The sequence below is a fragment of the candidate division WOR-3 bacterium genome (assembly GCA_039801905.1).
In the GTDB taxonomy this organism is placed as follows: Bacteria; Hydrothermota; Tepidihabitantia; order Tepidihabitantales; family JBDRVQ01; genus JBDRVQ01.
The window spans coordinates 1-57,671 of record JBDRVQ010000002.1 but is presented as its reverse complement, the minus strand read 5'-3'; the positions used below and the strand labels follow the sequence as shown (position 1 = coordinate 57,671).

General features: G+C 43.2%; 53 protein-coding genes (1 of these 53 running past the window's edge). 24 read left to right on the top strand and 29 right to left on the bottom strand.

What is annotated here, in order from left to right:
- Positions 1–916: the 5' portion of a hypothetical protein gene (locus tag ABIL00_00810; protein MEO0109306.1), read on the bottom strand. Its footprint begins 1,403 nt before the window's first position; the window shows 916 of its 2,319 coding nt (coding positions 1–916); its start codon is at positions 914–916; its stop codon lies beyond the left edge, outside the window.
- Positions 917–1,051: 135 nt separating this feature from the next.
- On the opposite strand from ABIL00_00810, the gene ABIL00_00805 reads away from it, so the two are divergent.
- The 5 genes from ABIL00_00805 to mltG are packed head-to-tail and all read left to right on the top strand — an operon-like array spanning position 1,052 to position 6,129.
- Positions 1,052–2,068 (top strand): aspartate-semialdehyde dehydrogenase, encoded by a 1,017-nt coding sequence (locus tag ABIL00_00805; GenBank protein MEO0109305.1) that lies wholly within the window; start codon positions 1,052–1,054, stop codon positions 2,066–2,068.
- Positions 2,065–2,298 carry a DUF2007 domain-containing protein gene (locus tag ABIL00_00800; GenBank protein ID MEO0109304.1) on the top strand — a complete coding sequence of 78 codons (234 nt, stop codon included), beginning with the start codon at positions 2,065–2,067 and terminating at the stop codon, positions 2,296–2,298. Before ABIL00_00805 ends, ABIL00_00800 begins: the two co-directional genes overlap by 4 nt.
- Entirely contained in the window at positions 2,288–2,521 is a 234-nt protein-coding gene (locus tag ABIL00_00795; protein ID MEO0109303.1) for a DUF2905 domain-containing protein, read from the top strand. Before ABIL00_00800 ends, ABIL00_00795 begins: the two co-directional genes overlap by 11 nt.
- Before the next feature lie 12 nt (positions 2,522–2,533).
- Positions 2,534–5,140: a pyruvate, phosphate dikinase gene (gene ppdK / locus ABIL00_00790; protein ID MEO0109302.1), complete on the top strand. Its 2,607-nt coding sequence runs from the start codon at positions 2,534–2,536 to the stop codon at positions 5,138–5,140.
- Positions 5,137–6,129 carry an endolytic transglycosylase MltG gene (gene mltG, locus ABIL00_00785; GenBank protein ID MEO0109301.1) on the top strand — a complete coding sequence of 331 codons (993 nt, stop codon included), beginning with the start codon at positions 5,137–5,139 and terminating at the stop codon, positions 6,127–6,129. Before ppdK ends, mltG begins: the two co-directional genes overlap by 4 nt.
- Here mltG and ABIL00_00780 read toward each other — a convergent pair.
- From ABIL00_00780 to ABIL00_00755, 6 genes are read right to left on the bottom strand one after another with little or no spacing between them, the layout of a single operon-like run.
- Positions 6,094–7,446, bottom strand: a complete 1,353-nt coding sequence (locus ABIL00_00780; protein ID MEO0109300.1) for a glycosyltransferase family 39 protein — start codon at positions 7,444–7,446, stop codon at positions 6,094–6,096. The genes mltG and ABIL00_00780 overlap by 36 nt on opposite strands.
- Before the next feature lie 31 nt (positions 7,447–7,477).
- Positions 7,478–8,992, bottom strand: a complete 1,515-nt coding sequence (locus ABIL00_00775; GenBank protein MEO0109299.1) for a hypothetical protein — start codon at positions 8,990–8,992, stop codon at positions 7,478–7,480.
- A 30-nt stretch (positions 8,993–9,022) separates the two neighbouring features.
- Positions 9,023–9,748 carry a 2-phosphosulfolactate phosphatase gene (locus ABIL00_00770; protein ID MEO0109298.1) on the bottom strand — a complete coding sequence of 242 codons (726 nt, stop codon included), beginning with the start codon at positions 9,746–9,748 and terminating at the stop codon, positions 9,023–9,025.
- Positions 9,726–11,033, bottom strand: coding sequence for a biotin carboxylase N-terminal domain-containing protein (locus ABIL00_00765; GenBank protein ID MEO0109297.1), 1,308 nt, complete (start codon positions 11,031–11,033; stop codon positions 9,726–9,728). The genes ABIL00_00770 and ABIL00_00765 overlap by 23 nt, the downstream gene beginning before the upstream one ends.
- Complete coding sequence (gene efp, locus ABIL00_00760) at positions 11,033–11,593, bottom strand: elongation factor P (protein ID MEO0109296.1); 561 nt, start codon at positions 11,591–11,593, stop codon at positions 11,033–11,035. Before efp ends, ABIL00_00765 begins: the two co-directional genes overlap by 1 nt.
- The gene (locus ABIL00_00755; protein MEO0109295.1) at positions 11,590–12,642 is read right to left on the bottom strand and encodes a Xaa-Pro peptidase family protein; all 1,053 of its coding nucleotides are present in this window, start codon (positions 12,640–12,642) and stop codon (positions 11,590–11,592) included. The genes efp and ABIL00_00755 overlap by 4 nt, the downstream gene beginning before the upstream one ends.
- 91 nt (positions 12,643–12,733) lie before the next feature.
- On the opposite strand from ABIL00_00755, the gene ABIL00_00750 reads away from it, so the two are divergent.
- From ABIL00_00750 to ABIL00_00735, 4 genes are all read left to right on the top strand, one after another.
- Entirely contained in the window at positions 12,734–13,177 is a 444-nt protein-coding gene (locus ABIL00_00750) for a carboxypeptidase-like regulatory domain-containing protein (protein ID MEO0109294.1), read from the top strand.
- 538 nt (positions 13,178–13,715) lie between these two features.
- On the top strand, positions 13,716–15,224 hold the full coding sequence (ftcD, locus tag ABIL00_00745; GenBank protein MEO0109293.1) for a glutamate formimidoyltransferase: 1,509 nt from the start codon (positions 13,716–13,718) through the stop codon (positions 15,222–15,224).
- 1 nt (position 15,225) lies between these two features.
- Positions 15,226–16,044, top strand: coding sequence for a PHP domain-containing protein (locus ABIL00_00740; GenBank protein MEO0109292.1), 819 nt, complete (start codon positions 15,226–15,228; stop codon positions 16,042–16,044).
- Positions 16,041–16,865 (top strand): polysaccharide deacetylase family protein, encoded by an 825-nt coding sequence (locus ABIL00_00735; protein ID MEO0109291.1) that lies wholly within the window; start codon positions 16,041–16,043, stop codon positions 16,863–16,865. The genes ABIL00_00740 and ABIL00_00735 overlap by 4 nt, the downstream gene beginning before the upstream one ends.
- A gap of 15 nt (positions 16,866–16,880) precedes the next feature.
- On the opposite strand, the gene ABIL00_00730 is transcribed toward ABIL00_00735, so the two are convergent.
- The 6 genes from ABIL00_00730 to ABIL00_00705 all read right to left on the bottom strand — a co-directional run bounded on the left by ABIL00_00730 (position 16,881) and on the right by ABIL00_00705 (position 22,173).
- Positions 16,881–17,495: a 3D domain-containing protein gene (locus tag ABIL00_00730; GenBank protein ID MEO0109290.1), complete on the bottom strand. Its 615-nt coding sequence runs from the start codon at positions 17,493–17,495 to the stop codon at positions 16,881–16,883.
- Between the two features lie 49 nt (positions 17,496–17,544).
- A complete protein-coding gene (locus tag ABIL00_00725; GenBank protein MEO0109289.1) occupies positions 17,545–18,018 on the bottom strand; it encodes a hypothetical protein in 474 nt (157 codons plus the stop codon).
- Positions 18,008–18,265, bottom strand: a complete 258-nt coding sequence (locus ABIL00_00720; GenBank protein ID MEO0109288.1) for a DUF4177 domain-containing protein — start codon at positions 18,263–18,265, stop codon at positions 18,008–18,010. The genes ABIL00_00725 and ABIL00_00720 overlap by 11 nt, the downstream gene beginning before the upstream one ends.
- Positions 18,252–19,103, bottom strand: coding sequence for a 3-hydroxybutyryl-CoA dehydrogenase (locus tag ABIL00_00715; GenBank protein MEO0109287.1), 852 nt, complete (start codon positions 19,101–19,103; stop codon positions 18,252–18,254). The genes ABIL00_00720 and ABIL00_00715 overlap by 14 nt, the downstream gene beginning before the upstream one ends.
- 577 nt (positions 19,104–19,680) lie before the next feature.
- Positions 19,681–20,592, bottom strand: a complete 912-nt coding sequence (locus ABIL00_00710; GenBank protein ID MEO0109286.1) for a DUF6569 family protein — start codon at positions 20,590–20,592, stop codon at positions 19,681–19,683.
- A 30-nt stretch (positions 20,593–20,622) separates the two neighbouring features.
- Entirely contained in the window at positions 20,623–22,173 is a 1,551-nt protein-coding gene (locus ABIL00_00705; protein MEO0109285.1) for a right-handed parallel beta-helix repeat-containing protein, read from the bottom strand.
- Between the two features lie 133 nt (positions 22,174–22,306).
- Between ABIL00_00705 and ABIL00_00700 the strand changes: the two genes are divergently transcribed.
- The gene (locus ABIL00_00700; GenBank protein ID MEO0109284.1) at positions 22,307–22,831 is read left to right on the top strand and encodes a gamma carbonic anhydrase family protein; all 525 of its coding nucleotides are present in this window, start codon (positions 22,307–22,309) and stop codon (positions 22,829–22,831) included.
- Complete coding sequence (locus ABIL00_00695; protein ID MEO0109283.1) at positions 22,828–23,241, top strand: archease; 414 nt, start codon at positions 22,828–22,830, stop codon at positions 23,239–23,241. The genes ABIL00_00700 and ABIL00_00695 overlap by 4 nt, the downstream gene beginning before the upstream one ends.
- A 49-nt stretch (positions 23,242–23,290) precedes the next feature.
- On the opposite strand, the gene ABIL00_00690 is transcribed toward ABIL00_00695, so the two are convergent.
- Genes ABIL00_00690 through ABIL00_00670 form a run of 5 tightly spaced genes read right to left on the bottom strand, consistent with a single transcriptional unit; the run spans position 23,291 to position 29,769 of the window.
- Positions 23,291–26,017 carry a S8 family serine peptidase gene (locus ABIL00_00690; protein ID MEO0109282.1) on the bottom strand — a complete coding sequence of 909 codons (2,727 nt, stop codon included), beginning with the start codon at positions 26,015–26,017 and terminating at the stop codon, positions 23,291–23,293.
- Positions 26,018–26,019: 2 nt separating this feature from the next.
- Positions 26,020–26,613, bottom strand: coding sequence for an indolepyruvate oxidoreductase subunit beta (locus ABIL00_00685; GenBank protein ID MEO0109281.1), 594 nt, complete (start codon positions 26,611–26,613; stop codon positions 26,020–26,022).
- Positions 26,610–27,377 carry a GNAT family N-acetyltransferase gene (locus ABIL00_00680; protein MEO0109280.1) on the bottom strand — a complete coding sequence of 256 codons (768 nt, stop codon included), beginning with the start codon at positions 27,375–27,377 and terminating at the stop codon, positions 26,610–26,612. Before ABIL00_00680 ends, ABIL00_00685 begins: the two co-directional genes overlap by 4 nt.
- Positions 27,374–29,083 (bottom strand): indolepyruvate ferredoxin oxidoreductase subunit alpha, encoded by a 1,710-nt coding sequence (iorA, locus tag ABIL00_00675; protein MEO0109279.1) that lies wholly within the window; start codon positions 29,081–29,083, stop codon positions 27,374–27,376. Before iorA ends, ABIL00_00680 begins: the two co-directional genes overlap by 4 nt.
- Before the next feature lie 50 nt (positions 29,084–29,133).
- Positions 29,134–29,769, bottom strand: coding sequence for an isochorismatase family protein (locus tag ABIL00_00670; protein ID MEO0109278.1), 636 nt, complete (start codon positions 29,767–29,769; stop codon positions 29,134–29,136).
- Positions 29,770–30,254: 485 nt separating this feature from the next.
- Between ABIL00_00670 and ABIL00_00665 the strand changes: the two genes are divergently transcribed.
- On the top strand, positions 30,255–31,778 hold the full coding sequence (locus ABIL00_00665) for a FlgD immunoglobulin-like domain containing protein (protein MEO0109277.1): 1,524 nt from the start codon (positions 30,255–30,257) through the stop codon (positions 31,776–31,778).
- Positions 31,779–31,780: 2 nt separating this feature from the next.
- Here the strand turns inward: ABIL00_00665 and ABIL00_00660 are convergent, their stop codons facing one another.
- The 3 genes from ABIL00_00660 to metK are packed head-to-tail and all read right to left on the bottom strand — an operon-like array spanning position 31,781 to position 36,034.
- Positions 31,781–33,631 (bottom strand): tetratricopeptide repeat protein, encoded by a 1,851-nt coding sequence (locus ABIL00_00660; GenBank protein MEO0109276.1) that lies wholly within the window; start codon positions 33,629–33,631, stop codon positions 31,781–31,783.
- Positions 33,613–34,863: an adenosylhomocysteinase gene (gene ahcY / locus ABIL00_00655; GenBank protein MEO0109275.1), complete on the bottom strand. Its 1,251-nt coding sequence runs from the start codon at positions 34,861–34,863 to the stop codon at positions 33,613–33,615. Before ahcY ends, ABIL00_00660 begins: the two co-directional genes overlap by 19 nt.
- A gap of 7 nt (positions 34,864–34,870) precedes the next feature.
- On the bottom strand, positions 34,871–36,034 hold the full coding sequence (gene metK / locus ABIL00_00650) for a methionine adenosyltransferase (GenBank protein ID MEO0109274.1): 1,164 nt from the start codon (positions 36,032–36,034) through the stop codon (positions 34,871–34,873).
- A gap of 165 nt (positions 36,035–36,199) precedes the next feature.
- On the opposite strand from metK, the gene ABIL00_00645 reads away from it, so the two are divergent.
- Positions 36,200–37,306: a PilT/PilU family type 4a pilus ATPase gene (locus ABIL00_00645; GenBank protein ID MEO0109273.1), complete on the top strand. Its 1,107-nt coding sequence runs from the start codon at positions 36,200–36,202 to the stop codon at positions 37,304–37,306.
- Between the two features lie 48 nt (positions 37,307–37,354).
- On the opposite strand, the gene ABIL00_00640 is transcribed toward ABIL00_00645, so the two are convergent.
- The 8 genes from ABIL00_00640 to ABIL00_00605 are packed head-to-tail and all read right to left on the bottom strand — an operon-like array spanning position 37,355 to position 45,688.
- Positions 37,355–38,995: an NAD+ synthase gene (locus ABIL00_00640; GenBank protein MEO0109272.1), complete on the bottom strand. Its 1,641-nt coding sequence runs from the start codon at positions 38,993–38,995 to the stop codon at positions 37,355–37,357.
- Positions 38,992–39,903 (bottom strand): quinolinate synthase NadA, encoded by a 912-nt coding sequence (gene nadA / locus ABIL00_00635; protein ID MEO0109271.1) that lies wholly within the window; start codon positions 39,901–39,903, stop codon positions 38,992–38,994. The genes ABIL00_00640 and nadA overlap by 4 nt, the downstream gene beginning before the upstream one ends.
- Positions 39,878–40,651 carry a DUF72 domain-containing protein gene (locus ABIL00_00630; protein MEO0109270.1) on the bottom strand — a complete coding sequence of 258 codons (774 nt, stop codon included), beginning with the start codon at positions 40,649–40,651 and terminating at the stop codon, positions 39,878–39,880. Before ABIL00_00630 ends, nadA begins: the two co-directional genes overlap by 26 nt.
- Positions 40,652–40,655: 4 nt before the next feature.
- The gene (locus ABIL00_00625; protein MEO0109269.1) at positions 40,656–41,000 is read right to left on the bottom strand and encodes an MTH938/NDUFAF3 family protein; all 345 of its coding nucleotides are present in this window, start codon (positions 40,998–41,000) and stop codon (positions 40,656–40,658) included.
- Positions 40,990–41,733, bottom strand: coding sequence for a segregation/condensation protein A (locus ABIL00_00620; GenBank protein ID MEO0109268.1), 744 nt, complete (start codon positions 41,731–41,733; stop codon positions 40,990–40,992). Before ABIL00_00620 ends, ABIL00_00625 begins: the two co-directional genes overlap by 11 nt.
- Entirely contained in the window at positions 41,723–42,766 is a 1,044-nt protein-coding gene (locus ABIL00_00615) for a DUF362 domain-containing protein (GenBank protein ID MEO0109267.1), read from the bottom strand. The genes ABIL00_00620 and ABIL00_00615 overlap by 11 nt, the downstream gene beginning before the upstream one ends.
- On the bottom strand, positions 42,756–43,913 hold the full coding sequence (amrS, locus tag ABIL00_00610; protein ID MEO0109266.1) for an AmmeMemoRadiSam system radical SAM enzyme: 1,158 nt from the start codon (positions 43,911–43,913) through the stop codon (positions 42,756–42,758). Before amrS ends, ABIL00_00615 begins: the two co-directional genes overlap by 11 nt.
- A gap of 59 nt (positions 43,914–43,972) precedes the next feature.
- Positions 43,973–45,688, bottom strand: coding sequence for a glycosyl hydrolase family 18 protein (locus ABIL00_00605; protein MEO0109265.1), 1,716 nt, complete (start codon positions 45,686–45,688; stop codon positions 43,973–43,975).
- A gap of 1,139 nt (positions 45,689–46,827) precedes the next feature.
- Here ABIL00_00605 and gcvT point away from each other — a divergent pair.
- The 11 genes from gcvT to ABIL00_00550 all read left to right on the top strand — a co-directional run.
- Complete coding sequence (gene gcvT / locus ABIL00_00600; protein MEO0109264.1) at positions 46,828–47,925, top strand: glycine cleavage system aminomethyltransferase GcvT; 1,098 nt, start codon at positions 46,828–46,830, stop codon at positions 47,923–47,925.
- A gap of 12 nt (positions 47,926–47,937) precedes the next feature.
- On the top strand, positions 47,938–48,324 hold the full coding sequence (gcvH, locus tag ABIL00_00595; protein MEO0109263.1) for a glycine cleavage system protein GcvH: 387 nt from the start codon (positions 47,938–47,940) through the stop codon (positions 48,322–48,324).
- Positions 48,321–49,679: an aminomethyl-transferring glycine dehydrogenase subunit GcvPA gene (gene gcvPA / locus ABIL00_00590; protein MEO0109262.1), complete on the top strand. Its 1,359-nt coding sequence runs from the start codon at positions 48,321–48,323 to the stop codon at positions 49,677–49,679. Before gcvH ends, gcvPA begins: the two co-directional genes overlap by 4 nt.
- Positions 49,669–49,866 (top strand): DUF6485 family protein, encoded by a 198-nt coding sequence (locus tag ABIL00_00585; GenBank protein ID MEO0109261.1) that lies wholly within the window; start codon positions 49,669–49,671, stop codon positions 49,864–49,866. The genes gcvPA and ABIL00_00585 overlap by 11 nt, the downstream gene beginning before the upstream one ends.
- The gene (gene gcvPB, locus ABIL00_00580; protein ID MEO0109260.1) at positions 49,863–51,299 is read left to right on the top strand and encodes an aminomethyl-transferring glycine dehydrogenase subunit GcvPB; all 1,437 of its coding nucleotides are present in this window, start codon (positions 49,863–49,865) and stop codon (positions 51,297–51,299) included. Before ABIL00_00585 ends, gcvPB begins: the two co-directional genes overlap by 4 nt.
- Positions 51,296–51,571 (top strand): hypothetical protein, encoded by a 276-nt coding sequence (locus ABIL00_00575; protein MEO0109259.1) that lies wholly within the window; start codon positions 51,296–51,298, stop codon positions 51,569–51,571. The genes gcvPB and ABIL00_00575 overlap by 4 nt, the downstream gene beginning before the upstream one ends.
- Positions 51,564–53,393, top strand: a complete 1,830-nt coding sequence (locus ABIL00_00570; protein ID MEO0109258.1) for a glutamate mutase L — start codon at positions 51,564–51,566, stop codon at positions 53,391–53,393. The genes ABIL00_00575 and ABIL00_00570 overlap by 8 nt, the downstream gene beginning before the upstream one ends.
- Positions 53,394–53,405: 12 nt before the next feature.
- Positions 53,406–54,839, top strand: coding sequence for an amidophosphoribosyltransferase (gene purF, locus ABIL00_00565; protein MEO0109257.1), 1,434 nt, complete (start codon positions 53,406–53,408; stop codon positions 54,837–54,839).
- A 540-nt stretch (positions 54,840–55,379) separates the two neighbouring features.
- On the top strand, positions 55,380–56,672 hold the full coding sequence (locus ABIL00_00560; protein MEO0109256.1) for a hypothetical protein: 1,293 nt from the start codon (positions 55,380–55,382) through the stop codon (positions 56,670–56,672).
- Positions 56,672–56,797, top strand: a complete 126-nt coding sequence (locus ABIL00_00555; protein MEO0109255.1) for a hypothetical protein — start codon at positions 56,672–56,674, stop codon at positions 56,795–56,797. Before ABIL00_00560 ends, ABIL00_00555 begins: the two co-directional genes overlap by 1 nt.
- Positions 56,794–57,671: hypothetical protein (locus tag ABIL00_00550; GenBank protein MEO0109254.1), on the top strand; the 878-nt coding region annotated here is incomplete at its 3' end. The genes ABIL00_00555 and ABIL00_00550, both read left to right, overlap by 4 nt.

Genomic DNA, 57,671 nt, shown 5'->3' with positions numbered 1-57,671 from the left:
AGTCGGCGGTTGCGGTATTATTATAACCACCTGTAATGCTGGAAGAATAGCCACTCGCTCGGTTACTCACTCCACCACCAATCACGGCATAATCACCACTTGCCGTATTAAAATAACCGCCCCCAACCGTTGATTGAGCCATACTCGCTGTATTATAACCACCACCGCTAACTGTTGCCCAATTGCCGCTCGCCTTATTACTTATCCCACCGCCAACCGTGCAATAATAATAATTCTGCCCTGATGTTCCGGTAGTGCAACTAACCCCTAAGTTAGTATGGGTATACCGATAAGAACCGTAAAGCATATTATTAGAACCGCCACGGGCAATACCCAATCGCCTTATTGTGTAAAGGACCGAATCCGGTGTTCCTCTCACCCAAGCATTATCACCACCAACTTCATCGTTTCCCGGCGCCCAGGTTGTTCCGTTCCATTTTAAGACCTGTCCCGTAGAAGCACCCATCTGATTTAAGTAATTTGTGCTATCCGACTTTCTTGCGATATAAGAATAGGCGGAACTCACAATTCTAACTCTTGGCGTCATTGCCGGATTGGGATTGACCTGCATCTCTAAATATAAGTTGCCATCAAGGGGTAAAGAAGGGATTGGCGTGACACTACCTAAAAGGGTATGGAAGAGACCGGCTCGGGTCTGAATGGTCTGGGTTTCATTCCAGAAAGCAGTTCCCCCCGAAGGGACATTAAATAAGCGAAAGGTTACGGAATAGGAAGAGTCCCGAACGGGATTACCTATATTATCGGTAATTTTACCTTGATAGTTTAAGAGAAGGGGAATAGATATTTGGTCGGTCTCAGGCGTTTGGAGATTTATTGGTTGTTCGCTCGGAAGACTAATATCTTTTGCCCCGAAGGCAAGAAAAAATAAGAAAAATATAGAGAGAGATTTAAGCATTGCTACCTCCCTATTTTCCATAATTAAAATTATATGAAAAAAAATATTCGTTTGTCAAGGCAACTATTCGCGGTGAGTTCTGGTTAAATCTTATCACTAAGTTGAAAAATTTTAATTTTCCCTTATAATCTTTTGATGGCAGAGAAAATTTTGGTCTTGGGAGCAACTGGACTTGTCGGTCAAACTCTTTTACAGGTGATGGAGGAGAGGAATTTTCCTTCCTTTGGGAAAAATCCTGAGTTCTTTTTCTTTGCCAGTGAAAAAAGGGAAGGGGAGAGGATTTTTTTTCAAAATAAAGGATATGAGATTCAGGGGATGGATAAGGCATTAGATTTGGCAGAAAACGGTCTTGTCTTTTTTTGCGGCGAGGAAGATAAGGCGTTGGAATTGGTTCCCAAGTTAAAGGAGAAGGCAATCGTTATTGATAACTCCCCAGCGTTCCGTTTGGCACCGGATGTGCCTTTAATTGTTCCCGAGATTAATTCAGAAAGGATTAAAGAGCATAAGAATCTTATCGCCAATCCCAATTGCACAACTATCCAATTGGTCTTAGCCCTTTTCCCCCTCACTAAAATTTACCATTTAGAAAGAGTTATTCTTTCCTCTTACCAGTCAGTCTCCGGGGCAGGACGAGATGCCTTAGCGGAATTTTTTTATGAGACCGAATTTTTAGTGATGCGCCAGAAGATAGAAAAGGCAGAGGATTCGCCTTTCCCTTGTGTAATTGGGGACAATCTCATCCCTCAGATTGGAAATTTTGATGAGAAGGGAATGAGTCGGGAGGAGAGAAAGGTTCGGGAGGAGACGAGAAAGATTCTTGGACTTCCCGAATTAAAAATTTCTGCCACCTGTGTTCGGGTGCCAATCACGGTTGGGCATTCAATCTCCCTTTATTGTGAATTTCAAGAAGAGGTGAAGATGGAAGATATTTATCCCTGTTTAGAAAAAGAGGAATATCTCTTTCTCCACCGGGATGGCTATCCCACACCCGCGGATGTTCGGGGAAAGGATTTGGTTCATATCGGTCGGATCAGGGTTGATGAGGATAACCCAAAAGGGCTCCATCTTTGGGTGGTGGCGGATAATCTGAGACGGGGAGCCGCGACCAATGCGGTTCTCATCGCCGAGGAGGTAATAAAGCAGAATAGATGAAGGTTTTATACAAACCAAAGGATGAAAATGAAGCCATCTTTTTACAGCATCTTTTAGAAAGTAAGGGAATTAAAGTTTTTGTTAAGTCCTACCAAATCCCTTGGTATGATGGTTTGGCGATGGTGATGCGACCGGAATGGGGGGAAATTCAAGTGGCGGAAGAGGATTTTCCCGAAGCCGAAGAGATACTAAAAGATTTTCTCGCTCAGAAGATAAAAGATGGGGAATGATTTTTTAACGCCCGTGGCGAAATTTTTAATCTTCTTCGGCTTAATTTTCCTCATTTTTGGTTTGGCTCTATTTTTGCTTCCGAAAATTGGATTCTTTCGTTTGCCCGGGGATATCCTTTGGAAGAAGAAAAATTTTACCTTCTATTTTCCTTTGGTGACTTCTTTAATCCTTTCTCTCTTATTAACAATAATTTTAAATATAATCTTTAGAATTAAAAGATAAGAAGGAGCAGATATGAGGAAATGGGTCTATTTCTTAGAAGATAATTTAGAATTAAAAGGAGAAGAGATAAAAGAACTCCTTGGTGGTAAAGGGGCTGGCCTTTACCTTTTGGCAAAGGCTGGTTTCCGCGTTCCTCCCTTTTTTATTATCTCTCCCAAGGCTTCGGTCTATTATTTGGAAAAGGGAAAAATTCCGGATGGCTTAGAAGAAGAGGTAGAAGAGGGGATAGGGTATTTAGAAAAGAAGACGAATAAGAAATTTGGGAGTTTGGAAAATCCACTTCTCCTTTCGGTGCGCAGTGGTTCAAAATTTTCTATGCCGGGAATGATGGATACGATTCTTAACTTGGGGATTAACGATGAAATTTGCTCCGTCTTAGCCCAAAGGTCGGGAGAAGAATTTGCTTATCATCTCTATCAGCGTTTCCTTGAGATATTTTCTGATGTTGTCTTAGGGATAAAGCGGGAGAAGTTTTTAAGTTTGAATTTGGAAGGAAAAGAGGCGATTGCTCAGTATAAGAAGATTTTACGCGGGAAATTACCCCAAGACCCTTTCACTAATCTCTTCTCGGCAATTGTCGCGGTTTTTAAGTCTTGGAATAATCCCCGAGCCATAGAATACAGGCGAATCTATAAGATTCCTGATAATCTGGGAACTGCCGTCAATATCCAGGCGATGGTCTTTGGTAACTTAAACGACCGTTCTGGAACCGGTGTTGTTTTCAGCCGGGACCCAGCGACTGGGGAGAAAAAGATTTATGGGGAGTTTCTCTTGCGGGCGCAAGGGGAAGATTTGGTTGCCGGGATTAGAACCCCAGAGCCAATTGATAAACTGAGAGATTATTTGCCCAATGTCTATGAGGAATTAAAAAGGGAAGTAGGAAAAATTGAGCGGGAATTTCGGGATATGCAGGATATTGAGTTTACGATTGAGAATGAGGTTTTGTATTTTCTCCAGACCCGTTCCGCAAAGAGAAGTCCTCAGGCAAAATTGAAGGTAGTGGTGGATATGTTAAAGGATGGCCTTTTAGCCGAAGAAGAAGCGATTATGCGGATGACCGAGGAAGATATCATTTCGCTTCTTAATCCGGTCTTTGACCCAAAATTTAAATACCAACCCGTAACTACTGGGATTCCTGCTTCCCCGGGTTGTGCGGTTGGCGAGATTGTCCTTTCTTCGGAAGGGGCAATAAAAAAGGCAAAGGAAGGGGTTAAGGTTATTTTGGTTCGGGAGTTTACCAAGGCGGATGAGATTGCAGGAATGGAGAAGGCAAATGGGTTTTTAACGACTACTGGTGGTAAGACTTCGCACGCCGCGGTTGTTGCCCGGGGGATGGGAAAGCCCTGTATCGTTGGGGCGAATGGGATTAGAATTGATGAGAAGAGGAGAATGATTTATGTCCAAAATCCTAAGGAACCAAAAAAAGTCTGCAAGCGGAGGGAAGGGGAGGTGATTTCAATAAATGGTTCTACGGGAGAAATTGTTTTTGCGGAAGTTCCTTTGGTAGAGCCGGAGATGACCCAAGAGTTGAAAGATTTTTTATCCCTTTGCGACAAGTTCCGAAAATTGGGTGTCTGGGCGAATGCGGATAAGCCAAAAGAGGCAGCCCGGGCAAGAGATTTGGGTGCGGAAGGGATTGGTTTAGCCCGAACCGAACATATGTTTTTCCATCCGGACCGGATTAGATACTTCCAGATGATGATTTTAAGTGAGGATACTCGGGAACGAAAGAAATTTCTTGCCAAACTCCTTCCTTACCAAAGGAAAGATTTTGAAGGTCTTTTTAAGGCGATGGCCGGTTTACCGGTAACAATTAGAACTCTTGACCCACCCCTCCACGAATTTCTGCCCACTTCCTTAAATGAGGTTAAAAAATTGGCAAAGAAGATTGGTATTAAGCCAGATGTTATTTTCAAAAAAATAGCGGAACTAAAAGAAGAGAATCCGATGATGGGCTTTCGGGGTTGTCGGTTGGGAATTGCCTATCCGGAGATAACCGAGATGCAAGCCCGAGCGATATTTTTAGCCGCTTGTCGATTAAAAAAGAAAGGAATTTCGGTTTTGCCAGAAATTATGATACCGCTAACCATCACCGAAGAAGAGTTGAAAAATCAGAGGGCAATTATTGAAAAGGTGGCCGAGGAGGTATTTAAGAAAACTAAAGTTCGGGTGGAATATAAAGTTGGGACAATGGTTGAAACACCAAGGGCTTGTCTCACCATTAAGACAATCGCCCAGTATGCTGATTTCTTCTCCTTCGGGACAAACGATTTGACCCAGATGGTATTTGGGTTTTCCCGCGATGACTATCCCCGGTTTCTTCCTTACTATTTAGAAAAGAAGATTCTTTCTTCTGACCCATTCATCACCTTGGATAAAAATGGCTTGGGAAGATTGATAGAAATGGCGGTAAAGGAGGCGAGGGAGGTGAGGAAAGATTTTAAGATTGGCATCTGCGGTCAGCACGGGGGCGACCCAAGGAGTATTGAATTTTGCCACCAAATCGGGTTTACTTATGTCAGTTGCGATACCCCATTAGTGCCGATTGCTCGTTTAGCGGCCGCCCAAGCTCGAATTAAGGAAGAAAAAGGGGAAGTCGGTATTGATTTGACCCGGTGAGGGAACTAAAAAAACCGTTCCTCATTCTCCTTTTTCTCACTTTTCTCTTTCTGAGTCTCCATTACATCTTTTTCACCGGGATTCCCTCTCCCGCAGAATGGACTCCTTTAATTATCCCCTACGAGACACCAACCAAAAAAATTGGCGAGATTTTAAAAGAGAAGGGGATAATTGAGAATAAATTTCTTTTTCTCTTCGCCACAAAACTCTTCGGTGGAGAAAGGAAAATGAAGGGTGGGAAATATCTTCTGCCAAAAGGGATTTCAGAATTTTTTGCCTACCGAATCTTAAAAAAGGGGGGAAAGGAAAGGGTAACGATTACTATCCCTGAAGGTTGGACAAAAGAAAAGATTGGTGAGGTCTTAGAGAAAGAAGGGGTGGTGAAGAAAGATTCTTTCCTTTTAGCGGCAACGGATTCGGCTTTTCTCAGAGTTTTGGGTATCCCTTTTCCCCAAGCCGAAGGTTTTCTTTTCCCCAATACCTACGAATTTAATATCCCTTCTTCTCCCTACTCAATAATGGAGAAGATGGTGGGGCATTTTTTTAAGGTGTATAAAAGCCTCCGGGAGTCCATTCCCTCTCCTTTTAGTGATTCTCTGGTAATCATCCTTGCTTCCCTTGTGGAAAAGGAGGCGGTTCTGGATAGCGAAAGGCCGATAATTGCTGGGGTCTTTTTAAATCGGTTAAAGAAAAGGATGAAGTTAGAATCCTGTCCCACTGTTGAATATGCCCTCTCTTTACATAAAGAAAGGTTAAATAGCATTGACTTGACAATTGATTCTCCCTATAACACCTATCTCCATTACGGTTTACCACCAACACCAATTTGTAATCCGGGGAAGAAATCTTTAATGGCGGTTCTTCGTCCGGCAAAGACTGATTATCTCTTTTTTTTCGCCGCGGGTGACGGTCGGCATATCTTTTCTAAAACCTTCTTGGAACATCAAAAGAAATTAAATAGGATTAAACTCTCTCTTCCGGAAGAATGATGCGACACCTAAATAGAGGAAAGGAAGAGAGGGGAGACGGAACCGACCATCCGGCAGGGGGGAAGAGATAAAGAGGAAATAAAGCATTAGTAAAAAGAGAAGAAGAATAGAGTAACGGGTTTCTAAGCGAAAGAGGGAGAGAAGAAATAAGAAAAGTCCGATTAAAATAATTGCTATCTCCCAGCTCCCCAAAATGAAGATTAAGCCTTTTAAGAAGGGAGGTAATGTGGTATCGGAAAGGGATTGTCGGACTTTGCCATTTTTTTCTTTATGCCGAATGAGCCTTAAGACCAAATCATCCGACTTGATGCCTAATAAGGGCAAAAACATCCCTTTGAGGTGGATGAGCGTGTAGCGGGGAAGATGGAGGAGGATCCTCTTTTTAGCGTAGCGACCGGCGATTTGGGAAAGGACAAATGGATTAGTATCTTTCATCTCTTCTTTAACCCTTCGCCAAACCTCTTCCTTGGCATCGTAGAAGTTAACACCCATCAACTTCATCTCCAGGGCGGGAAGGTTATGATAAAGGAGATTGTAGCCGTCAATGGAGGTGAAAGCGAATGTTTTGTAGTAACGATAATTTCTCGCCATCCAGATGAAGGTGAGAAGAGAAAAAGCGATGAGAAACTTAATTGCCGATTTAACCTTTTTTGAGAATAAAAGGAAGAAAAATACCGGAAGAAAGATATATAAGGCAATGGGCTTGGTCAGAGCGGCAAGAGAAAAGGCGATTCCGGAAAAGAAAAATTGATTTCGGAAGAGAAGAAATGTGCCGAGAATGAGAAAGAAGAGGAGTAAGGTCTCACTCATTACCAGACTGTTGAATAAGATGTTTGGGATATCAATCGCTAAGAGAAAAGCAGAGATTAGTCCCCCTTCTTCGCCAAACAGGTCTTTACCGATGAAAAAGAGGAAAAGGACGGAAATCGTTCCGATAAGGATTTGGAAAAAGAGAAAAAGAGGGATGCGGGTGGCTTCTGTATCGCCAGAAGGTTTTAGAAAATTGGCAAAAAGGGGATGAAAGGCAAAACGACCGAAGAGGGCGATAAAAGTGGGATAGAGAGGAGTGCGAAAGGTATTGGGAAGTTCCGCCCAGGTGAATCGGTGTTGGTTGGCGAGGTTTTTCGCCAAGACTAAAAATTCTTGAGAATCAAAAGGAGGAATCATTTGTTTAAAATATTCCGCCTCTTCGGGAATCTCCTCCCCGACGTAGTAGGTGTAGGTGTAGTTCTGATTGAAGATAAAAAATAAGAAACGGAGGGAAAAGGCTAAAATTAGAAGGTAGCGGAGCCGCCAAATTTCTTTCCGCTTACCCATAAGGTTCATCTTATGACCAATTTCTAAAAAGTCAACGGACTTTTTGGTAGAGTCTTAAACCATTTTCTTTTTTGACCAAAGAAAAGTGATTAAGAATGGTTTTTTGGTATTCCTCATCTTGCCAGAATAAGAAGAGAAAGTATTTACCTTGGTAGTATTTTTGGAAAATTGGGCAGAAGGGGGTAAGGGTATCGGTTAGAAGGAGGTTGTCGCAAAATTCCCAAGGTTTTTCCATAACCTTTAAGATAAATTCTCCGTCATAGGGGTCAAATAACTGCTCGGGAGTTAAACGGAGAGCAAAGGAAATAGTCTGAAATTCTTGATTAAAGGGGATTAAAAGATGAGCGGATGTTAAATCCATATTGGAAAAGAGGTTACGAAAGGTTTTTAAGTAATAATTCACCTTTTGATAATTTACATCCAAATCGGGAAGGTTTATTTTATGTTGGTAATGATTTTTCCCAACCTTTAACACGGAATAATTTTCTTTTAAGGTTGGTAAGTAAAGGATAAAGATGATTAAGGGCAGGAAGCGAATTACCTTAAATTTTTTAAGGAGGGCGAGATTAGTAATTTCTCGGCAGAAAAGAAAACTGGATAAAAGTATGCCCGCGAAGGAGAGAAGGAAGAAACGGGCATAACCGAGGCTGATATTTTGGTAGGCAAGAAAGAGATGGGTAAAGAATGGAGTAATGAGGAGCAAAAGAGGAAGGAGGAGGTGAAACTTTCTTTTAATGCTTAAAAAGGCGATGCCCAAGAGGGAAAAGAAGGGTAGAATACCGAATAATTCTTTTAGGATACTTAAATTAAAATACACCACTTTTCTTAAAGATTGGGCATAGATAAGTTTTCCCGCAGTATCTTTTGTTACAGGATGACGAAAAAAGAAGAGAGGGTCGGCGAAGAGTAGTTGATTCCAAATAAGCCAAAAAAAGATTCCGGAAAAGAGAAAGAGGACAGTCGGTATTATTTTTCGCCAATTTCCCTTTTTCCTAAGGATGAGAAAGGGAAGGATGAGAAACGGAATGGGATAAAATTCGTAACGGGTTAGGGTACCGAGGACTACACCAATCCCTAATCTTCCCATCCCTCTCCCATCTTTTAGAAATTGGTGGAGGTGATAGGTAGTAAAAAGAAGGAGAAAAATAGCAAGGATTTCGGTCATAGGGGTGACGGTGGCGATAAGAAGATAAGGGTGGAGGATAAAGAGAAGGGAAGCAAAGATATTTTCGGGGAAAGGGAGAAAACTTAAAATCAGGAAGACGGTAAAAAATAAAAGGATACTGCCCAAGATGGTCCCGGCAAATCCGGTAAAATAGAGTTGATTTGAGAAAATAAAGGGAATAAGGGAAATATGGTAAAGGGGTAACCAAACTGTTCCTAAGTTTTTAATTCCGGAATTTTCTCCATTGTCAATTACATTCTTGGCGATGTAGAGATGGGATAAGGCATCAAGGCAGGAAGCGGTTGTTTGATAAGTGTCGTAGATGAAAAAGGCAAGGGTTAGAGGCAAAACTAAGGATGAGATTAAAATCCCAATCTTCAACCATTTTTCGATCACCTTAGAATTTTCTTCTTACTCTTCAGAAAGGACAATCCGGTTTTCGGAAAATACGGGTAAGAGCGGAATAGCGTCTACCTGGATACTTTTTTCTATCTCCTCCTTTCGGTCCCGCGCGATCAAAGCAACTGCCCTCTCCGTAGAGAAGAGGGTTGATTTTAATCTCCGGCGGAGATTCCGAAAAGCGGCAAAGGCGATTTGGGCAGAGTCATTCATCTCTAAACCTTTATAAGAGAGTTTTTCAATGATGCTTCCTGCTAAGAGAATATTCTCTAAGGCGGGTCTTCTTCCCTTTAGCCCAACCGTAATAATCTGGACCTCTTCCCAATCTTTTAACTTTTCGCAGACTTTAGTCCGGTTGAGAAATGATCCGATATAGACCCTTTTTGCCGCTTCGGTGAGGAGAAGGGAGGAACAGGAATAAGGTTCATAATAGATAATTGACTTTCCTTCCCAAATCTCCTTTGCCACCGCGAGGAAGTTTGTGCCGTAATGGAAACCTTCAATCTTCTCATAATCTCTTTCTCCGATGAGGAGACCGTCTTTATTGGAATAAGAAGATTTGAAGACCTTTATCGCCATTTCCACATCAAGAGTAGGGATAATCGCCTTGGCGGCGCAGAGAAGGGCAGAAAGAAAGAGGGGGGAGGATTGGAAAGCGTCCAAAAAGAGAACCGATTTGTCGCGGAAAATTTCTTTATCTTCAATCTCCTGGGGACTAGAATAAAGATTGAGAATCATAGTAGTCAATCTTGTAATCACCCTGGCGGAATCTCTCGCTTTCTAAAATTTTAACTAACTCTTCCTGATTAGTTTCAATTCCTTCAACTTTTAATTCCGATAGGGCACGCACCATTCTCCTCCTCGTCTCTTCTCGGTCTTTACCCCGGACGATCAGTTTCAAAAGGAGTTGGTCGTAGATGGTAGAAAAATTATAACCTTGATAAATGTGGGTATCAATACGGACAAAAGGACCACCCGGCAAAAGGAGAAGATTTATCTTCCCTTGATTTTTCCCCGTAACCCGGGCTTCCATTGACCAAAATAGAGGCTCATAGGTTTTTTCCTCAAACCTTTCGCCCGCAGAGATTAGAATTTGGTTCTTTATGATATCAACCCCGGAGGCCTCTTCACTTATCGGATGCTCAACCTGGATTCGGGTATTGATTTCCATAAAATAAAAATTACCGTCCACTTCCAGAAATTCCATTGTCCCAACATTTTGGTAACCGGTCTTGACGACAAGGGATTTAACTAATCTTTGGAGTAAATCCCTATCTTCGTTTTTTATTCCCGGAGAAGGTGTTTCCTCAATCACCTTTTGGAAATTTTTTTGGATTGTGCAGTTCCTCTCTGGGAAGAAGAGGCAGTTACCGTAATTATCGGCGAGGATTTGGACTTCAATATGGCGGAATTGGGTGAATAATTTTTCTAAATAAATTCTGGGGTCCTCAAAGGCACTATTCGCCTCGGCGGTTGCTCTTTGAAAGGAGGAAGCCATCTCCTTTTCCTCACGGACAATCTTCATCCCTTTGCCTCCGCCACCAGCGCAGGCTTTCAGAATCACGGGGTAGCCAATCTCCTTTGCTTTTGCCTTTGCCTCCTCTTCATCCTTTAAGACATCACTTCCCGGAATAACCGGGATGCCAATTTCCGCCATTTTCTTTTTCGCTGCGAGTTTGTCCGCAAAAAGGCGGAGGAATTGGGGAGGGGGACCAATAAAGGTAATCTTCATTTCCTGACAGGCTTCCACCAAATCCGCATTTTCCGCTAAAAAACCATAACCGGGATGGAGGGCATCGCTCCCAGAGATTTCCACCGCGGAGAGGATACGGGAGAGTAAAAGATAACTCTCCTTCGGGTGTGATTTCCCAATGCAGATCGCCTCATCCGCCAATTTTACCGGTAGACTTTCTTTATCCGCCTCAGAATAGACGAGGCAGGTTTTAATCCCCAATTCCCGACAGGTTCGGATGATCCGTACCGCAATCTCTCCCCGGTTGGCGATGAGAATTTTCTTAAACATCAACGCACTCTTTCAATATAGGTATTGGAACGGGTGTCAATTTTCACGATGTCACCCGGCACAACAAAATAAGGAACATCAATTACCAAGCCGGTCTCCAATTTTGCTGGCTTGCCTCCACCGGAGGCGGTATCGCCTTTGAAATCAGGTTCGGTCTCCACCACTCGCAATTCCACAAAGAAAGGTAATTCAATCTCCATAAATTTTCCCTCAATGAAAAGAAGATTTACCTCTAAGTTCTCCTTCAGGTAATAGACCTTATCCCCCAAATTTTCTTTACTTAGGGGAAGGGTTTCATAAGTTTCTAAGTCCATAAAATAATAGGCATCTTCCTCTCGGTAGAGGAACTGCCCTTTCCTTCTTTCCACTTCCAGTTCTACAATCGGTTCCTCAGAATCTAAGTTCTTTTCTATCACCCGACCAGTCAACAGATTCTTTAATTTCGTTTTGACGAAAGCCCGCCTCTGGGCGATTTTGATATGCTGGAAGCCAATCACTTCGTAAATCTCCCCTTCCAATTTAATGATTGTACCAAAGCGAAAGTCATTTGGGGTAATCATAGCACCAGTAACTCCTTTTCACTTTTTGATAAAATCTCAATCCCTTCATCTTTTATTAAAACCAAATCTTCAATTCTCACCCCACCCAAACCGGGGAGATAGATCCCGGGTTCTACGGTCACGACAAAACCAGCGAGCAATTTTTCATTAGAGAGGTAAGAGAGAGTGGGCTTTTCGTGGACTGCTAAACCGACACCATGACCTAAACTATGGCCAAAGTAGTTACCATAACCCCTATCTTTTATATAATCTCGGGCTAAACTATCAATCATCTTGGTCTTCCTGCCTGCTTTCATTTGGGAGAGGGCATTTTCCTGAGCCCTCTTGACAATTTGGTAAATCTCTCTCATCTTTTCGGGCACTTTTCCCAGAAAGATGGTCCGGGTCAGATCCGAGGCATAACCTTGAAAGGCTGCTCCGATATCAAGGATGATCGGTTCCCCTTCTCTTATCTTCTTCTCGGTGGGTTGGGCGTGGGGGAGAGCGGAATTTTCCCCACTGGCAACGATTGTGGGAAAAGCAACTTCTCCCTTTTCCTTAATTAAATAATCAATTTTCCGCGCCACTTCCCTTTCTGTCATTTCGGGTCTTATAAAATTGAGAATGGCGGAAAAGACCGAATCGGTTATTGCCGCTGCCTTTTTTATTAAATCAATCTCCTTCTCATCCTTTTTTATCCGTAAGTCCGCCACCACATCCCGAAAGGGAATTAACTTAACCTTTGGCAGTTTCTCCCTTAAAAGGGAATATGATTTATAGGTTAAAGAATGCTCCTCAAAGGCTAATTTTTTTAATTTCTTCAATTCTTTTGGTGGAAAAGAGAAGAAGTTTTTCTTAACGATTTCAATTTTATCCGCCCTCACCTCTCTTTTCACCTGCTCCTGATACCGAAAGTCGGTATAGAAGATACTTTTGCCATCGGCCAATAAAAGATAAGCCGAAGAGCCGGTAAAACCGGTTAAATACCGGATATTCAACAAATCGGTAAAAAGAAAAGAGGAAATCCCTTCCCTTTTCAGAATTTCCGTCAAACGGGCTAATCTTTCCATTCTCTAATCATAATTAAAGATAAAGGATTGTCAAGGAGAAGAGAAATTCCCCTTCTCTTGACGGAAGGTTTTTTTTACTTTATCCTTATTGATGCGATTACTATTTCTTATTTTTCTCCTACTCCTCGGAGGCTGTGCGGGAAAAGGGGTGAAAAGAGAAATTAAGGAAGGGATAAAAGGGAGGGTAGAGATTTGGGAGGGAGATTTTATGCCTCCTTCTCAAGGGAGAATCTATTACGAACCAAAGACCGTTCTTGTGTTTAAGAAGGTCAATCTTTTAAATTGCCTTAAAGAGGAAGGGAAGAGTACCTTTTATACCAAAATCAACTCTCCGCTTATTGATTCGGTAATTACCGATCAGAATGGCTACTTCTTCTTAGCCCTTCCTCCTGGAGAATACTCCCTCTTTGTTCGGGAAAGGGGACTTTTCTATGCCAATCTTTTTGACGGGGATGGTTTTATCTTTCCGGTTCGGGTGGAAAAAGGGAAGGTGACCGAGGTTAATATCAAAATTGATTACAAGGCAACCTACTAAACATGAGCATTATTATTTAGAAATCCCAAAAATAAGTTCTTAAAAATCAAAGGGTTAGAGAAAAGGGGAAGATTTGGTGTCAGAAATTGGGGGGTATTTCCGTATTTATTATAGAGGGCTATGAATATGAATAAGTTAGCACTATAATAGGAGGGTTATCGGGTAGGGCAATGAACCAAAAAGAAAAAGGAGGAAAAAACAGGAGGGTTTTATTTTTATAAAAAGGGGTGTAGCATACAGGGGATGGTATCGGGGGTTTAATTTGAGGACTAATTAGAAGAATAATTGATAGAATAATAATTAGTCTAATAAATAGCCTAATCTTTTGCCTAATCCCAAGTTTAACCTTGGGAGTAAAGCAAAGGGTAATCGGGGAAATAAAGGGAAGTCTAAGCCGGGATGTAATGAGGAGCCTAATGAGAGGTTTAATTGGAAGACTAATTAAAAGTCTAATCGGGAGTGAAATCTCGGAGCAAAGCGAAGTGCTTTCTCCCCGAGAGAAAAGTTGACAGGGGATTAGAGTTTGGTATATTTACCCATGCGAAAAATTGTGGAATGTGTGCCGAATGTTAGTGAAGGAAGGAGAAAAGAAGTTATTGATGAGATTGTTTCCGCGGTCCTTTCGGTTCCGGATATTTTTCTTTTGGATACGGAGATGAATTCTGACCATAACCGAGCAGTGATTACTTTTATCGGCGAGCCGGAGGCTTGTTTAGAAGCGGCATTCCGTTTAACCAAAACCGCCTCGGAATTGATTGACTTAAATAAGCATCAGGGTGAACATCCGCGGATTGGGGCAACTGATGTTATTCCCTTTGTACCAATCTCCGGGGTGACAATGGAAGAATGTGTGGAATTAGCAAGAAGATTGGGTAAGAGGATTGCCGATGAGTTAAAAATCCCGGTCTATCTTTACGAACAGGCGGCTACCCGTCCGGAGAGGGTTGATTTGGCAAATATCCGAAAGGGTGAGTTTGAAACCCTGCGGGAGGAGATAAAAAAAGACCCGGCCCGGGTACCGGATTTTGGAAAACCAGAAGTTCATCCCACCGCCGGAGCAACAGTCGTTGGGGCACGCTTCCCTTTGATTGCCTATAATATCAACTTAAATACTACGGACCTAACAATTGCTAAAAAGATTGCTAAGGCGATTCGCTTTAAGGATGGTGGCTTCCGTTATGTTAAAGCACTCGGTTTTGAGATTAAGGAGAAGAATTGCGTCCAGGTTTCCATCAATATGACCAATTACCAGGCAACGCCTCTCTATCGGGTATTTGAAACGGTAAAGAGGGAGGCGGAAAGGTATGGGGTAACGATTAAAGAGTCGGAGATTGTTGGGCTCTGTCCGATTGCTGCCTTATTGGATTCGGCGGTTTATTATTTACAACTTGACAGTTTTAAGTTTGACCAGATTTTAGAAAATCGCTTACCCCAAACGAAGAGCCTTGCTTCCTTTTTAGCAGAACTCGCTTCGGCAACGCCAACCCCAGGAGGTGGTGCCGCTTCGGCGTTGGTGGGTTGTATCGGCACATCCCTTTTGGTAATGACCGCCAGTTTAACAATTGGGAAAAAAGGCTACGAAAATGTGGAAGAGGATATGAAGGATCTCCGTTCGCAATTGGAAGTCCTCTCTTCCCGATTCTATCACCTCATTGATCTTGATAGTGAAGCATTCAATCGGGTGATGGATGCTTATAAAATCCCTAAAGAAAAGAAAGAGGAGAGGGAGCGGGCAATAGAAGAGGCTTTAAAGGGAGCGGTGGTCGTTCCCTATGAGGTCTTGGAGAAGGCGGTGAACGGTTTGGAGTTGGCAAAGGTAAATGCGGAAAAATGTAATAAAAATTCTATCACCGATGCCGGCTGCGGCGCCAATTTTCTCCTCTCCGCGGCGAAAGGGGCCTACCTTAATGTTCTCATTAACCTCTTAGGTATAAAGGATAAAGAATATCGGGAAGAGAAAGAGCGGGGGGCAAAGAGACTTCTCTCCCAAGCGGAGGCTCTCCAAAAGAAGACAGAAGAGATTGTTTTGCAGCGGCTCTTGGGATAGAATGGGTTGTGATTTACACATCCACACCACCTATTCCGATGGTCTTTTAACCCCCGAGGAGGTGGTGAAGAAGGCAAAGGAATTAAATCTTTCTGCCATCGCCATTGCCGACCACGATGCGGTCGGCGGGATTGAACCAGCAAAGAAGGCGGGAGAAGTTTTGGGGATAGAAGTAGTGCCCTGCCTTGAGTTAAGTTGTCTTTTTGATAATATTGACATCCATATCCTCGGATATTTCATTGATTATCGTAATTCGGAACTCCTTGATTTTTTAGAGAGGGCACAAAGGCAGCGGTTGGAAAGAGCAAAGAAGATAATTGGGAAATTGTCCAGTCAAGGAATAAAGATAGAGATGGAAAGGGTTTTGGCGGTAGCCGGAGGGGGCAGCGTTGGGAGACCCCATATCGCACAGGTTCTAATGGAGGATGGCTACGTGAGTGATCTTAATGAAGCCTTTATGAAATTTATTGGCTACCACTGCCCGGCTTATGTGCCCAAGATGGAAGTTAGTTTGCACGAAGGGGTTGCTTTAATCAAGAAATACAAAGGGATACCGATTCTGGCACATCCGGGAACCTATCCCGGGGAGAAAATTCTTCCGGAGGCGATAAGATCCGGAGTCATGGGGATTGAAGTCTGGCACCCCGAACACTCTTCCGTTAAGACAGAATCCCTTCTGGCAATAGCAAGGCAGGAGAACCTTTTGGTTACGGGTGGGTCTGATTGTCACGGTGGTAGAAAAGGGGAGATATTAATTGGCAAAGTTCGGATTCCTAGTTCTTACCTTTGGGAATTAAAAAAGGGGAGGTTTGATTTTTGACCTCTTTCCGCTTTTTATTTTCATCTTTTCTTCTCTTCTCTCTTTTTCTCTTTGCCGATACCAATTATGTGGTGATAAATTTTGATGACGGTTATTATGCGGTTTATAAATACGCCTACCCGATTTTGAAACAAGAAAAAATTCCCTTCACTATCGGGCTCATCACCAAAACCCTTTCTTGGTCCCGGCGCAATTTTTCTCCTTACTCCTATTTAACCATCCCGGAGATTAAAGAGATGCTCGCTTCGGGTTGCGAGATTGCCAGTCATTCCCGCACTCATCGCCATTTGACAAAATTGGACTCCGCGGCACTTTGGGAAGAGGTCTTTTACTCTAAAAAGGAGTTGGAATCAATTTTTCAAAAAGAGATAAAAATATTTATTTACCCTTATGGTCGGTATGACCAGGACGTCTTGCGCTCTCTTCTTTATAGCGGATACCTCTTAGGCCGTTCGGTTGGTTGGGGGGAAGTAAATTTCTTTTCTCCCTACCGCCTTCCGGCACGGGAGGTCCGGAAAGGAACCGAGATTGAGGAGATTTTGCGATACGTAAAGAGACATCGCTTTGCCATCCTTCTCTTCCATCGGATTGTTCCGGAGGCAAGATATTTTACCGATTATTCGGTGAAGGATTTTCAAACTCTGATCTCTATTTTGAAAGCGCAACCGAATGTTAAATTTCTTACCTTAGATGATTTAAGCCGAAAATGGTGGCAGAAAGAGTTAGAAGAGATTCTTCTGGTTGCGGACAAAAAAAAAGAGCGCCAATTATTTCAGGAGATGAAAGTGCCCAATGATCTTTTGGCTACCTATTGTAAATAATGATAAATTTTCCTCTTACTCCAAGAGGTAAAGTTCAACCTTTTGCCCACTTTTGATGTTGGCGGCGGAAAAATATTTAATATTCTCTTTCTCACCGAGAAAGATGTCTATCTTTTTACCAATAATTTTTGACCCAATGTCGTGGGTATAAAAAATACCCGAATGGAACTCCTCCCCAATTTTCATCCGGCAGACAGCAGGGATAAATACTTGCAAGCCGAGCGGGAGGATTTGAGGGTCGGAGGCTAAAGATTTTAGAGGAACGAGAAAATGGCCGTGTCCTAATAACTTATCAACAATCTTTACCCGCTGTTGTTTTTTTAGCCAACTGATTAATCTTCCATCTTTCAGTTTGCCACAGGATTCAATTTTGAAGTCGCGCACAAACTCCCGAGGGAAATAGCCCAAAAGTTTTCCGTTTGTCAGATAAAGGGGCGTGTTTCTTCTTCCGGAATAATCCTCTTCCTTCACGATCCAATAGAAGGTAATTTGGAATTCGCCCAAAAATTTGGCGATACTCACTGGCAACTCCCTTTCCAAGGGCCGGATGACAAAGGTTGGAGGAGTAACTACTTGCAGGGGGGCACAGCAAAAAAGGAAAAGGAATAAGAAAAAGAAATATCTTTTCATCCCTTATTATAAAGGGATATGGTTTTCTGTCAAGAGCGCATTTTACAATTTAGTATTTAGCGGGCAGGTTGTGATATTTCGCTTGGACAAGGAGAGCGAGAAATTCTCGGATAAAACCAAGAGAGACAATCTGCGAAGCCATCCAGGATTTGACGAGCATTTGGAGCAGGGTCGGGTTTTTTTGGATGAGGGGAAAGAGCGAGCGGACGATGCCGAAACCGAATGCCCAACCCCAAACGATGCCGAAGAAGAAGCTAAAGATTACTTCAAATGTGCCTAAGGAGAAAGGGAAGAATCCCCAAAGGAGGCGTGCCAGAATGAGAAAGATGACGAGAGTCGGGAAAAAGAAGAGGCCAAAAGGATAGTGTAACTTTGCGGCATCATAGGCAATTTTGCCCGCTCCAATTACCGCCAAGGTTTCAAAGAAGAGGAGTGAGAAATTATTTTTTCCCCGCAGGAATTGGATACCGGCGGCGGTGGAAACTAAAAAGAGAAGGGATAAATCTATGGGATTAAAAACCATCTTGCTTCTCCTTTTTGAAGAACATCAAAACTTTGGTGATTGTTCCCTGCTGGTCTGAACCCGATATACAATCAACCAACTCCCATCCCTCTTCTCCCAAACGATTAAGATAGTTAATAATCTCTTGGAACTCTTTATAGACATTACCGCTCTCATCCGTGATCTTCCAGCGGGCTAAAGTGAGAATCGGATTGAGGTGGACTTCTAAGACTTGTATCTTATACGCAAACCTTTTACCCGTACTCATAAAATCCCTTTTTTGTCTTCCGACCCAAATAACCAGCGGCAACCATTTTCTTCAAGAGGGGACAAGGACGATATTTCGGGTCTCCCAGGTCTTGATATAGAACATTAAGGATTGCCAGACAGATGTCAAGACCAATTAAATCAGCCAGTTGGAGCGGTCCCATGGGGTGATTCATTCCCAATTTCATCACCGTGTCAATCGCTTCCTTGGTTGCCACTCCTTCATAGAGGCAATAGATGGCTTCGTTGATCATCGGAAGGAGAATGCGGTTGGAGACGAAGCCGGGGGAGTCGTTAACTACGACCGGGGTCTTCTCCAACTTCTTTGCCAAATTAACCACGATTTGGATTGTCTCCTCCGCGGTTTGTAAACCTTTAATCACTTCTACTAATTGCATTACCGGCACGGGGTTCATAAAGTGCATTCCGCAGACCTTCTCCGGCCGGGAAGTGGCAGCGGCCAAGGTAGTGATGGAAATTGTGGAGGTGTTAGAGGTGATGAGAGAGGAAGGAGGGAGGATGGAGTCTAATCTTTTGAAAACCTCCTTCTTCACGCCCACATCTTCCACTACCGCTTCCACGACAATCGAACAATCTTTTAGTTGAGTATCATCGGTAGTCGAGGTGATATTTGCCATCGTCTCCTTTAATTTGGCTTCCGAAATCTTTCCCTTCTCCAGCATTCGCTTTAATCCACCCTCAATCGTATTGAGAGCCCGGGTCAGGAATTTTTGGTCAAGGTCAATGAGGATGACCTTATAGCCGTAAAAAGAAAATACCTGAGCAATTCCGGCACCCATCGTACCGGCGCCAATGACACCTACTCTTTGAATATCCATTTTTCCTCCCGTTTTAACTTTTTATTATAATAATTTTTTTTCTCTTGGCAAGAGAGCGGTTTTCATCAAAAGTAATCTTACCGACTCAGGCGGAAAAAGATATAGACTCCCCCATACTAAAACTACCGGAGGGAATCTTTATAATCATAAATATCCTCAAAAAGTATACAAGGTTAAAATGGCGATATAAGCCACATCCCGATCAAAAAGCAAATCCCGGTGGAGAGTTATTTTACAAAGCAAAAGAAAGCCCGATTGGCTATACGGAGATTGATTTGTTGCATCACGGCAGGCTTTCTTCAAGAGGGACTTTTTGTTATACACTAATGGAAATAGAGATCAATACCGGTTGGACCGAATGATACCGGAGAGGAATATAATATGAAATATTAGATTGCTTTTTAAGGGCTATTTCTACTTTGCATAATTACTTCCTTTCCTACAATGAAATTGGTAAAGAAAGAACGGATTGGCGGTGAGGTATATAAGAGGTATGAAGAATAAATACGAAAAATATTCCCATTATCGATAAAATTTCCATCTCAATAATGGTAAGGTTTTATTTTGATGAAAGACGTCAATTAATCTTTGGGAAAGCGGAGAGATGGAAAAGAGAGTTATTGAATACTAAGCCCCGGCCGATGAGGTCTTTTGTCTCAAATCTTATCTCATCTCCCAAAGAAAAAGAAGGGAAAGTTTTAACCTTTGCTTCTTTTATCTCTCGGAATAATCTTTTTGCCTCACCGACCCGGGGAGGAGCAGAGGTTTTTATCTCTAAGGCATCAAGGGCGTAACTGGTAATGAGTTGGTCTTTCAATTTGTTAAATAATTTCTTATTCGCAAATAGATCAAGACAGAGAAGTCTGCCGCCAGCAAAGACCAAGAGGCCATTTAAGTCTTTAAGAAATGCAACTTCTTCTTGATAACTTTCTAAATGTCTTCGGAAAGAAGAATAGATGTCCCTAAGAGAAGAGGTACGGGAAGTAATCTTAAAACTCTCTATTTTCTTTTTGATACTACTCCAAATCTGGTTTTGGTCGGTTGCAAATTTTTTTGTCTTATGGAGAGAAGAAGAGACCGTAGAACAGATAATTGCCCGTAAAGAAGGATAAGAAATTGTTCGCGCCCTCAGGAACTCGTGACTGCCACTCCAACGCCCCTCTTCCACACAACTGACCGGAATTTCTATTTCGCTCTTTTCCGCAATTAAGGCGGAGGTATTTATCACCCGGTCTTGAAGGGCACCAATAATTCCTTCGCCGTCTAAGGCGAAAACCCGGTGGGGAGATTTATTTTTAATAATTACGGTATCAATCTTGGGAGAAGCCAATTCCCGGACTTCAATATGCTTCTTTTCTTTTGCCTCCGAAAGAATTTCTACCCTTCCGAAGTCTTTATTCCCATTAGTGAGAGGGAAGAGAATTAAGTTCTTTAAGAATAGAGGTTCCCCAACCTTAAATCCTTCAATCTCTAACAATTGCTTTTCCATACCTGTATTTTATTCTGGAAAAATTCCTTGTCAATCAATCTTTATCAGCCGTCCCGAATGGTTACGATTCTTATACCTAATTTGGTAGAAGTAGATGCCCGCCGGTAGCGGCCGACCTAAATTATTAACGCCTTTCCAGAGATAGTTAAAGGAGGCTGATTGATAGACAATTTTCCCCGAGATATCAGTTATTTCAATTTGAGCCGGAGCCGGTTTCATTAGCGGTGAGAATTTTACAAAATGGCGAAAAGGATTGGGGAAGACTTGGAAAGGGATGGGAGTTTTAGAGGAGATGGAAGAAATTCCGACATAAGGTTGAGTTCGGGGATAGTGATAACCCATATCTAAAACCGAAAGGTCCGGAACGGAATCAGTGCGGGTCGTCCAAGAGCGAAGTAGCGAATCAAAATTTAATGGGGTTGTACCCAATAAGGTATCACCAGCATCAACACAAGGGCTATTTACCGGTTGACCAGCAGCAGTCTGACTGAGATAATAGGGTCCATAGGGACCACTAACAAAGATTGGGTCTAAAGAAATTTCACCCGGTCCCGGAGAACAGCCATAGTAATTGCCACCAATATTATTCCAGATGTCATTATAGCGATTGATTACTATGCCATTATTGTAAATACCGGAACCAAGAGTAGAACTATTCTGAACGATGATATTATTTTTGATGATGGAAGTGTCGCTTTCAATATAAATACCGGCGCCATAAGCCCAATAGCCACCCGAACAGATATTTCCCGCTATTGTATTATTAATAATTTTCGCCCTACCATCAACTTTAATTCCACCACCGTAATTCCAAGACCCAGAGGTGTTTCGGTTATCAATAATAAGATTAGAGAAGATGAGAGCATTAGCCTGATAACTAACATAAATCCCAGCCCCGTGTCCTCGGTCACCAAGGGTGTTAATATTCTCTTTAATCACATTCTGATAGATTAGGGGAGAGGCTCGTAAGTCAACATAAATCCCTGCCCCGTAGTTCCAATAACCCTGAGAGCAGGTATTGCGGGCGATTAGGTTATAGCAAATCTCCGCGGTGGAGTTCATATCAACATAAATGCCGCCCCCATAATTCCAGGTTGCGGTATCCGAGCAGGTATTATCGGTAATTTCGTTACCGATGATTAAGGGTGAAGTGCCGTAATAGCAAAAAATACCACCGCCATAATCTCGGCCACCAGCGCAGGTATTATTACAAATTTTATTTCTGATAATAGTTGGGGAACCACCGGCATAAATACCGGCACCGGAATTAGCTTTACCCCCTATGATTTTGAAGCCACGAATTTCCGTTGCTCGGGTAATTCCCGAAGGGATATTGATTACCCGTCCGTTGCCACCACCATTGATGATTGTGGAATCCGGACCGGATAGAGAATAGAGTTTAATCCCATCCCGATTGGGCCAAGTGATATTCTCCCGATATTGGCCGGGCTTGACCAAGACCGTATCCCCAGATAAGGCAAGATTTAAGCCACCCTGAATCGTTGGTGCGGAATCCGGAACAACAATTATCCGGGCAAAGGAGATACCAAAGATAATAGATAAAAAGATTAGCCTCTTCATATTTCCTCCTTATATCTTAAATTTTAACTGAAGATAATAAAAAATCAATAATTTTTAGAGTGGGACTATCTGAGAAGACCGGTAAAAACTCATGAAAGATTGACAGAGAGAAGAAGTTGAATATCATTCTATTATGCTTTATCCATTTTATGAGAAGAAGGCAAAAATTGGAGAAGATGTCTTTATTGCGCCCAACGCCATAATCATTGGCGATTGTGAGATAAGAGAGAAATCAAGCATTTGGTTTGGTACCACAATTCGGGCGGATGTCAATCGGATTATTATCGGGAAAATGACCAATATTCAAGATTTGACTATGATCCATGTTGATGAAGGCGAACCGCCGGTAATCATTGGCGATTTAGTTTCGGTTGGGCACCGGGCAATTCTGCACGGCTGCCAAATTGAAGATGAGTGTATGATCGGAATGGGTTCAATTTTATTAAATCGGGTAAAGGTCGGGAAGAATTCAATCGTTGGCGCGGGCAGTGTCCTTTTGGAGGATTCTGTTGTGCCTGCCGGAACCTTAGTTGCCGGAATTCCGGCGCGGGTGAAAAGAGAGGTAAAACCAGAAGAGGTTAATTGGATTAAGAAGGTAGCCGAGAGTTACTATCTTTTAGCCAAAAGATACAAGTCCCTTCTGGCAAAAGGGATATGAGATACCGGTATCTGAATCATACTTCGGATTTAGGCGTAGAAATCTTTGGTAAAGACTTGGAGGAACTATTTGCCAATGGGCTTTATGCCCTTTTTGATAATATCACTGATATTGAAATTATTGAAGAGCGAGAAGAGAGAGAGATAAAGATAACTGCGGAATCCTTAGAAGATTTATTTATGGATTGGTTAAGGGAACTCCTCTTTCTTTTTGCTACGGAATACTTTGTCGGCAAAAGGGTTAAGAAGATTTCTCTGGAAAAAAACTCCCTTTTAGCGAAAATTACTGGTGAGAAATTTGATCCGAAGAGGCATCCTTTGAAGATTGAGATAAAGACCCCAACCTACCATATGTTCCAGATTAAAAAAGAAGATTCCCAGTATAAAGCAACCGTCATTTTTGATGTCTAAAAATTTAGAGGGGTAGGAAGCAAATAATTCTTCCTACCCCTTTTTCTTATTAGTTGTTTATCTTTAAGACCTTCCGGGTTAAGGAGAGATCTCTGGTTTTAAGAGAGAAGAAATAGATACCCGCGGGAGCCTTCTTTCCTTCATTATCAGTACCATCCCAGATTATCTTATAGACCCCTGAGTTAGGTTTTGCAGCAATTTTTCGGATTAAAGAGCCAGAGGAGTTATAAATCGCCAAAGAAATTTCTTCTTCGGGGGCGAGGATAAATTCCAGTGCGGTCTGGGAAGAGAAGGGATTGGGTGTGATACCTTTCAAGGTCGTTAGCGACTTAACTTTTCCCATCTCTTTGATGCCAACATAGGGTATTACTTCTACGGAATCAACCATCAGGTCATTGGCTGGGTTAATATCACCCATAAGTTCGGTGGTACATTTGACGATATGGACGCCAAGGGGCTCGGCAATCCATTGTGGAAAAATCACCGTATCAATCATTCCGGCATTAAGGGTGATTGAGGTATCTTCCTCATAGAAATTACCGATAGTAAATTTCACATTAAAATCTACCGCTTGCTCACCAAAGTTTTTCACTTCGGCTTTGGGAATGACAACGGTTCCGGAATCAATCTGTCCGGTTGGAGCAATAATTGAAAGAACACCAACATCCGGTTGGTAAGGGGTGATCGCGCCGGTGATGGCAAAGGCAAAGGGTTGAGCACGACTGGTTCTAACCTGCTGACCATAAACCCGGATGCGCCAGAGACCGGTCAGTGGTGAGTTAACGCGAACGCACTCTTCCACATTTCGGTTATCCCAATTACTCGGATTGGGGATAGATTGACCAGCACTGTATTGATTTCCTCGGTAATAGGTGCCGTTGGGAGCGGTCACTTCTAAGTTTAGGTCATTAACCAAAGTTGGATTGGCATTGGGAGCCGCTGCGGTATCGGTCCAGACCAAAGCAATTCTTAAAGGTATCGCAGTATCAACGGAGAAAAATTCTTCTTTATATTGTCCGGTTATGAGACCAAATGTATCGTCTTTGAGATATAGTTTTCTTAAGTCCCCAGTGAAGTAAAGGACCGAGTCAACATCAATTCTTCCCCAGCCGATATTACTATCCGGAACAACATAAGAACCAACATTCGGGTCCGCGGAAACAATTGCCATTGCTCTCAATAAGGCGGCACTGATGTAATCAAGGGCATCAGAGAGGTTGGCTTCGCCCGATGGATAATAACCCTGCCTTAAATAAGAACGCATTAGACCAACCGCACCATTAACTGCGGGTGTTGCCATACTTGTTCCAGACATCTGCTGATAGGAATTGGTTCCAGTACGGTTTGCTGACCAGAGATTTACTCCCGGGGCACAGACGGTTGGTTTTATCCGGTTGTCCTGAGTCGGTCCCCGGGAAGAGAAACTAGCGATGGTGTTAGAACCTGTGCCGTTATTTAAGGCACCAACAGTGATCACATTTTTGGCAATCCCCGGATTCCTAATCCTTCTTCTACTTGATTCGTTACCCGCAGCCATAATGTTAAGAAAGTCTTTATTGAGCCAGGAAAAGGCATCAGTTGAAGCATCCTGCAATAGATAGGTGCCAGAGGAGTTAGACCAACCCCAACTGCCAGAGTGTTGGGTTATCGGCCGGAGGGAATCGGGTAATCCCCGACCGGCATAGACTGTGTCCCAAACTGTGGTTAAATCGTTCGGCACATTAAGACTACCAGACCTTTCCACATCAACAAAATAAAGACGCGCCTTTATCGCCATTCCATCGTAATAACTTGTGCCACCATTTATGGAATCATCTCCTGCGACTGTGCCGTTAACATGGCTACCGTGATAAAGGTCTTCGGTTGTATTATTTGTGCCGTAGACCTTATAGGCAACGACCTTGCGGTGGGTGGGCCAAACTCCGGGTGGGGTCACTGGTAGATTCGGGTCTCGGAACATATCATGTCCGGGTCCAGTGATGTTCAATCCGGTATCAGTAGTAGAAAGGATTACTCTCTCGCCCCTTACGCCTCTGGTCCAAACTCGACGGGCGATGGTATCATTTTGGGGAGGAGCGGTAGCCCGCCAACCGGTCTGGACAACCCACTGACAATTATCATTGCAAACGGTTGGTTCAGTCCATTCCTGGAGCCATAAAACTTCGGGTAAATGGGCAATGGCCGGAATCATCTCCGCATCAACAGTCGCCTTGATTGTCTTACCGAATTCTGTAACCATAATTTCATCAATCTGACCACCCCTCTCTTTTATCAAATTCACGATGGGAAAAATCTCTTCCCCAGGCGTCACCTGAATCGCGATCTCTTTTATTCCCTGGGCACTGAGAAGCACATCCTGAATCTTATATGCTGGCTGGAAAATTCCAACCCAATTGACGAAAGGAAGGGAAGCGATGATTTCCTTTTCTTTCCCATCAATCTTCGCTAAGACCGCATAATAGGGAAGATAACCAAGAGTCTTAATCCCAAATCTTTCCAGTTCTCGTAAGAAATCTTTTCGCACCGGCTCCTTAAACTGAATGATGTGGTAAATTTTACCTTCTTGCTCCAGAATTTTTAGGTTTTCTGGCAAATTCGGTTCCCCAAAACGGGTATCAATCATAAAACCATTGGAGAAAGAGATTAAGTGGGCGGAAGCATCAGGAAGCGGCGTAAAGGGATAAGTTTGTCCCATAGAATAATGGGAACGAAATGCCCCATAAATTGGGCAGATTAAAAACGCGAGAAAAATCGCGCCGAGAAGATAGCGTTTCATCTTTATCTCCTTTTTGCCAGGCTTTTACCCTTTTCTAAGGCTTGAAAATTTATTTCCCAAAATTTTTCTTTTACCAACTCTTTAATTGCCATTTGATAGGTTTCTTCCTTAAAGGGCAAGAAATTAGACAAAAAACCGAGCATCACCATATTCTGCACTCTCGGCTCACCCAATTCCTTTGCCACCTGAAAGGCAGGAATAAAATAAACCTTCTTTAATCTCTCCTTTATCCGAGTTTCAATATCTTTGGGGTATTCCATTTCACCGATTAAAGCGGGCAAAGGTTCAATCTCTAAGGTGTCAGAGATTAAAATTCCCTTGGGCGAAAGGAAATGGAGATATCTTAATGCCTCTAACTTTTCTAAGGAAATGAGAAAATGGGCGGTCCCTTCTTCAATTAATGGGGAATAGACCTTTTCGCCAAATCGCAAATGGGTAATGACACTGCCACCTCTTTGCGCCATCCCGTGCACTTCACTCTTTTTTATATCCAAACCTTCCTTTAAGGCGACCGAACCTAAAAGGTCAGAGAGTAATAAAATCCCTTGCCCTCCGGTCCCACAGATAATAATATTGGTATTACTATCTTTTTTCATCCCTGCCAAGCCTCCCTTACCTCTTTAAGAAAATTCTCTTGGTCTAAAACAAAAGTTCTTATCGGCTTGCCGTTTACCAGAAGGTAGGGGACATTTCCCCTTTTTGCTACCTCCTCCTTCTCTTCTTCCCGATTTATCCTTCTTATCGGAATGTCCTTTGCTACCTCTTTTATTTTTTCTTCGGTCATTTCCGTAAAATAGATTGACCAGGGACAGTTTGGTTGATAGAAGATTATTGCCTGGTTTTTATCTTCCGGCAGAGGTCGGTATTCTTTTTCCAAAGGTGGTTCATAAACCCAATCTTTTTCTAATGGGAAGTAAAGTAAATAAGGGTTTTCCTGAGAGACTGGTTTAAACCCATTTTTTTGGTAAAAGAGGTGTTGGGGATAACCGGCACCGGTTTCAAAGGCGTAGGTAAAAATTCCCCTTGGGGTCTTATGATTTAGATAGGGGAGAGGCTTTTGCAAGTCAGTAATTAGATTTTTCAATAGACTTGTGCCAATCCCCTGACCTTGATATTTAGAAGCAAATATGCATTGAATTTCAATCGCCTCCTCCTGAGGAAGAAATTGAATCATCCCCACCGGTTCGTCTCCCAAATAGGCAATCTTCCCGCAAGGAAGATTCTTTGCCAAACGATTTCTTAGATAATCTTTCTTAATCCGCCAGCCTTCTTGAAATGCAGGGTGATTCCTTTTTGCCTCCGGGATACAGACCATAATGAAATCATCAACATTTTCCCAATTGACATCTACCACCCTCATACAATTGCCCCTTTCTGGCATAACTCCTGGCACATTCCGCAACCGACACAGAAGGCATCTTGAATTACCGCTTTTTCTTCCTTAAACATAATCGCGGGACAACCCAACTGTAAACATAACTTACAACCACTACACAAATCAGCGATAACCCTTTTTGCTTCCTTCCTCGGCACCAAAAGGGCGCAGGGGCGAGAAGAGACGACCACCGCCGGCCCTTCTTGAGCCAATATCTCCCGAAATAATTTCCGATTCTCCCTAATTTGATAAGGGTCTAAGGTGTAAACTTTTTCAATCCCACAGGCGCGGGCAACATCTTCCACTTTGATTATCTTCGTCTCTTCACCCATCAAGGTTCTGCCGGTTCCCGGATGGTCCTGATGACCGGTCATCCCGGTTGTCCGATTATCAAAGACAATCGTAATGACATTTCCCTTATTATACCCGACATTAATCAAACCGGGCACACCCATATGGAAAAAAGTAGAATCACCAATTAAAGCAACAATCCGCCGGGAGTCATTTTTCCCTAATGCTTTATCAGCGCCGTGGGCAAAGGTGATTGAGGCACCCATACAGATGCAAGTATCCATCGCCTTATGGGGTGCCAAGGCACCAAGGGTATAACAACCAATATCGCCCGTTAAAATTAAATTCTTTCGCTGTAAGAGATAAAAGATTCCGGTGTGGGGACAACCCGGGCAGAGAGCCGGTGGTCGCGGAATAACCTCTTCCCTTTTTACTTCCTTTTTCTTCTTAGAGAGGGCATTACGGACAATAAAGGGATTCAACTCATCCCAGCGGGGCAAGAACTCCTTGCCGAAAACTTTAATTCCATTTGCTTTTGCCAAAATCTCTAAGAACGGGTCAACCTCTTCTACCACATAAACCTTTCTTACCTTTTGGGCAAAATTTTTAACCAAATTCCTCGGGAAGGGATAGACCATCCCCAACTTTAAGAAAGAGGCATTGGGAAAGACCTCCTTGGCATAAAGATACGCAACCCCATCGGCAATAATCCCAAAACTTCTTTTCCCCTCTTCAAACCGATTGATTGGGGTACTCTCCGCATACTCCGTCAATTTCTCTAACTTTTCTTCCAGAGTGATATGGCGTCTGCGGGCAAATTGGGGCAAAAGATTGGTCCGCCAGACCTCAGAGTTATAACCCTTAATTGGAACTTCAACCCTTTCTTCCAGTTTTACCGGTGATTTAGAATGGGCGACCCGGGTGGTCATCCTTAAAATTACGGGAATTTCAAACTGCTCGGAGATTTCAAAGGCAAGTTTTGTAAAATCCTTCACCTCCTGAGAATCCGAAGGGCAAAGCACAGGAATTTTCGCCATTAAGCCATAAAACCGGTTATCCTGTTCATTCTGGGAAGAATGCATGCCTGGGTCATCACAGGTCACAATTACCATTCCCGCCTTCACACCAATATAAGCCGAAGAAAATAATGGGTCAGCGGCAACATTTAAGCCAACATGCTTCATCGCCACCAGAGAGCGCGCACCAGCATTAGCGGCACCAAAGGCAACCTCTAAGGCAACCTTCTCATTGGTTGACCATTCACAATAAACATCTTTATATTCTGCGAGTGCCTCAAGGATTTCGGTGGAAGGTGTTCCGGGATAGGCAGCAGCAACCCGGCAACCCGCCTCATAGGCGCCTCGGGCACAGGCTTCATCACCAAGAAGAAGTTTAATCATTTTAAGTAAACTCAATTATACAGGAAAAAAGAGATGCGGTCAACTAAAATTTATTTTATTACTTGGATAATCTCTTCGGTGGTTGTGATGTAAGCGAAGGCATAGGCTAAATTCTTTAAGGTAGCAAGATGGAGTTCAGGAAAAGGGCTGGCGGTGGCATCGGCTAAGAAGAATACCCGAAAGTCCCGAAAGAAGGCATCCCGAGCAGTTGATTCACAACAGATATTCGTCATCACCCCGGTAATGACCAAATCCGTTACTTTTAAACCCCGAAGGCAGATTTCTAAATTAGTATTATAAAAAGCGGAGTAGCGATGTTTATAAATAACTAACTCATCCTTTGGTTTTAGTGCTGGGTGAATCTCCGCCCCTTTACTCCCGGCTTTTAATACCCGACCCGCCTTTAATTCGGGCCACCATTCCGCAGTCATCCCACCATCAACTTTTGGGTTTTTGTGAACGTGGGCAGTATAAATTACGGGTAATCTTTTCTTTCGGAAGAGAGTAAGGAGTTTTTTGATATTGGGGATAATTGCCTCTCCTTCTGGAATATAGACCTCAGAACCTGGGGTTAAGAAATCATTCTGCATATCAATAACTAAGAGGCAGGCTTTTTTCGGATTAAGTTTCATTCGGTGGAGATTATAAGGGGCAATTTCTTTGAGTAATTCTTTATATTGATTCATAGAGTAAGAGTAAAAGAAAAAGGAGAGAAGTCAACTTACTCTTTCTTTTACTCTCTGGATTAATCTATTAATAAGAGATAGAATTAGGCGGAAGATTATTTACTCAATTAGATTCTTGGTTAGCACTGGGATTAGGTAGGGAATTAGGTTTCGGATTAAGCCTTCCATTATTATAGGGATTAAACCCCCATTTTATATGGTGATTAAACCTTTATTTAATAGGTGGATTAAGCGAAGGTTTAAGGTATTTATTAGAGCCCCAATTAGGCTAAAAATTAGGTCTCCGATACCATCCCCTGTATGCTACACCCCTTTTTATAAAAATAAACCCCTCCCTTTTCGGATTTAATCAAATTCTTTTGCTCTTCTTTTTTATTATATTATAGGTGATTTTTGGGAAATGTCAACTATAATCTATCTCGCCATTTGACTATTTTGGTGAACTTTGTATAATTTGGGTCTTAGAGAAAGGCGTTGGAGGGAAAATGAAGAGGTTATCTCTTTTTCTTTTTTTCTTCTTTTCTTTTCTCTATCCCCGCGTGATTCGGGTACCGGGGGATTCGCTTACGATTCAATCCGGATTGAACGGGGCTTTGAGTGGTGATACCGTTTTGGTGGCACCGGGGATTTATTATGAGAATATCCTTTGGCCCAACCGGGATAGGATTGTGCTTTTGAGTGAAGGTGGTCAGGAGGTAACGATTATTAACGGTAACGATACCGCTCGGGTGATCACGATGAATGCGATGGTTTATACGCCGGCTACTGTAATTCGCGGTTTTACTATTACTAATGGTCGGGTGAGTGGTCTTTATGGTTACGGAGGGGGCATTTTCTGTCGGGGAAGTCCAACATTTTTTGAGAATCGGATTGTTGGTAATACTGTTACTGCTCTTGGTTATGGTGGTGGGGTTTATGCGGATGGCTCACCAACTTTTGCTTATAATTTAATCGCTCAGAATAAGATTGAGCGTCCGGGTGGTGGTGGTTGGCGTTACGGCGGTGGTATCTATTGTACGGGTTCGGGAGTTTTTTATCAGAATTATTTTTTGGAGAATGTGATTGCTGATACGGCGGGTGGTGGTTTTTGGTATGGTGGTGCTTTGTGTTTGATTGGGGGGATGCCGGTTGTCTTTTCCAATCTCTTTGTGCGGAATCGGGCTGGGGCGACAACTGGTGGTTTTGCTTATGGTGGTGCCTTGTATATTGATTCGGCAAATGCTTTGGTTTTTAATAATACCTTTTTTGCCAATATGTGTTCCACAGCAATCCCTTATGGGGGAGCGATTTATGTGAAAAGCAGTAAGAGTTCGGTGATTAAGAATAATATCATTGTGGGAAATATCGCTACGGGTATTGTTCCTTATGGGGGAGGGATTGCTTGTCAACCGGATACTCTTGATACTTTAATTTTTGACTATAACGATGTTTGGGGAAATCTACCGAATAATTATTATGCCTGCCGACCCGGACCGCATGCTTTTTCTCTTGACCCCTTATTTGTTTCGGGACCTTCTGGTGAGTATTATTTAAGTCAGATTGCTGCTGGGCAACCGGAAGAGAGTCCTTGTGTTGATGCTGGTGATACTCTTTTGATGACCTCTCCCTTGAATCTTGATTCTCTAATTCACCGTTGGACAACAAGAAGTGATACGGTTTATGATACGGATAGGATTGATTTGGGTTACCATTACTTACCAACGCCTTTTGTTTCCATTAAAGAAAAGAATTCGCTTGCGACCGTCGGAGAAAGGTTTCTTATCTTTCCTAATCCAACTTCGCAGACGATTTCTATCTTTTATTCTCTTTCCCGGGAATCGGAGGTAAAGTTTTCTATTTATGATGGAAACGGCCGGCTGGTCAGGGAGTTAATTGGGAAAAGAGGGAAAGCCGGGACCTACCGGCTCTTCTGGGACGGAAAAGATTCCTTCGGAAGAAGAACGGCATCGGGTATTTATTTCCTATCTTTTAATGGCTCTCGGGTAAAAAAGTTGTTGAAGTTAAAATAATTTTATTTTAATTCGTAAAGGGCGGATTTTGCCAATTTATTTTCCGGATTAATCTCTAAGACCTTTCGCCAGAGGGAATGCGCCTTTTCCTTTTCGCCCAAGTAGTAATGGGCTAAACCAAGATGGAAGAGGGCAATATCAAATAGTGGTTCTAAATAGTATGCCTTTTCGTAAAGGAGCAATGCTTCTCTTATCTTACCTTCTTCTAAGTAGAGGTTTCCCAAATTATTGTAGGTGCGAGCGGAATGGGGGTCAAGTTTTAAGGCGATCTCGTAGTATTCCTTTGCCTTCTCTCTTTCCCCTTTTGCGTAATGGAGATTTCCTAAGTTGTGGTAAGTTTCGGGAAGGTAGGGGTTAATACTGAGGGATTTTTTTAATACCTCTTCTGCCTCTGCCAATTGCCCCATTTCGGTAAAAATCACACCGATCAGGTTGTAGGCTTCAATCCATAAGGAATCTTCTTTTAGCGCCTTTAAGGCATACTGGAAGGCGGAATGATTATCTTTTGCCTCTTTTTTTGCCAGGGCGATGGTGGTGTAGGATTGACCTAAGTTAGGGGAGGAGACTTTGTAGAGGTCGGCATTGAAAAGAAGGTAAGAGGGGAGGAAGAGGAAGAAGATCGGTTTTCGGTCTTTTTTCATTATTCCCCAAAAGCCGTAAGCAGCGAAGAGGATGAGAATCGGAATTAAAGCCATCCGGTAACGGGCGGTGACAAAGAAGAGGATGAAGGAAAGGGGATAGGTAATTAAGAAGAGATAGAAGGGGGATAAATCTTTTCTCTTCTCTCTCAGAGCGAAGTAGATACCGATTAGAGAAAGGGGAAAGAGGAGACCGAAGGGAAATTGGAAGAAGGGTAGTTTCTGGATTAGATATTTGAGGTAGGTGAATTGGGAGAAGAGGTAAATGTCCCGATTGTTGGAAATCTCATAACCGGAGAAGAAGAGATATAGTTTTCTTAAAAAGAGGGGGAGAGATTTTTGGGGATTTTTCAGAATAAATTCTAAACCTTTCTTAAACCAGAACCGGTCAATCGCAGACGGTTTTAATTCCCTTCCGGTCTCTTCTTCGGCAATCCTTTTTGCATCATAAAGCCCACCCCACCAACTTCCCCTTGTCCCAGGGATGATGGCGGTCATTCCGTCACTTTCGGGGTTATTACCAATATAAAAGTTTATCCCACCCTGCCAGGCGATGAGGATAAGATCTTTTTCTTTGATGTAGTTATGGATGGTGACCGGAATGATAGGTAAGATAACGGCGAGAAAAAAAGGAAGAAGTTTTTTTATCTCTTTTAATTTTATAATGAATAAAATAAGGAGAAAAAGTAAAATATTCGGTCGGGTGATAGCGGCGAAGCCAAAGGAGAGACCGGAAAGGAAGATTTTCTCTTTTAGAAAGAGGAAAAATCCGAGAAGGGTTAAAAAGATTAGGAGGTTGGTGAGGAGGAGTTCGCCGTCAAAATAGATGAGGAGGGGATAGAGAGTAGCCACTAAGCCCGCGATCGTACCAACTTTTGGGGAGAAGATTTTTTTGCCGATGAGATAAATTAAAAGGCAACTAGCCGAACCGATCAGGGCTTGGATGATTCTGGGAATTAGGAGGTTGATCCCAAATATTTTATAGATGAGAGCCAGGAAATAAGGGTAAAGAGGTGCCCGAAAAAAGCCCTTCTCAGCTAACCAGCCACCTTTCAAGATGGAGATTGCCATCTGGTGGTGGTATAACGGGTCCATTTGGGGATGGAAGAAGAGGGGGTCATTCGCCTTCGCTTGAAACAGATAAAGAAGACGCCAGAAAAAGGCGAAGAGGAAGATGACTAAGGGTGTTATCTTTTTTAAGTTCCCAATTGCCAAGCGGTAATATAGTCTTTCTGCTCCTTAGTCAAGGAGTCGATCTTTACGCCCATTGATTTCAATTTCAACCGGGCAATTTCGCAATCAATCTCATAAGGCAATTTATAGACTCTATTTTCCAATTTCTTATGGTTCTTAACGAGATATTCACAAGCCAAAGCCTGATTGGCGAAGGACATATCCATAACCAGTGCGGGATGCCCTTCCGCTGCGGAGAGGTTAACCAATCTCCCTTCGGCTAAGAGGTAGAGCCTTCTTCCATTCCGGAGGGTATATTCGGTACAAGAGTTCCTTACTTCCCTTTTTCGGATAGTTAACCGGTTAAGTCCCTTTTTGTCAATCTCCACATCAAAGTGACCAGCGTTACAGATGATTGCCCCATCTTTCATTAGAAGGAGATGCTCTTCCCTTATCACGTTTATATCACCGGTGGCGGTGATGAATAGGTCACCAATCGGGGCAGCTCTTTTCAGGGGCATAACCAAAAGACCATCCATCTTCGCTTCTAATGCCCGGATCGGGTCAACTTCGGTGACAATCACTGAGGCACCCATCCCCCTTGCCCTTAAGGCGATTCCTTTGCCGCACATCCCGTAGCCACAGACAACAACCGTCGCTCCTGCTAAGAGGAAATTGGTCGCTCTTAAAACCCCATCAATTGTTGATTGACCGGTGCCGTAGCGATTATCAAACATAAACTTCGTCAAAGAGTCATTCACGGCGATTATTGGGTAGCGTAAGACCCCTTCCCTTTCCATATTTTTCAGCCGGATGACACCGGTGGTTGTCTCTTCGGTTCCCCCAAAGACAGAAATCTCCCCTTTCTTCTGGTGGAGGGTTGAGACTAAATCCGCACCGTCATCAATGGTGAGGTTTGGTCTTTGGTCAAGGGCAATTAGGATATGTTGGTAATAGGTCTTTCGGTCTTCCCCCCGGAGGGCAAAGACCGGAATCCTGTCGTATTTGACCAAGGCGGCGGCGCAATCATCCTGAGTGGAAAGAGGGTTGGAGGCACAAAGGGTTAAAATCGCACCCCCGGCTTTTAGGGTTCGGGCAAGATTGGCGGTCTCGGTGGTGATGTGGAGGCAGGCAGAGATCTTTATTCCCTTTAATGGCTTCTCTTTCGCGAACCGCTGGCGGATCAATTTCAAAACGGGCATAAACCTCTCTGCCCATTCAATTCGCCTTCTTCCCTTCTCCGCCAATTTTATATCTCTTATGTGATATTCCATAATTTTATTATATGCCAACCAATCTTCTAATCTCTTTTACCATATCCAACTTCTCCCAAGTGAAGTTCTTCTCTTCCCGCCCGAAATGGCCGTAGCAGGCGGTTGGGAGGTAGATTGGTCGGCGGAGATTCAATTTTTCAATAATGCCCGAGGGAGTGAAGTCAAAGAGTTTTTTTATAACTTTCAAAATTTCTTCTTCCGGAATTCTGCCGGTGCCGAAGGTGTTAATGGTGATATGGAGCGGTTCGGAATGGCCAATCACATAGGCGAGACTCAATTCCAACTCGTCCGCTAAGCCCGCGGCTACCAAATTTTTTGCCACATAGCGGGCAAAATAGGAAGCGCTCCGGTCAACCTTGGTCGGATCCTTACCGGAGAAGGCACCGCCACCGTGGCGCACCTTTCCCCCATAGGTGTCAACGATTATCTTCCGACCGGTCATTCCGGTATCAGATTGGGGACCGCCAATAATGAATCTACCGGTTTCGTTAATATAATATTTTGTTTTCCGGTCCAAATATTCCTCGGGGATTACCGCTTTGATTACCTTCTCAATTATCTCTTCTTTTGCCCAATTAGAAAACCTCTCGCCCCTCCGGTCTAATGCCTCTTCGGTATGCTGGGCGGCAATTACCACTTTGTCAACCCGAACTGGTTTTCCATTTCGGTATTCAACCGTCACTTGGGATTTCCCATCCGGACCGAGATAGGAAAGAATTTTCTTTTTTCGGACCTCGGCTAATCTTCGGGTTAGTTTGTGGGCTAAGGTGATGGGAAGGGGCATCAATTCTGGTGTCTCCCGGCAGGCATAGCCAATCATCAGCCCTTGGTCTCCAGCACCCCCTTTATCAACACCGATGGCGATATCGGGTGATTGGGTGCCGATGGCATTAAGGATGGCGCAATTTTCCGCAGAGAGCCCGTAGCGCGTGTCGGTATACCCGATATCCTTCAATAGGGAACGGACCAATTTCTGTAAGTCAACCCAGCCGTGGGTTGTGATTTCCCCACCGACAATTACAAGACCAACTGTCACAAAAGTTTCACAAGCGACCCGACCGTAGGGGTCTTGTCTTAATATATCGTCTAAGACCGCATCGGAAATTTGGTCACAGATTTTATCCGGATGTCCCTCGGTTACCGATTCCGAAGTAAAAAATAGTTTTCTCATAAGCCATTTTATTTAGTTTCGGGAAAAAGTCAATGGACTATTGACTTTTATCAAAATTATTATTAATGTTAAAGAGATGAGAAAGTTTAAGTATGAGAAAAGTTCCTTGACTTTTATTAAAAGTAGGGTATACTTAATTATTAAGTATAAGGTAATAGGTGTGTTATGAATGAAGAAGAGTATTTAGATTCCCTTTTAGCACGGTGTATTGAGGTCAACGCCTCGGATATCCATTTAACGGTGGGGCGGCCACCAACTTTAAGAATTGATGGCAAACTCTATCCAATTGATGGCGCTGCTGCGTTAACCCCAGAAATTACCTCCCGTTTTAAGGACATCGTTTCGCGCCAGGCAAAACATCTCAGGGTGCAGATTGAGGATGGCGGCGGTGGCGATTTTGCTTTCAATTATAAAAATATCGCTCGTTTTCGGGTTGCTATCTATAAACAAAAGGGATACTTCGGTTTAGCTCTCCGTCTCATTCCCAGAAAGATTATGACTTTTGAGGAGATTGGTTTTCTCCCCCATCTCATTCCGAAGATTAAATTTCTTTTAGATCGGCCCCACGGTCTGATTTTGGTAACTGGTCCCACTGGTTCTGGTAAGACGACAACCCAAGCCACCTTTATTGACTACATATTAAATTCACCGAGACATGTGCTCACGATTGAAGATCCGATTGAATTCATCCACGACCATAAGGCAGGAATCATTACCCAGAGGGAAGTAGGAACGGATGTCTCCTCCTTCCGCGAGGCGATAATGAAGGGCTTGCGTTCTAATCCCAATGTGATTCTGGTCGGCGAGATTCGGGATTTGGCAACCGCGGAGGCAACAGTCTGGGCTGCGGAATCCGGACATTTAGTAATTGGCACCCTTCACACTACTAATGCTCCGGAAACCGTCACTAGATTTATTGATATCTTCCCCCCGGAAATTCGCGACCAGATCAGAATCCAATTTTCTATCTCCCTTTTGGCGGTCTTTTCCCAAAGACTCCTTTTGCGGGCGGAAGGGAAAGGTAGGATTGCCGCTTTTGAGATAATGATGGCAACCCCCGCGGTGAAAAACCTCATCCGAGAGAAAAAGATTGAACATTTACCATCGGCGATTCAGACCTCCAGTGCCGAAGGTAGTATCTCATTTGATGCCTATCTGGCGGAATTATACAAGATGGGAAAGATTAACTATGAAACCGCTCTCGCTAACTCTTCGGACCCGAAGGCACTCCGCGACCTGATTGAATACGGAACCCGGCGCTATAAGAGTTAAAAATCCGGGCATTGCGCAACCTCTTTCTCCCTAAAAGGAGGGAGATCTTTAGATAAATTTATTGGTGATAGGCATACGGCGACCAAAGCCGAATGCCTTGTGAGTAATTTTTAAGGGGAGAGGTGCCTGTCTTCTCTTGTACTCATTTTTGTTCACTAATCGCACCACTCTCTCCACATCTTCTTTCTTAAACCCTCTCTTTATAATCTGAGGGGGAGAGAAATTCTCTTCAATGTAGAGACGAAGGATTTCGTCAAGGAGGGAATAGGGGAGAAGGTCATCTTCATCCCTTTGATTCGGTCTCAATTCCGCAGAAGGGGGTTTGGTGACGATTCTCTTAGGGATTACTTCTCTTTCTGAGGTCTCATTGAGATAATGAGCCACTTTGTAAATTAGTGACTTCGGCAAATCAGCGATGATGGCTAAGCCACCCGCCATATCGCCGTAAAGGGTGGTATAGCCAACCGCCATTTCCGATTTATTGCCGGTGGAGAGGACTAAGTGGCCGAATTTATTGGAAATTGCCATTAGGATATTTCCTCGGATCCGGGCTTGGATATTTTCCCAGGTAGTATCAACTTCCCTTTCTTTCTTTAAGAATCTTTTTAGGGTTTTTAAGTATGAGTTATAGATCTCTCTAATATCTATTTCCCAATAAGAGATACCGAGATTCTTTACTACCAACTCGGCATCCCGACGGGAGGACTTTGGTGTATAAGGACCGGGCATAATCACCCCTAAGACACTTTCCCTCCCCAGTGCCTTTACCGCCAAGGCAGCAGTAATCGCCGAGTCAATACCACCGGAGATTCCCAAGCAGACCTTCTTAAAACCGTTTTTTTGTAAATAATCTTTTAGACCCAGTCCGAGAGCTGCCACTACCTCTTCCTCCACGCGCCACTCTTTTTCTTCTTTTTCCTTTTCCTCCAAAGAGAAAATGACCAAATCTTCTTCAAACCTCTTGCCGCAGGCAATCAATTTACCTTCCGGAGTAAAGACAAAACTGCCCCCATCAAATATTAAATCATCCTGGCCACCAACCAAATTGCAATAGATAAGATAAACCTGATTTTTCTTAGCCTTTTCCCTTAACATCTCTTTTCTTCTTTCGTATTTTCCAATATAAAATGGGGAAGCAGAGATGTTAATTATTATCTCCGCACCGAGAGATTTTTGCTTCTCTAAAACCCCATTTTCCACCCAGATATCTTCACAGATATTAATCCCAATTTTTCTCCCGATAAATTTTAATACCCTTATCTTGTTTCCGGGTTGGAAATATCGCTTTTCATCAAAGACGTCGTAAGAAGGAAGGTTGATTTTTCTTATCCGGCTGATAATCTTTTGATTGTAGGCAAAGAGGGCAGAATTGTAAAGGACACCTGGGAAGAAGGGAGAGAATGATCTATCCGGATGAGAGAACTTTCTCTTCTCCCATTCCACACACCCGAAAACGATACCGATCCCTTTACTCTCTTTAATAATCCTTTGGGCGAGTTGCCAATTGGCGGTGATGAAGTCTTCTCGGAAAAGGAGGTCTTGGGGTGGGTAACCAGTGGTTGCTAATTCCGGAAAGACGATAATCTCACATCTCTCTTTCTTTGCCGAATTGATCCTGGCTAAAATCTTTTCCTGGTTATTTATAAAATCACCAACGGTGAGATTGATCTGAGCCAGAGCAATCTTCATCGCACAGCAAACATCCGCTCTAAGGCTTTTTGCGCTCTGAACCGAACTTCTTCCGCCACCTCAATCGGATATTTCATCTCGGTTAGAGAAATAAGAACCTTCTCCAAGGTTGTCTTTTTCATATTGGCACAGATGGCACTTTCCTTCAAGGGGTAGCACTTTTTCCCCGGGTATTCCCTTTTTATTCGGTTTACTAAACCGACTTCGGTTCCTAAGACGACTTCCGGCAATTCCTTACTGAGACGAACCATACCGCTGGTGGAGGCGACATAATCCGCCTTTTTTAAGACCTCAAGTCGACATTCCGGATGGCAAAGAATTTTTGCTTCTGGGTATCTCACTCGGGCATTGTCTACATCTTCGGGCTCAAACCAAAGGGCATGAACATAACAGAAACCTTCCCAGGGGATGATATTTTCCCTTCCGGTCTCCTGGGCAACATAAAGGGCTAAGTTTTTATCTGGGACAAAAAGAATCTTTTTTTCCACCGGGAGGGATTGAACGACTTTCACGCAGTTGGCGGAGGTGCAAATGATATCCGATTCCGCCTTCACCTCCGCAGTGGTATTAATATAAGAGACAATAAGACAATCCCCAATCTCCTCCTTTTTTCTTAAAAGTGCTTCCTTACTCACCATATCCGCCATCGGACAACCAGCATTAATATCGGGCATCAGAACAATCTTTTGGGGATTTAGAATTTTAGCGGTCTCCGCCATAAAGTGGACACCGCAGAAGATGATAATTTTCGCTTCGGTCTCCTTTGCCCGCAGAGAAAGGTCAAGGGAATCACCGATAAAGTCAGCGACTTCGTAGATTTCGGGTCTTTGGTAATTGTGAACTAAAATGACCGCCCCCTTCTCTCTCTTTAATCGTAAAATCTCATCTTTTATTTTCTCGTAATTCATTAGAGAGTTCCTCCATTATCTTCTTCATTCTTTTTGCGTCTTCAAACATTGTAATGTTATTAAACATAATATAACCGTTCTTTCGGGAAATTGCCTCCTGGGCAATTCTTTCTAACTCTTCCTTAGAAAATTTATGACGGTAGCCTTTTCCGCCGTGGAGACGGAAATAAAAGGCACAAGGGTTTTTGCCTCTTTTTTGAAAGAGACCAGAAATGGGCAGTTTCACCATTGGGTCAAAGGCTAAAATCAATTTCAATTCCCGAGAGATTTTCTTTAAGGTTTTATCCTGCCACTTTCCTCTCGCTTCCCAGACTAAGGTTAAATCTCCCCGGTCAATTTTGGAGAAGAAGGAATAGATATTTTTGACATTTTCTCCTTCTTCGGAGAAGGAGGGTGGGGTTTGAAAGATAATCATCTCTGCCTTTAGGACTTCTGCCCTCTTTCTTGTCTCCTCCCAGGCGGCTTTAGTCTCTTTGGTTAAACGGAAGAAACCTAAATTTTTTTCGTTAAGGGGAAAGGGAAAAGAAGAGGGTTGGAAGCGTTTGTAGGTGGGAGAAGAAGGGGGATGGGTGAGCAATTGGGATGCTTTTAAGATGAAGGAAAAACCGGGTGGGGCTTCCCGGCGCCATCTTTCCAAAAGGGAGAGATTGGGAAATGTGTAGAAAGTAACTTGGATTTCGCAACAATTAAAAGTCTTGTAGTATAGCGCTCGGCTTACCGGAAAGCCGCAACAACCAATTTCAATCATAATTTTAGCAGGTGAGATGGAAGAGGGCGGACTTTTTCCGCTTTTCTTGATTAAAGGCTCTTATCGCCTCTGGAGTGAGAAGGGAGATAAATTCCACATCTTTCTTTTTTAAATAGTCTTTTATCTCAGGAGATAGGGAGAGACAACCATTTTGTCCCGTCCCGATAATTACCACCTCTGGGTTGCCGATCAGCAATTTTTCTAATTCTTTTTCGGAGAGGGAATGGCTGGAGCCAGAAAAATCTTCATAGCGATTTCTTATCTCACCGTTGGTGGTGATGATAATGTCCGAGGTGTATTTGACACCGTCAACGATTATCCAGCCAAAACCGGTCCTTTCAATTCTCATTTCTTCCTTCCTTACCTTTTTTCTTAAGGGGGATGACCAGGATATCACCAAAATCTTTTTCCTGGATTAATTTCACTTCCCCCAAAAATGCCAATTCTAACAGGGCAAAAAAGATGATGACAATGTCTTTAATATCCTTCGCCTCTTTTAGAAGACCAAAAAAGGTGAGAAATTCCTTCTCTCCTTTTCCATTGCCCACCGCTTGCATCTTTTCAATCTTCTCCCGAACTAAGGCGATTCGCTCTTCCAAGCGGAAAGGTGGTTTTTCAATAAATAGTTTCTCTTTCCCCTTCTTCTGTAAATGGTAGAAGATCTTCATCAAATCAACGATATCCAACTCCTCTTCTTCGGTCGGAATTGTTTTGGGACGGGTAAAGAGAGCGGAACGTTCTTCTTCTAAGGAAGATAAGAGGGAAGCCAATTTCTTATACCTCTCAAACTCTTCGTAGATTTCAAAAATGGAAACGGTCACCTCCTCGCTTTTTTCCTCAGAGGTAGGGATAAGTTTGCGCAATTTAATCCGGATTAAAACCGTCGCCATTAAGAGGAAATCGGAGAGATCCGAATAGAAGGGTTGGTCTTTTAATTCCGAAAGTCCCCGGATAAACTCTAAAAATTGGTTGGTGACGGTGGCGATGGGAATCTCAAAGATGGAGACCTCCTCCTTTCTTATGAGATAAAGCAAGAGTTCAATCGGGCCAGAAAAAATAGGTAAGGAGATATTAAATTTCATAAGGGCAGAGTTCGTATTCCCGAGAACCAATCCCTAACTCCTCTCCCACCTTTAAGACAATCTCCGGATTAATTTGGGGATAGATGGCTTTAATGTTATCCTTAACCATATCGTAGCCCGCCTGATCTAAGGCGACTGGGTCAAAGGAAGCGAGAATCCCAATGTCTTTAACAATGGGCTCTTCGGTTTTCGGAAAGCAATCACAATTAGGGGTGATGTCAATTAAAAAGTTGAAGTGGAGGCAGAACCGGTCTTTTAAGATGGAATGGGCATATTCGGCAACTTTTTTTTGTAACTCTTCAGAACTGGAATCCCATTTAATCTGAATTGCATAATTGGGGCAAATGGTGAGACAGCCGCTACACCCCACGCATTTGTTATTTATGAGATAGCGACCCTGGCGAAAGATGATTGCCTCGTTGGGACAATATTCCGCACAGGTGCCGCAAAAGGAACATTTACTTTCATCAATGTAGGGGATAGAGACCGAATGCATATCTAATTTCCCACCTTTTGCCGCCAAACCCATTCCGATATTCTTTAATGCCCCCCCAAAACCGGTAACCATATGTCCCTTAAAGTGGGCGAGGTTAATTAAGAATTTAAACCCCTTCAAGCGGCGGCCAATTTTTTTACCGTTGATTTCGGAATAAAACTCCCCCCGCTTCCCGTCAACAAAGATGATAGGGGCTAAAACCTTCTGCAGGGTAAAACCGTGTTGCTGCGCTAATTCAAAATGGCTCTTCTCTTCCTGCCGCTTTCCCCGATAGAGGGTGGCGGTCTCTAAGAGATAGGGCTGGAGGCCGGAACCGCCGCAAAGGAGAACAACTTCCCGAACGTATTCCGGATTTAGGTAATTTTCTCTCCCCTCCTCTCCGAAATGAACTTTTATCCCAATTTTTTTGTGGGAGGGAATAGAAGAGAAAAAATTTGTCTCATTAAAGACAAAATTGAGAAATGAGACATATTTCGCCCGATTAGCGTTCAGGTCTTTACCGCTATCTAACGGCAGAAAATAAACCTTACTCTTCATTTTTTCTTCTTGCCGCAGAGGTCATATTCTTTTGGATCAAAGTAAAAATCCCCGGAATCTTCTCCCCGCATTTTGGACATTTCCCATCTTTCAGGTGGTTTTCGGTCATTGTGATACCGACCCTCTTGATCAAAAGAGTACCGCACTTCGGACAATAGGTATTCTCAAACTTATGCCCCGGGCAGTTTCCCAGATAGACATACTTCAAACCACATTCCCTGGCCACCTGGTGCGCGGCTTCTAAGGTCTTGATTGGGGTCGGCGGTAGTTGCTGTAACTTATAATTGGGGAAGAAGCGGGTAAAATGTAAAGGAACATCTTCTCCCAAGTTTTCCTTTATCCACTGGCACATCTTCTTTATCTCTTTTAAGTCATCATTGAGAGAAGGTACCACCAGATTGACAATTTCCAACCAGACTCCTTCCTCTCTAATTATCTTTAAGGCATCCAGGACTGGTTGGAGGGTTGAGGAGCAGGTCTTTTCGTAAAAATCTTCGTTAAAACCCTTCAGATCAACCTTTATTCCATCAACCACCTTACACAATTCCCTCAGAGGGATTTCGTTAATATAGCCCCCGGTGACCACAACTGATTTTATCCCTTCCTTTCTTGCCAACTTGGCGATATCATACATATATTCATAAAAGACGATTGGTTCGGTATAAGTGAAGCAGATTATCTTCACCCCCCACTTCTTGGCGGTCTTCACCACCTCTTCGGGAGGGAGATAGAAACTGGGTACTTCTTCTAAACTACGTTGGGAGATCTCCCAATTCTGACAGTATTTACAACGTTGATTGCAGGAGACGGTTGCCAGGGTGAGACGGAGTTCTCCGGGGAGAAAGTGAAAAAATGGTGCCTTCTCAATTGGCTCCCGATTGACAGAGCAGGGATAAGCATAGACGATGGAATAGAGTCTACCGTTCCTGTTTTCCCGGTTCCGGCAGAACCCCCTTTTATGCGGTTCAATTAAGCAGTAGCGGGGGCAGAGTTCGCAGACAACTTTATTCCCTTCCAACTTTTTATAAAACATTGCCTCCCTCTCTCCTTCACTTCGTCCGAAGCCGAGGAGGGAGAAGAGGAGAATAAAAACTCCAAGGATCGGGGCAAAGAGGTAATGGCGTGGGGAAGAATAATATGAGCCCATACTTAATAATATATTAAGGTATTAATAAAAGTCAATAAAGCGAGAAGGCATTTATCAAACTATTCTGCTAAAATTATTTTTTTGGCGATGTTTCCGGGATTGATTTTTATAAAATAGATGCCTGCTGGTAGGAAGGAAATATTGTTGCCACCAGGTGACAAATCCATCACCTTTTGACCGGTGGCGCTTAAAAGTTCTACTCGGTAATTACTTTTAATTAGGGGCATTCTTAAATTGTGGTGAACAACTGTGGGGAGATTTAAAACCCAGGTATCAAGACTGGTTGTTTCTTCAATCTTATTACCCGGACTGAAGTCTAAGTCGTCCCAAAAGTCCGCACCGCCCCAGCCTTCAATTAAAGGGGAGAGGCGGGCGAATTGGGAATGGGAAGGAGCAATAACCCGGCCGGTGGTCAAAAAGCGCCAAGAAGCGCTGTCGGTACTGAGCACTTGGGAAGAGACACTGCCAATTACCCTATGGGTGGAGTCAAACCACTGGAGAAGAAGATAAGTCCGGTTACCCCGGTGGTCATTCTTATAAGACCAGCCGGAGAACTCATAGAAAAGACCGGGTGTCACCAATACATCCTGAAATAGTCTGGAAGTGACCGGCCAAGGATAACCGAGAGAATCCGGGATGTGACGAATGCTTGCGCTCCCGGTTCGCACGATTTCTGTCTCGCGTCGGTATTGGGCTTTACGCCCCTCATACCAGCCTAAAGGATTCGGACTGGTATCGCTGGGTACTGCCGATGTATCAAGTTGCCAAATTTCACAATCACCGTTAGTGAAATCTTCCTGCGGTCGGTTAAAGCTCTCGCGCAGCGTTGCCCAAAGTTCTCGACGAGGACCATCATAGCCGAGCGCCCAAATACCGGCGCCTAAGAGATCGTGTTCGTGGACTTCTTGGTATTTAAGAAAGAGACTGGAATCATCGTCAAACCAACCCTGATTCCAGACCCCGCTGTGAAATCGGTACCAAGGTGTCTGGGATTCCTCATCCCAGAGGTAACCATATTCTCTTGCCCGGTTTGACGCCTCTGCGTAGTAAATTACCTCACCCGGACCAGAAGTTCGAGAATGGGTGGTCTCCGCTAAGGTTGGCCACTGAAAACCATAGTAAGGCACCCCTAAATAAAGTTTTCTTCCGTTGCCAATTTCGTTCAGGTATTCATTTAGGGTCATTTGCAAATTTCCGTAATATTCCCAGCCAAAGAGCGGGGCAACTGGTCCTGCCTCTGGACAACTTTGCCAGTGGAAGTTGTAGCCCATAATAAAAAGACCATCGGTGGTTTCGGCAAGCGCCCGGAAATCATAGGCGTTGGCGAAATCTAAGGGCATCGTTGCCATCGTCAATTCCAGGCCAGAAGCCCAGCACGCGGCGGATAGCCTTTGCATAAAAAGGACTACTGTATCGCGGTCCGAACTTAAAATATCTTCAAAATCAATATTAATTCCGTCTACTCCGGACGATTCCGCCAACGCTACTAAATTAGGAATGGCGGCTGGAGCCCGGATTGCTTGGTGAATATTCCACCAGCCAAAACAGGTTGCCACCATTTCGCACTTCACACCATTGCGGTGCGCCCGGTCAATCACTCTTGCCCAACGACCGGGAAAGTTATGGGCATTGGTGATTGAACCATCTGGTTCCAGAGTCACATCAAATAGACCGATGCGAGTTAATAAATCGTAGTGAAACCAGCGTTCATCAACCCAGTATGGGTTATAGCCATAAATTTCCCGCGTGATTGATGGTAATTTCCTTAGTCGCAATGGACTCGGTTTGATTATAGACGAAGGTTGTCTTTCTTCTACTTCCTTTCGGTGCCTCTCTGCTTCCCACCAGTGTTGGGTTTTGGGAAGCGTTTGACCAAAAAGAAAAGAAAAGAAAGGAGGAAAAAAATAGAAGATTTGGCTATCATACCCTATTTTTGCCGTCAAATTCTCTAATTCTCATTCCGTATTATATAAATTATATAAACCATTAACTTTTTGTCAAAATGTTCCTGCAAGCGTTAAACAGTGATTATTACCACTTTAGGGGTTTATCTCTAAGAATACTCAAAAATGTATGAGGCCGATTAATCCGGACATTTCTCACAATCTCTCTAAGCAGTACATTATTTTTTTAAGTTCCATTAAAGTAAATAAGTTATTATAAATCAAAGACTTATAAAAAAGGGGGGAAATTTAGTGTCAGAAATTGGGGGGTATTTCCGTATTTATTATAGAGGGCTATGAAGAAGTTAAAAGAAGTTATTAAGGTAAGTTATTGGGTTCTAATCCCAACCCTTATATCAGAAGAGAGATTAAGGAGGTATTATCGGGTAATTAATAGTTAACTTAAAATGTCATTAAATAATAGGAACTTTATCAAACAGGAGGGGTTTATTTTTATAAAAAGGGGTGTAGCATACAGGGGATGGTATCAGGGATTTAATGAAAGGCATAATATAAGGTCTAAGAAAAGGTATAATTTTAGACTTAATCGGAGATTTAATAAAGGGTTTAATTGAGGATTTAATAGATACTCTAAAAGAGGGCATAATTGGAAGTCTAATTCAGAGTTTAATAGAAGGGATAATAAAGAGTTTAATCCTGTGTTTAACTAAGGCTTTAATCCTAAGTAAAAATGGGAGCCTAATCTGGATACTGGAGATATATTCAAATTATGTGGGAAATTGCCTCCGGAAATACCTCTCCCCAGCTTGCCAAGGACCGAAAGGGAATATAAAACCCATCCACCAAAGATAAATGAGAATCTTACTCGCCTCTTATAGAAAAAGAAGTATATCTGAACTCAATATCCCTTTAAGCGAATAATTGAGGAAGGGGTTAAAACCCATTTCTCTCCTATTGCCAATAAAAATCCTTGACTATCTCTAATATTTTATTATTATTAAAAATTAAAGATGAGAACTCCTTTTTATGATTTCCACTGCCAATGGCAGGGGAAGATGATTGATTTTTTTGGGTTTGAGATGCCTTTATATTATCAAGGGATAATTCCCGAACATCTGGCGGTAAGGAACTCTTGTGGTCTCTTTGATGTCTCCCATATGGGAAGGGTAGAGATTAGGGGAAAGGATGCTATAAATTTTGTTGACTTTGTCACGACCAATGCGGTAAAGGAGTTAAAGCCCTACCAGGCGCAATATTCGGTCTTCTGTTATGAGAGCGGCGGGATTGTTGATGACTTAGTGGTTTATAATTTAGAAGACCATTTCTTATTAGTAGTTAATGCCTCAAATCGGGAAAAGGATATAAATTGGTTAAAAAAGAATCTCTCTGGGGAAGTAGAAATTATTGACCGAACTTTTGAGATTGCCCAACTTGCCCTCCAAGGCCCAAAGGCAGAAGAGATTTTAGGTAAAATAACCAACTCTTCACTCTCGGAAATAAAATTCTATTGGGCAAAGAGGGTAAAGGTCGCAGAGGTAGAATGTTTGGTCTCACGCACCGGTTATACCGGGGAAGATGGTTTTGAGTTATATTTTTCCAAGGACGAGGCACCAAAGATTTGGCCGGCACTCTTTAATGCGGGCAAAGAATTTAATTTAGTCCCTTGTGGTTTAGGCGCCCGAAATACTTTAAGGTTGGAGATGAGATATTGCCTCTACGGCAATGATATCACCGCGGAGACCGATCCTCTTTCTGCGGGTCTCGGATTTGTTGTCAAATTGAATAAGGGAGATTTTATCGGTAAGCCTGCCTTAGAAGGAATAAAGAAAGGAGGCTTGAAGAGAAAGTTAGTCGGCTTTGAAGTGGCAGGAGAGAGGGTTGCCCGAGAGCATTTTAAGATTCTGAACGAAAAGAGAGAGGAGATTGGTTTTGTTACCAGTGGCAGTTTTTCCCCATCTTTGAAGAAACCGATTGGTTTGGGCTATGTGGCAATAGAGTACTCGGAAATTGGTACCCCCCTCTTCTTCCTTTCCCCTCGGGGAGAGGAATTAAAAGGGGTAGTTGTTAAGACACCTTTTTATAAAATGGGTAGCCTAAAAAGAGGATAATTGGGAGGAATTATGAGTTTGGTCCCTGATGATTTATTTTATACCAAAACCCACGAATGGGTGAAAATAGAGGATAACACCGCCCTTTGCGGGATTACTGACTTTGCCCAGAAAGAACTTTCCGATATCGTTTATGTGGACATTACGGAGATGGGAAAAGAGTTAAACCAAGGGGAGAGGTTTGGGACAATTGAAGCGGTGAAGACGGTTTCTGATTTGTATCTACCCGTTTCCGGAGAAATAATCCAAGTGAATGATTTAATAAAAAATGACCCCGGAATTATTAATCAGGAGCCTTATGGTAGAGGTTGGATTATTAAAATTAGAATTAAGAATAAAGAAGAATTGAAAAATCTTCTCAAAGCCGAAGATTATAAGAAGCACATTGGAGAAGTATGAAATATACCCCCCATACCGAAGAGGAGAAGAGAGAGATGCTTGCCCGGATTGGCGTCTCCTCTCTTTCTGAACTCTTTTCCCAAATCCCAGAGAAAATTTTATTGAAAGGGGACCTCCCTCTCCCTCCGTCTCTTTCCGAGTTTGAGGTGAGAAAATTGGTAAAAGCGATTGGCGAGAAGAATGAGACAACTGATGAGTTCATTAACTTTTTAGGCGGTGGGGTCTATGACCACATCATCCCCGCAGTCATCCCCCATATCTTACAGCGGAGCGAGTATTATACCGCCTACACCCCATACCAGGCGGAAGTCTCTCAGGGGACTTTACAAACTATCTTTGAGTTCCAATCTTTAATTTGTGAACTTTTCAATATGGAGATTGCCAATGCCTCAATGTACGATGGGGCGAGTGCCTTAGCCGAAGGTTGTCTGATGGCGGTGGCGATTAAGAAGAAAAAGAAGATTCTTTTGGCTGATTCCCTCAATCCCCTTTATAAAATGGTGATTGAGACCTACTTAGAAGGAACCGAAATTGAACCAGTTTATTTACCAACTCCCAAGGGCCGGATTGAGTTAGATATTTTGGAGAAAATAGTTGACCCTTCCTTCTCGGCGGTGGTCGTCCAAAATCCCAATTTCTTCGGCATTTTAGAACCGGTAAAAGAAATGGCAACAATTATTCATAAAAACGATTGTCTCTTCCTTCTTTCTTGCGACCCAATCTCTTTAGGTATCATTTTACCACCGGGTGATTACGGAGCAGACATTGCGGTTGGGGAAGGGCAATCCTTAGGAATCCCTCCCTCTTTTGGTGGTCCTTACCTCGGCCTTTTTACCACGAAGAAGGAGTTCATTCGTTTTATGCCTGGCAGGTTGGTTGGGAAGACAATTGACCGAGATGGCAACCCGGGTTATGTCTTAACCTTACAGACGAGAGAACAACACATAAAGAGAGAAAGGGCAACTTCCAATATCTGCACCAATTCTGCGCTCTGCGCCTTAGCCGCGACCATCTATCTCTCCCTTTTGGGGAAAAGGGGTTTAAGAGAGGTGGCGAGTCAATGTCTCCATAAAGCCCATTATCTCTTAGAAAGGATTGAAGAAGAGACCAATTTCCGCCGGGCATTTCCCCTTCCCTTTTTCAAAGAATTTGTCCTGAAAGGGAAAAAAGGAATCTGGCCCAAAATTCTTAAAGATTTAAGGGAGAAAAAGATTTTCGGAGGTGTCCATCTGGGAAGATTTAATGAGGATTGGGAAGACCTTCTGTTGGTTGCGGTTACGGAAAAAAGGACAAAAGAGGAGTTGGATTTCTTCGTTTCCGCTTTAAAGGAAATAGGAGCTCGTTATGGAATGTAATCTCAATAAAAACTTAAAAAATTGCACCTGCACTTATGAGCCTTGCTCTAAAAAGGGTAGATGCTGCGAATGTATTTTATACCATCGGAAAAATGGAGAACTCCCCGGTTGCTTCTTCCCTCCGGACTTAGAAAAAACTTACGACCGTTCAATTAGTAATTTCCTTAAAGCCTATAAGAGACTATGAAGACAATCTTTGAACATTCTACGCCGGGGAAGAGGGGCTATTATCTCCCACCCCTGGATTTGCCAGAAAAGGAACTGACAGATTTTATACCAAAAGAATATCTGAGAGAAAATTTACCCCTCCCCGAGGTGAGCGAAGTAGAAGTGGTGAGGCATTTTGTCAACCTTTCCACCCTTAATCACCATGTGGATAAGGGATTTTATCCCCTCGGTTCCTGTACGATGAAGTATAATCCCAAGGTGAACGAGACCATCGCCTCTTTTCCATCTTTTACCAATACCCACCCCTGGCAAGAGGAAGAGACGGTTCAGGGAAATCTATTTTTAATGAGCGAATTGGGCAAACTCCTTCTGACCATTGTGGGAATGGATGCGATTACCCTGCAACCGGCGGCGGGTGCCCATGGTGAGTTCACTTCCCTTTTAATTGTCCGGAAATACTTTAAGGATAGAGGGGAGAAAAGGGAACGGATTTTAATTCCGGACTCCGCCCACGGGACCAATCCGGCAAGTGTCACGATGTCGGGCCATCGGGTAGAAGTTATTCCTTCTGATGAAACCGGGCAGATTTCCTTAACGAAACTGAGAGAGAGGATTGGTGAAGATTGCGCCTGTTTGATGGTGACCAATCCCAATACCTTAGGAATCTTTGAGGAGAGGATATTAGAGATTGCCGAGATTTGCCATTCCTACGGCACCCTTTTATATTTAGACGGAGCCAATCTTAACGCCTATTTGGGTTATCACCGACCGGGTGATGCCGGATTTGACCTGGTCCATCTCAACCTCCATAAGACCTTTTCCACCCCTCACGGCGGTGGTGGTCCAGGAGCTGGTCCAGTCTGCGCCAAAAAGTTTTTGGAACCGTATCTACCAATCCCCAGATTGATAAGAGAAGGGGAGAAGTTTAGATTTGATTGGGAAAAGGGAAAGAGTATTGGGAAAATCCAAGCATTTTATGGTAATTTCTTGGTTCTCGTTAAAGCCTTCACTTATATCCGGATGCTCGGTCCTGATGGTTTAAGGGATTGTGCGGAATCTGCGGTCTTGAATGCCAACTATATCCGGAAGTCTTTGGAAGGCTATTATCATTTACCCTATAAAACACCAACGATGCACGAATGTGTCTTTTCTGCAGAAAACTTAAAGAAATACGGAGTAAGGGCATTGGATGTGGCAAAACGCCTATTAGATTTTGGCTTACATGCCCCAACAATGTATTTTCCTTTGATTGTCCACGAGGCTCTGATGATTGAACCGACAGAAACCGAATCTAAGGAAGTCTTGGATGAATTTATCAAGAGGATGATTCAGATTGCCGAGGAAGCAAAGACCAACCCTGAGATTTTGCAGAAGGCACCCCATCAGACACCGGTGAAGAGATTGGACGAGGCAAAAGCGGCAAGGGATTTGATATTGCGCTACCAAAAATGACTACTGAGGAATTAATCACTAAGGTAGCGAAAAGGGTTGTGGAATTGCGTCTGACACCTATCGCCATTGTCCTTTTAGAATCGGCAAAACCCTTATCGTTTATCGGCTCCCAGGTTTTAGTCTTTTTTCAACCGATAGTCACTTCCCTTCTACCCTTGAATTCTTATGAAGAGTTCGTTAAGATATTAGAGGATAGAAATAACTTAGAGAAGTTAATTCAGAGTATTGAAGAAGAGGAAAATCAAAGGGAGAAGGTAGGGAAAAATGGTTAAAGAAGATCTGAAAAGGATTTTAGCCACGGATTGTGGCTCAACAACCACCAAAGCCATTTTAATTGAGAAGCGGGGCGAAGAGTATCGGCTGGTTGTACGGGGAGAAGCGCCGACAACCGTTGAGGCGCCTTTTGAAGATGTGACCAAGGGCGTGCTCAATGCCACGCGGGAAGTGGAGGAATTGAGCGGCGTCAAGATTTTAGACGGTGAGAATTTGATTAAGCCTTATAAGAATGAGAAGGAAGGAATTGATATCTATGTCTCAACCTCTTCGGCGGGTGGCGGTTTACAGATGATGGTGGCAGGAGTGGTCTTAACCATGACCGCGGAAAGTGCCCAAAGGGCGGCATTAGGTGCCGGAGCGATTGTGATGGATGTGATCGCCTCTAATGATGGGCGGCTACCCCACGAGAAGATTGAAAGAATAAGGCATCTGAGACCGGATATGATTCTCCTTTCCGGCGGTGTTGATGGCGGCACCATCTCCCATGTTGTGGAACTGGCGGAATTGATCCGGGCATCTGATCCTCGTCCCCGTTTCGGAACCGGTTATGAGTTGCCCGTGATTTATGCCGGAAATGTCAATGCCCGGGAGCATATTATTAAGATCTTAAAGGATAAGACCGCTCTGGTGGTTGTGGAGAATATAAGACCGGTTTTAGAAAGGGAGAACCTCCAGCCCGCCCGAAACCGCATCCACGATTTGTATATGGAACATGTGATGGCTCATGCCCCGGGTTATAAAAAACTCCAATCCTGGACCGATGCGCCAATTATGCCTACGCCGGGGGCGGTTGGTCTTTTGATTGAGAAGATTGGCCGGAGTGAAAATATTGAAATTTTGGGTGTGGATATTGGTGGGGCAACGACCGATGTCTTTTCCGTGTTTCGTGACCATCAGGCAGAAGGGGAACCATTGGTTTTCAACCGAACGGTGAGTGCCAATTTGGGAATGTCTTATAGTATCTCTAATGTTTTAGTGGAAGCAGGTGTGGAAAATATTATGCGTTGGGTGCCTTTTGAGATTAGCGAGAAGGATTTAAGGAATCGGATCCGGAATAAGATGATTAGACCAACGACCATCCCCCAATCCTTAGAAGATTTAATGATTGAGCAGGCATTAGCGCGTGAGGCTTTGCGTCTTGCCTTAGAACAGCATAAAACAATGGCGGTAGGTTTGAAAGGGGTTCAGCAGGCAAGAACAATCTCCGATGCCTTTGCCCAGACCCTCACGGGTGAAACCTTAGTCAATTTACTCTCCTTAAATTTAATTGTCGGTTCCGGTGGAATTCTCTCTCATGCCCCGAGGCGGATCCAATCGGCTTTAATGATGATTGACGCCTTCCTACCAGAGGGAATCACGAAATTGGCAGTGGATAGCATCTTTATGATGCCCCATCTGGGTGTCCTTTCCACAGTACACGAGAAAGCAGCCCGGGATGTCTTTGAAAGGGATTGCCTAATTAAATTAGGCACCTGTATCGCTCCCCTCGGCGAAGGAAAAGAAGGGCAGAAATGCCTCACCCTAAAAATTTTCCAACCCGAAGGGAGGATTGAGACCCGGATAGTAAATTTTGGTGAGATAATCTTAATTCCGCTCGGTTTGAATGAAAGAGTAAAAATGGAGATTATTCCGGAGAAAGGGTTTGATTTGGGTCCGGGAAAGGGGAAGAAGATAGAGACGGAGATGGAAGGGGGCGTCTGTGGGATAATTGTTGACTGCCGGGGGAGAAGACCCTTTAATTTGCCCTCCGATAAAAATAAACGGATTGAGGCACTGAAAAAATGGGCGCTCGCCCTTAATCTCTATCCCAAAATTTAAGCAAAAGTTATTATGTGCGGCGTCGTAGGAATTTTAGGAAAAGGGAATGTGGTTCAAGAGATTTACGAAGGTCTTTTATCCCTCCAACATCGGGGGCAGGATGGGGCAGGTATTATTACCCATAATGGAATGTTCCACCTCAAAAAGGGGGTTGGTTTAGTTTTAGATGTTTTTAAGGAAAAAAACCTGAGGCGATTGCAGGGGAATATCGGAATTGGGCATGTTCGGTACCCAACGATTGGGGGTGGGGGAAGTGAGGATACCCAACCCTTTTTCGTGACCAACCCCTATGGTATCGCAATGGCGCACAATGGGAATGTTACCAATTACTTTCGCCTCCGGCAGGAATTAACCGAAAAGAGGCTCTGGTCTTTAAATTCCTATTCGGATGTTGAGGTAATCTTAAATATCTTTGCCGATGCCCTTCTCCGGCAACAAAAGAAGAATCAGAAAAATATCTTTTCTTTAATTGCCCGGGGAGTGAGGGAGGTCTTCCGAAAAGTGGAAGGTAGTTATTCCTGTGTCGGATTGATTGCTGGCAGAGGACTTTTTGCTTTTCGGGATCCAAAGGGGATAAAACCCCTAATCTTGGGTAGGAAAGGAGATTCCTATATCTTTGCTTCGGAGAGCGTTTGCCTTGACCTCTTGGGTTATAAATTGGAAAGAGATGTGAAACCGGGTGAGGTGATATTTATTGATACCAACCGCCAGATATTCCAAGAGGAGGTAGTAAAAGGGAGTCTTTCTCCTTGCATTTTTGAATATGTCTATTTTGCCCGTCCGGATTCGGTTCTGGATGGAATTTCGGTTTACGAGGCGCGTCTGCGGTTGGGTGAATACTTAGGGAAAGAGTGCCTAAAGGAAGGGATAAAACCGGATGTGGTCATTCCGGTTCCTGATACCGCCCGGGCAGCCGCGACAACCGTGGCGGAAGTTTTGGGGGTGAAATTAAGAGAAGGTTTAATTAAAAATCGCTACATCCAAAGGACTTTTATTATGCCGACCCAGGATTTAAGAAGGGCATCGGTCCGGCAAAAATTAAATCCAATAAAGAGCGAAATCGTTGGCAAAAAGATTCTGGTTGTTGATGATTCTATTGTCCGGGGGACAACATCTAAGGAGATAATTAGTATTTTAAGGCGGTGCGAGCCAAAAGAGATCTATTTAGCCATCACCTGCCCCCCTTTAAGATTTCCCTGCGTTTACGGGATTGATATGATGACAAGGGGCGAATTTATCGCCCGAAAATTTTCCGTAGAGAGAATCCAAAAGATGATTGGAGCAGACCGGTTAATTTATCAGACCTATGATGGTTTAATCTCCGCGGTGCGGGGAAAAGATAAAGATAGGAAATTCTGCACCGCCTGCTTTAATGGCGAATACCCAACCAAGGTAAAAAAGGAAGACTTTCAGGCAATGGAAAGAGAACGCTGCCAGTGGCGATAGAAAATCCAGCCCTCGTAGGTCCGGAGGTGAAAAATTTAATATTAGATTTTTAGGTGTATTTCAATATTTATTATATAGGAAGTATAAAAGCCTTAAAGAAATTTACCGTTATAATAAGAAGCACTACCGGTTAAGTAATAAAGAGAGATTTATCTAACGATGGGAGTAAGGGAAGTGATGATAAGATAAGTAAAGGGAGATTTAATGCTTTTTCTAATCAGGAGTTTAATCAGGAACCTAATCTGGCAGGTAAATGGTGTTTAAATGACCGCCTAATCATTAGGCAGTCAAAGATAAGAGCCCGAGATTTATAAGAACTTTAGATTAACTTATTACCGCGAAGGCAAGACCTTGCTCGCCAAAATGGTATTGACTTATATTATTAAATTGGTATAATAATTAATATTAAAATTGGACAGGATTAAGGATAACGGCACAATGAGGTGGCGATGAAGAGGAGATTATTAAACAGCACCGGGTCGGAAAACTTGTCGTCCGGGAAAGCCCGGAGGTTATATTTAGGAAATTAAGGAGGAATGTATGAAAATTTTAAGAGGTTTATTATTTTTAATATCTATCGGATTTCTACTGGCCGCGAATGGAGAAATTCTTATCTGGGATTTCTTTGAGGAAAATTTCGGTGGAATTAATCCATCATGGATACAATGCAAGACTGGAAGGGGGACGATAGGGCTACGAACCGAATGGACCCGTATTCCATATGCTTACTCCGTTCATGGTAAAACTAGTCTTTATATGTCGGCTTATGACGAAACTTCCTTCGCTTATGTAAAACGTGAATTTCCCACTCTTTCATCTAATGAGTATTTGGTTGAATTCTACTTTTGGATAGATACATCTTATTCCGAAATTAGAAATCTCCGACTCTACGAACCAAGGAAAGGGGATACGCTTGCCCATATTGTTTTAACTCTCGCCTACGCCTTTGATTCGATAGGAAAGAAATACTGGCGACTTTACGTTCAAGACAAATTCAATATTGACAGTTCCCTTACTTTACGGGAAAGTATAGACTTCTGGTATAAGTTCCAAATTCATCAACTTCCCACGGGAACCGTTTTGCTTTGGATTAATGGTGATTCTATAAAGACTTCATTCACCTCAATAAGCGATACTCTACAACCCGATTCTTTTCGCTTCGGAATTGTTGAGGGTTCAAAAGGGAGTGGATTTTGGGACGATTTTATTATTACAACCCCACCATCTGGTAGCCATCCGGGGATCTATTTCAAACCCCGTGATATTCCTGCTCTAAGAGAAAAAAGAGGGGATAATGATACAATCCCTTTAGGAATAAGTGCTGGGTCATTATGGAGAAGAAGAGAAGGATGGGCTTCCCGATGGGATAATGAATCAATAAGCATTTTTGAAGATGATACGATGCCCTCTTCTGAATATACATTCCATTGGCCATATCCTCAACCCCCTTTTGATAGCACAAGTGATAGAATATGGCATTTTTATGAAATGGCACTGGGAAAGCGGCTAGAATTGGTTGCTCTTGTCTCTCTTTTAAATTCAGACACCAAACTTTTTGAAACTTTAAGGGTATCTCTTAGGTCTATATCATCTTGGGAACAGTGGACGAACCGCTTCACTACTGCTTACTCAAATCTATATCTCCCTTTTCTTGTTAGAGGTCTGGCGTCAAGTTATGACCTGATTTTCTCCTACCTCAACAATTATGAGAAAATGGCAATCCAAAATGCCCTTTTGGTCCATGGTATTGGGCAACTTTATCAAGGTTTAGAATTTTATAATGATTATGGTTATTGGGGAACTACCGTCTCTACAATTTATCTGGCGGATTAGTGAGGAGTTTCTTTCTAACGGATGAAAGCCGGGAGTTAAGAGTCGTCCTTCCTAATGGTATCTATCTCTTAGAACTCAAATCCGAGACCTTGACAATTTTGAGAAAGGTCTTATTATTAAGATGATGGTTTTTTTCCTTATCCTCTCTCTTTTTTTCGTTCAGAGCCCGGTAGAGATAAAAGGGATGGAGGGAATTTCCTACCGGGCATGTATTGAGAAAGGGAGTCTCTATTTTCAATATAAAATTAGGGAAAGGTGGTCAGAGCCGGTAATAATTGACTCAGGCGGTATATTGGAATTTTCCATCGCAGTAACACCTGGGGACTTTTTACACATCGTCTGGTGTAAAGAAGGGAGGGTCTGGTATAAGACAACACTCCAGCCGATAACGCCTTGGTTCATCAGGCAGGGCGGAGTGCCGCAATGGTCAGAAAAAATTCCCATTTCTGAATCTTTGCGAACCGAGCCCGCATCTAATCCCTTTGTTGAGGCAGAAGGGGAATGGGTTTATGTGGTCTGGCGGGGACCGAATGAGGAAGGAGAAGATATTGGCGAGATATGGCAAAGAAAAGGAATAATCCAACCCCCAAGAACTCCTGACTGGCGTAGACCTCGCAATATGAGTCTCAGCCCCCAACGCGAATCAAATTATCCTACGATGTCAACCGGGAAAGTAGTTGCCTATCAGGAATCTCTCCCGGATAACTGGGAAGTTTACGCCAATCTGCCTATCCCTTCGGAGACAGTAAACATAAGCCGAACACCAACCAATTCCTTCTATCCTCATACCAGCCTTTTACCAGCACCGCCTTCCATTCCTTTTGAGTGGCAACTATTTAGCATCTGGACCGAATCAATGCTTGATAGTTTCTATCGGGTTATCTTCAATAATTACTTTTTCCAGCCAAGGTTTCCTTCGGAACCGGTGATTGATGTTATTCCTGGTTTACCAGAACCTTCACCTTACTGCTTAAAGAGAGATAGTTTTATAGACTTTGG

Coding starts and splice junctions, on each gene's coding strand:
- ABIL00_00805 (MEO0109305.1), top strand. CDS start 1,052: ATGGCAGAGAAAATTTTGGTCTTGGGAGCAACTGGACTTGTCGGTCAA.
- ABIL00_00800 (MEO0109304.1), top strand. CDS start 2,065: ATGAAGGTTTTATACAAACCAAAGGATGAAAATGAAGCCATCTTTTTA.
- ABIL00_00795 (MEO0109303.1), top strand. CDS start 2,288: ATGGGGAATGATTTTTTAACGCCCGTGGCGAAATTTTTAATCTTCTTC.
- ppdK (MEO0109302.1), top strand. CDS start 2,534: ATGAGGAAATGGGTCTATTTCTTAGAAGATAATTTAGAATTAAAAGGA.
- ABIL00_00780 (MEO0109300.1), bottom strand. CDS start 7,446: ATGGGTAAGCGGAAAGAAATTTGGCGGCTCCGCTACCTTCTAATTTTA.
- ABIL00_00770 (MEO0109298.1), bottom strand. CDS start 9,748: ATGATTCTCAATCTTTATTCTAGTCCCCAGGAGATTGAAGATAAAGAA.
- ABIL00_00765 (MEO0109297.1), bottom strand. CDS start 11,033: ATGTTTAAGAAAATTCTCATCGCCAACCGGGGAGAGATTGCGGTACGG.
- efp (MEO0109296.1), bottom strand. CDS start 11,593: ATGATTACCCCAAATGACTTTCGCTTTGGTACAATCATTAAATTGGAA.
- ABIL00_00755 (MEO0109295.1), bottom strand. CDS start 12,642: ATGGAAAGATTAGCCCGTTTGACGGAAATTCTGAAAAGGGAAGGGATT.
- ABIL00_00750 (MEO0109294.1), top strand. CDS start 12,734: ATGCGATTACTATTTCTTATTTTTCTCCTACTCCTCGGAGGCTGTGCG.
- ftcD (MEO0109293.1), top strand. CDS start 13,716: ATGCGAAAAATTGTGGAATGTGTGCCGAATGTTAGTGAAGGAAGGAGA.
- ABIL00_00740 (MEO0109292.1), top strand. CDS start 15,226: ATGGGTTGTGATTTACACATCCACACCACCTATTCCGATGGTCTTTTA.
- ABIL00_00730 (MEO0109290.1), bottom strand. CDS start 17,495: ATGAAAAGATATTTCTTTTTCTTATTCCTTTTCCTTTTTTGCTGTGCC.
- ABIL00_00725 (MEO0109289.1), bottom strand. CDS start 18,018: ATGGTTTTTAATCCCATAGATTTATCCCTTCTCTTTTTAGTTTCCACC.
- ABIL00_00720 (MEO0109288.1), bottom strand. CDS start 18,265: ATGAGTACGGGTAAAAGGTTTGCGTATAAGATACAAGTCTTAGAAGTC.
- ABIL00_00715 (MEO0109287.1), bottom strand. CDS start 19,103: ATGGATATTCAAAGAGTAGGTGTCATTGGCGCCGGTACGATGGGTGCC.
- ABIL00_00710 (MEO0109286.1), bottom strand. CDS start 20,592: ATGGAAAAGCAATTGTTAGAGATTGAAGGATTTAAGGTTGGGGAACCT.
- ABIL00_00705 (MEO0109285.1), bottom strand. CDS start 22,173: ATGAAGAGGCTAATCTTTTTATCTATTATCTTTGGTATCTCCTTTGCC.
- ABIL00_00700 (MEO0109284.1), top strand. CDS start 22,307: ATGCTTTATCCATTTTATGAGAAGAAGGCAAAAATTGGAGAAGATGTC.
- ABIL00_00695 (MEO0109283.1), top strand. CDS start 22,828: ATGAGATACCGGTATCTGAATCATACTTCGGATTTAGGCGTAGAAATC.
- ABIL00_00690 (MEO0109282.1), bottom strand. CDS start 26,017: ATGAAACGCTATCTTCTCGGCGCGATTTTTCTCGCGTTTTTAATCTGC.
- ABIL00_00685 (MEO0109281.1), bottom strand. CDS start 26,613: ATGAAAAAAGATAGTAATACCAATATTATTATCTGTGGGACCGGAGGG.
- ABIL00_00680 (MEO0109280.1), bottom strand. CDS start 27,377: ATGAGGGTGGTAGATGTCAATTGGGAAAATGTTGATGATTTCATTATG.
- iorA (MEO0109279.1), bottom strand. CDS start 29,083: ATGATTAAACTTCTTCTTGGTGATGAAGCCTGTGCCCGAGGCGCCTAT.
- ABIL00_00670 (MEO0109278.1), bottom strand. CDS start 29,769: ATGAATCAATATAAAGAATTACTCAAAGAAATTGCCCCTTATAATCTC.
- ABIL00_00665 (MEO0109277.1), top strand. CDS start 30,255: ATGAAGAGGTTATCTCTTTTTCTTTTTTTCTTCTTTTCTTTTCTCTAT.
- ahcY (MEO0109275.1), bottom strand. CDS start 34,863: ATGGAATATCACATAAGAGATATAAAATTGGCGGAGAAGGGAAGAAGG.
- metK (MEO0109274.1), bottom strand. CDS start 36,034: ATGAGAAAACTATTTTTTACTTCGGAATCGGTAACCGAGGGACATCCG.
- ABIL00_00645 (MEO0109273.1), top strand. CDS start 36,200: ATGAATGAAGAAGAGTATTTAGATTCCCTTTTAGCACGGTGTATTGAG.
- ABIL00_00640 (MEO0109272.1), bottom strand. CDS start 38,995: ATGAAGATTGCTCTGGCTCAGATCAATCTCACCGTTGGTGATTTTATA.
- nadA (MEO0109271.1), bottom strand. CDS start 39,903: ATGAATTACGAGAAAATAAAAGATGAGATTTTACGATTAAAGAGAGAG.
- ABIL00_00630 (MEO0109270.1), bottom strand. CDS start 40,651: ATGATTGAAATTGGTTGTTGCGGCTTTCCGGTAAGCCGAGCGCTATAC.
- ABIL00_00625 (MEO0109269.1), bottom strand. CDS start 41,000: ATGAGAATTGAAAGGACCGGTTTTGGCTGGATAATCGTTGACGGTGTC.
- ABIL00_00620 (MEO0109268.1), bottom strand. CDS start 41,733: ATGAAATTTAATATCTCCTTACCTATTTTTTCTGGCCCGATTGAACTC.
- ABIL00_00615 (MEO0109267.1), bottom strand. CDS start 42,766: ATGAAGAGTAAGGTTTATTTTCTGCCGTTAGATAGCGGTAAAGACCTG.
- amrS (MEO0109266.1), bottom strand. CDS start 43,913: ATGGGCTCATATTATTCTTCCCCACGCCATTACCTCTTTGCCCCGATC.
- gcvT (MEO0109264.1), top strand. CDS start 46,828: ATGAGAACTCCTTTTTATGATTTCCACTGCCAATGGCAGGGGAAGATG.
- gcvH (MEO0109263.1), top strand. CDS start 47,938: ATGAGTTTGGTCCCTGATGATTTATTTTATACCAAAACCCACGAATGG.
- gcvPA (MEO0109262.1), top strand. CDS start 48,321: ATGAAATATACCCCCCATACCGAAGAGGAGAAGAGAGAGATGCTTGCC.
- ABIL00_00585 (MEO0109261.1), top strand. CDS start 49,669: ATGGAATGTAATCTCAATAAAAACTTAAAAAATTGCACCTGCACTTAT.
- gcvPB (MEO0109260.1), top strand. CDS start 49,863: ATGAAGACAATCTTTGAACATTCTACGCCGGGGAAGAGGGGCTATTAT.
- ABIL00_00575 (MEO0109259.1), top strand. CDS start 51,296: ATGACTACTGAGGAATTAATCACTAAGGTAGCGAAAAGGGTTGTGGAA.
- ABIL00_00570 (MEO0109258.1), top strand. CDS start 51,564: ATGGTTAAAGAAGATCTGAAAAGGATTTTAGCCACGGATTGTGGCTCA.
- purF (MEO0109257.1), top strand. CDS start 53,406: ATGTGCGGCGTCGTAGGAATTTTAGGAAAAGGGAATGTGGTTCAAGAG.
- ABIL00_00560 (MEO0109256.1), top strand. CDS start 55,380: ATGAAAATTTTAAGAGGTTTATTATTTTTAATATCTATCGGATTTCTA.